Source organism: Limnohabitans sp., from assembly GCF_031539175.1.
Lineage (GTDB): Bacteria > Pseudomonadota > Gammaproteobacteria > Burkholderiales > Burkholderiaceae_C > Limnohabitans.
This window is the reverse complement of record NZ_JAVKLQ010000051.1, coordinates 1-56036: the sequence shown is the minus strand read 5'-3', so window position 1 is coordinate 56036 and position 56036 is coordinate 1. Positions and strand designations below refer to the sequence as shown.

General features: G+C 57.1%; 55 protein-coding genes and 3 tRNA genes (1 of these 58 running past the window's edge). 41 read left to right on the top strand and 17 right to left on the bottom strand.

All coding sequences use genetic code 11. The features are described from left to right. On the bottom strand, positions 1–109 hold the beginning of the coding sequence (locus tag RMS95_RS09105; RefSeq protein WP_310645484.1) for a LysR family transcriptional regulator. The gene continues 827 nt to the left of window position 1, outside the view; 109 of the gene's 936 nt are visible here — the first part of the coding sequence; its start codon is at positions 107–109; its stop codon lies beyond the left edge, outside the window. 116 nt (positions 110–225) lie between these two features. On the opposite strand from RMS95_RS09105, the gene RMS95_RS09100 reads away from it, so the two are divergent. From RMS95_RS09100 to RMS95_RS09055, 10 genes are all read left to right on the top strand, one after another. Further along, a complete protein-coding gene (locus RMS95_RS09100; protein WP_405023377.1) occupies positions 226–1227 on the top strand; it encodes a Bug family tripartite tricarboxylate transporter substrate binding protein in 1002 nt (333 codons plus the stop codon). 3 nt (positions 1228–1230) lie between these two features. Continuing rightward, on the top strand, positions 1231–2130 hold the full coding sequence (locus RMS95_RS09095; RefSeq protein ID WP_310645482.1) for a MaoC family dehydratase N-terminal domain-containing protein: 900 nt from the start codon (positions 1231–1233) through the stop codon (positions 2128–2130). A 26-nt stretch (positions 2131–2156) separates the two neighbouring features. Further along, positions 2157–3317: an acyl-CoA dehydrogenase family protein gene (locus RMS95_RS09090; RefSeq protein ID WP_310645480.1), complete on the top strand. Its 1161-nt coding sequence runs from the start codon at positions 2157–2159 to the stop codon at positions 3315–3317. Between the two features lie 9 nt (positions 3318–3326). Further along, on the top strand, positions 3327–4484 hold the full coding sequence (locus tag RMS95_RS09085; protein WP_310645478.1) for a CaiB/BaiF CoA-transferase family protein: 1158 nt from the start codon (positions 3327–3329) through the stop codon (positions 4482–4484). Beyond that, positions 4481–5866, top strand: coding sequence for an MmgE/PrpD family protein (locus tag RMS95_RS09080; protein WP_310645476.1), 1386 nt, complete (start codon positions 4481–4483; stop codon positions 5864–5866). The genes RMS95_RS09085 and RMS95_RS09080 overlap by 4 nt, the downstream gene beginning before the upstream one ends. 8 nt (positions 5867–5874) lie before the next feature. Next, positions 5875–6714: a CoA ester lyase gene (locus tag RMS95_RS09075; protein WP_310645474.1), complete on the top strand. Its 840-nt coding sequence runs from the start codon at positions 5875–5877 to the stop codon at positions 6712–6714. Positions 6715–6796: 82 nt separating this feature from the next. After that, entirely contained in the window at positions 6797–7786 is a 990-nt protein-coding gene (locus RMS95_RS09070) for a tripartite tricarboxylate transporter substrate binding protein BugD (RefSeq protein ID WP_310645472.1), read from the top strand. 158 nt (positions 7787–7944) lie between these two features. After that, positions 7945–9606 (top strand): FAD-dependent oxidoreductase, encoded by a 1662-nt coding sequence (locus RMS95_RS09065; protein WP_310645471.1) that lies wholly within the window; start codon positions 7945–7947, stop codon positions 9604–9606. A gap of 16 nt (positions 9607–9622) precedes the next feature. After that, on the top strand, positions 9623–9868 hold the full coding sequence (locus tag RMS95_RS09060; protein ID WP_310645469.1) for a DUF2783 domain-containing protein: 246 nt from the start codon (positions 9623–9625) through the stop codon (positions 9866–9868). 13 nt (positions 9869–9881) lie between these two features. Next, positions 9882–10415, top strand: coding sequence for a VOC family protein (locus RMS95_RS09055; protein ID WP_310645467.1), 534 nt, complete (start codon positions 9882–9884; stop codon positions 10413–10415). Here the strand turns inward: RMS95_RS09055 and nth are convergent, their stop codons facing one another. Continuing rightward, positions 10416–11054 carry an endonuclease III gene (gene nth / locus RMS95_RS09050; protein ID WP_310645465.1) on the bottom strand — a complete coding sequence of 213 codons (639 nt, stop codon included), beginning with the start codon at positions 11052–11054 and terminating at the stop codon, positions 10416–10418. A gap of 31 nt (positions 11055–11085) precedes the next feature. Between nth and RMS95_RS09045 the strand changes: the two genes are divergently transcribed. Then, complete coding sequence (locus RMS95_RS09045) at positions 11086–12276, top strand: PLP-dependent aminotransferase family protein (protein WP_310645464.1); 1191 nt, start codon at positions 11086–11088, stop codon at positions 12274–12276. A 35-nt stretch (positions 12277–12311) separates the two neighbouring features. Beyond that, positions 12312–12746 (top strand): SRPBCC domain-containing protein, encoded by a 435-nt coding sequence (locus RMS95_RS09040; RefSeq protein WP_310645462.1) that lies wholly within the window; start codon positions 12312–12314, stop codon positions 12744–12746. 82 nt (positions 12747–12828) lie between these two features. Here the strand turns inward: RMS95_RS09040 and gcvH are convergent, their stop codons facing one another. Both gcvH and RMS95_RS09030 read right to left on the bottom strand, forming a co-directional pair. After that, a complete protein-coding gene (gene gcvH / locus RMS95_RS09035) occupies positions 12829–13191 on the bottom strand; it encodes a glycine cleavage system protein GcvH (RefSeq protein ID WP_310645460.1) in 363 nt (120 codons plus the stop codon). A gap of 5 nt (positions 13192–13196) precedes the next feature. Beyond that, on the bottom strand, positions 13197–14882 hold the full coding sequence (locus RMS95_RS09030; protein WP_310645458.1) for an electron transfer flavoprotein-ubiquinone oxidoreductase: 1686 nt from the start codon (positions 14880–14882) through the stop codon (positions 13197–13199). Positions 14883–14984: 102 nt separating this feature from the next. Here RMS95_RS09030 and RMS95_RS09025 point away from each other — a divergent pair, with 102 nt between their 5' ends. After that, a complete protein-coding gene (locus RMS95_RS09025) occupies positions 14985–15764 on the top strand; it encodes an SDR family oxidoreductase (RefSeq protein ID WP_310645456.1) in 780 nt (259 codons plus the stop codon). Then, entirely contained in the window at positions 15761–16183 is a 423-nt protein-coding gene (locus RMS95_RS09020) for an acyl-CoA thioesterase (RefSeq protein ID WP_310645454.1), read from the top strand. Before RMS95_RS09025 ends, RMS95_RS09020 begins: the two co-directional genes overlap by 4 nt. A gap of 4 nt (positions 16184–16187) precedes the next feature. Here RMS95_RS09020 and RMS95_RS09015 read toward each other — a convergent pair whose 3' ends face one another. After that, a complete protein-coding gene (locus RMS95_RS09015; RefSeq protein ID WP_310645453.1) occupies positions 16188–16454 on the bottom strand; it encodes a YkgJ family cysteine cluster protein in 267 nt (88 codons plus the stop codon). Continuing rightward, positions 16455–17042: a peroxidase-related enzyme gene (locus RMS95_RS09010; protein ID WP_310645451.1), complete on the bottom strand. Its 588-nt coding sequence runs from the start codon at positions 17040–17042 to the stop codon at positions 16455–16457. Between the two features lie 61 nt (positions 17043–17103). On the opposite strand from RMS95_RS09010, the gene RMS95_RS09005 reads away from it, so the two are divergent. After that, positions 17104–17532: a carboxymuconolactone decarboxylase family protein gene (locus RMS95_RS09005; RefSeq protein WP_310645449.1), complete on the top strand. Its 429-nt coding sequence runs from the start codon at positions 17104–17106 to the stop codon at positions 17530–17532. Between the two features lie 9 nt (positions 17533–17541). Here RMS95_RS09005 and RMS95_RS09000 read toward each other — a convergent pair whose 3' ends face one another. After that, positions 17542–18096, bottom strand: coding sequence for a LuxR C-terminal-related transcriptional regulator (locus RMS95_RS09000; RefSeq protein WP_310645447.1), 555 nt, complete (start codon positions 18094–18096; stop codon positions 17542–17544). Between the two features lie 92 nt (positions 18097–18188). Between RMS95_RS09000 and RMS95_RS08995 the strand changes: the two genes are divergently transcribed. Continuing rightward, complete coding sequence (locus RMS95_RS08995; RefSeq protein ID WP_310645445.1) at positions 18189–18890, top strand: CoA transferase subunit A; 702 nt, start codon at positions 18189–18191, stop codon at positions 18888–18890. A gap of 10 nt (positions 18891–18900) precedes the next feature. Further along, positions 18901–19539, top strand: a complete 639-nt coding sequence (locus tag RMS95_RS08990) for a 3-oxoacid CoA-transferase subunit B (protein WP_310645444.1) — start codon at positions 18901–18903, stop codon at positions 19537–19539. 52 nt (positions 19540–19591) lie between these two features. Here RMS95_RS08990 and RMS95_RS08985 read toward each other — a convergent pair. From RMS95_RS08985 to RMS95_RS08975, 3 genes are all read right to left on the bottom strand, one after another. Beyond that, positions 19592–19665, bottom strand: a tRNA-Gly gene (locus RMS95_RS08985). Between the two features lie 18 nt (positions 19666–19683). Next, positions 19684–20025 carry a hypothetical protein gene (locus RMS95_RS08980; RefSeq protein ID WP_310645442.1) on the bottom strand — a complete coding sequence of 114 codons (342 nt, stop codon included), beginning with the start codon at positions 20023–20025 and terminating at the stop codon, positions 19684–19686. 109 nt (positions 20026–20134) lie between these two features. Beyond that, the gene (locus RMS95_RS08975) at positions 20135–21613 is read right to left on the bottom strand and encodes an NAD-dependent succinate-semialdehyde dehydrogenase (protein WP_310645440.1); all 1479 of its coding nucleotides are present in this window, start codon (positions 21611–21613) and stop codon (positions 20135–20137) included. 88 nt (positions 21614–21701) lie between these two features. Between RMS95_RS08975 and alaS the strand changes: the two genes are divergently transcribed. From alaS to RMS95_RS08960, 3 genes are all read left to right on the top strand, one after another. After that, positions 21702–24353 (top strand): alanine--tRNA ligase, encoded by a 2652-nt coding sequence (gene alaS / locus RMS95_RS08970; protein WP_310645438.1) that lies wholly within the window; start codon positions 21702–21704, stop codon positions 24351–24353. Beyond that, positions 24353–24910 (top strand): TlpA disulfide reductase family protein, encoded by a 558-nt coding sequence (locus tag RMS95_RS08965; RefSeq protein WP_310645436.1) that lies wholly within the window; start codon positions 24353–24355, stop codon positions 24908–24910. Before alaS ends, RMS95_RS08965 begins: the two co-directional genes overlap by 1 nt. A gap of 132 nt (positions 24911–25042) precedes the next feature. Continuing rightward, positions 25043–26161: a transglutaminase domain-containing protein gene (locus RMS95_RS08960; RefSeq protein WP_310645434.1), complete on the top strand. Its 1119-nt coding sequence runs from the start codon at positions 25043–25045 to the stop codon at positions 26159–26161. Between the two features lie 30 nt (positions 26162–26191). On the opposite strand, the gene RMS95_RS08955 is transcribed toward RMS95_RS08960, so the two are convergent. Continuing rightward, the gene (locus tag RMS95_RS08955; protein ID WP_310645432.1) at positions 26192–27088 is read right to left on the bottom strand and encodes a pseudouridine synthase; all 897 of its coding nucleotides are present in this window, start codon (positions 27086–27088) and stop codon (positions 26192–26194) included. A 14-nt stretch (positions 27089–27102) separates the two neighbouring features. Then, positions 27103–27831, bottom strand: coding sequence for a tRNA (guanosine(46)-N7)-methyltransferase TrmB (gene trmB, locus RMS95_RS08950; RefSeq protein ID WP_310645430.1), 729 nt, complete (start codon positions 27829–27831; stop codon positions 27103–27105). Positions 27832–27940: 109 nt separating this feature from the next. Here trmB and RMS95_RS08945 point away from each other — a divergent pair, with 109 nt between their 5' ends. The 6 genes from RMS95_RS08945 to RMS95_RS08920 are packed head-to-tail and all read left to right on the top strand — an operon-like array spanning position 27941 to position 35611. Further along, positions 27941–30409, top strand: coding sequence for an N-6 DNA methylase (locus RMS95_RS08945; protein ID WP_310645428.1), 2469 nt, complete (start codon positions 27941–27943; stop codon positions 30407–30409). Beyond that, complete coding sequence (locus RMS95_RS08940; RefSeq protein WP_310645426.1) at positions 30400–31440, top strand: PDDEXK nuclease domain-containing protein; 1041 nt, start codon at positions 30400–30402, stop codon at positions 31438–31440. Before RMS95_RS08945 ends, RMS95_RS08940 begins: the two co-directional genes overlap by 10 nt. Next, complete coding sequence (locus tag RMS95_RS08935) at positions 31437–32675, top strand: restriction endonuclease subunit S (RefSeq protein WP_310645424.1); 1239 nt, start codon at positions 31437–31439, stop codon at positions 32673–32675. Before RMS95_RS08940 ends, RMS95_RS08935 begins: the two co-directional genes overlap by 4 nt. 8 nt (positions 32676–32683) lie before the next feature. Further along, positions 32684–33493 carry a hypothetical protein gene (locus RMS95_RS08930; RefSeq protein ID WP_310645422.1) on the top strand — a complete coding sequence of 270 codons (810 nt, stop codon included), beginning with the start codon at positions 32684–32686 and terminating at the stop codon, positions 33491–33493. 40 nt (positions 33494–33533) lie between these two features. Continuing rightward, positions 33534–34970 carry a Fic family protein gene (locus RMS95_RS08925; RefSeq protein ID WP_310645421.1) on the top strand — a complete coding sequence of 479 codons (1437 nt, stop codon included), beginning with the start codon at positions 33534–33536 and terminating at the stop codon, positions 34968–34970. Beyond that, positions 34967–35611, top strand: coding sequence for a Fic family protein (locus RMS95_RS08920; protein ID WP_310645419.1), 645 nt, complete (start codon positions 34967–34969; stop codon positions 35609–35611). Before RMS95_RS08925 ends, RMS95_RS08920 begins: the two co-directional genes overlap by 4 nt. Here the strand turns inward: RMS95_RS08920 and RMS95_RS08915 are convergent. Then, positions 35595–35804 carry a hypothetical protein gene (locus RMS95_RS08915; protein ID WP_310645418.1) on the bottom strand — a complete coding sequence of 70 codons (210 nt, stop codon included), beginning with the start codon at positions 35802–35804 and terminating at the stop codon, positions 35595–35597. The genes RMS95_RS08920 and RMS95_RS08915 overlap by 17 nt on opposite strands. 10 nt (positions 35805–35814) lie before the next feature. Here RMS95_RS08915 and RMS95_RS08910 point away from each other — a divergent pair, with 10 nt between their 5' ends. From RMS95_RS08910 to RMS95_RS08900, 3 genes are read left to right on the top strand one after another with little or no spacing between them, the layout of a single operon-like run. After that, positions 35815–36117: a hypothetical protein gene (locus RMS95_RS08910; RefSeq protein ID WP_310645416.1), complete on the top strand. Its 303-nt coding sequence runs from the start codon at positions 35815–35817 to the stop codon at positions 36115–36117. Next, positions 36114–39242, top strand: coding sequence for a type I restriction endonuclease subunit R (locus RMS95_RS08905; protein ID WP_310645414.1), 3129 nt, complete (start codon positions 36114–36116; stop codon positions 39240–39242). The genes RMS95_RS08910 and RMS95_RS08905 overlap by 4 nt, the downstream gene beginning before the upstream one ends. Next, positions 39242–39937 carry a SprT family zinc-dependent metalloprotease gene (locus tag RMS95_RS08900; RefSeq protein WP_310645411.1) on the top strand — a complete coding sequence of 232 codons (696 nt, stop codon included), beginning with the start codon at positions 39242–39244 and terminating at the stop codon, positions 39935–39937. Before RMS95_RS08905 ends, RMS95_RS08900 begins: the two co-directional genes overlap by 1 nt. Here the strand turns inward: RMS95_RS08900 and gluQRS are convergent. The 3 genes from gluQRS to RMS95_RS08885 are packed head-to-tail and all read right to left on the bottom strand — an operon-like array spanning position 39926 to position 42918. After that, positions 39926–40828 carry a tRNA glutamyl-Q(34) synthetase GluQRS gene (gene gluQRS / locus RMS95_RS08895; protein ID WP_310645409.1) on the bottom strand — a complete coding sequence of 301 codons (903 nt, stop codon included), beginning with the start codon at positions 40826–40828 and terminating at the stop codon, positions 39926–39928. The genes RMS95_RS08900 and gluQRS overlap by 12 nt on opposite strands. Positions 40829–40863: 35 nt before the next feature. After that, complete coding sequence (locus RMS95_RS08890; protein WP_310645407.1) at positions 40864–41931, bottom strand: FAD-dependent oxidoreductase; 1068 nt, start codon at positions 41929–41931, stop codon at positions 40864–40866. Positions 41932–41940: 9 nt separating this feature from the next. Further along, positions 41941–42918, bottom strand: coding sequence for a LysR family transcriptional regulator (locus RMS95_RS08885; RefSeq protein WP_310645404.1), 978 nt, complete (start codon positions 42916–42918; stop codon positions 41941–41943). 104 nt (positions 42919–43022) lie between these two features. On the opposite strand from RMS95_RS08885, the gene RMS95_RS08880 reads away from it, so the two are divergent. From RMS95_RS08880 to RMS95_RS08855, 6 genes are all read left to right on the top strand, one after another. Then, positions 43023–43718 carry a pirin family protein gene (locus tag RMS95_RS08880; protein WP_310645403.1) on the top strand — a complete coding sequence of 232 codons (696 nt, stop codon included), beginning with the start codon at positions 43023–43025 and terminating at the stop codon, positions 43716–43718. Between the two features lie 56 nt (positions 43719–43774). Next, the gene (locus RMS95_RS08875) at positions 43775–44308 is read left to right on the top strand and encodes a flavodoxin family protein (protein WP_310645401.1); all 534 of its coding nucleotides are present in this window, start codon (positions 43775–43777) and stop codon (positions 44306–44308) included. 99 nt (positions 44309–44407) lie between these two features. Further along, complete coding sequence (locus RMS95_RS08870; protein WP_310645399.1) at positions 44408–45106, top strand: DUF599 domain-containing protein; 699 nt, start codon at positions 44408–44410, stop codon at positions 45104–45106. Between the two features lie 71 nt (positions 45107–45177). Continuing rightward, positions 45178–48651 carry a DNA polymerase III subunit alpha gene (dnaE, locus tag RMS95_RS08865; protein ID WP_310645398.1) on the top strand — a complete coding sequence of 1158 codons (3474 nt, stop codon included), beginning with the start codon at positions 45178–45180 and terminating at the stop codon, positions 48649–48651. 6 nt (positions 48652–48657) lie between these two features. Further along, on the top strand, positions 48658–49221 hold the full coding sequence (gene pgsA, locus RMS95_RS08860) for a CDP-diacylglycerol--glycerol-3-phosphate 3-phosphatidyltransferase (RefSeq protein WP_310645396.1): 564 nt from the start codon (positions 48658–48660) through the stop codon (positions 49219–49221). Continuing rightward, positions 49221–50111, top strand: coding sequence for a DMT family transporter (locus RMS95_RS08855; RefSeq protein ID WP_310645394.1), 891 nt, complete (start codon positions 49221–49223; stop codon positions 50109–50111). Before pgsA ends, RMS95_RS08855 begins: the two co-directional genes overlap by 1 nt. Here the strand turns inward: RMS95_RS08855 and RMS95_RS08850 are convergent. Further along, positions 50086–51060, bottom strand: a complete 975-nt coding sequence (locus tag RMS95_RS08850; RefSeq protein ID WP_310645392.1) for a LysR family transcriptional regulator — start codon at positions 51058–51060, stop codon at positions 50086–50088. The genes RMS95_RS08855 and RMS95_RS08850 overlap by 26 nt on opposite strands. A gap of 64 nt (positions 51061–51124) precedes the next feature. On the opposite strand from RMS95_RS08850, the gene RMS95_RS08845 reads away from it, so the two are divergent. The 6 genes from RMS95_RS08845 to RMS95_RS08820 all read left to right on the top strand — a co-directional run bounded on the left by RMS95_RS08845 (position 51125) and on the right by RMS95_RS08820 (position 55760). Continuing rightward, positions 51125–52003: an alpha/beta hydrolase gene (locus tag RMS95_RS08845; RefSeq protein ID WP_310645391.1), complete on the top strand. Its 879-nt coding sequence runs from the start codon at positions 51125–51127 to the stop codon at positions 52001–52003. 16 nt (positions 52004–52019) lie between these two features. Further along, the gene (locus RMS95_RS08840) at positions 52020–53108 is read left to right on the top strand and encodes a tartrate dehydrogenase (RefSeq protein ID WP_310645389.1); all 1089 of its coding nucleotides are present in this window, start codon (positions 52020–52022) and stop codon (positions 53106–53108) included. 236 nt (positions 53109–53344) lie between these two features. After that, positions 53345–53617, top strand: a complete 273-nt coding sequence (locus tag RMS95_RS08835) for an HU family DNA-binding protein (RefSeq protein WP_100132812.1) — start codon at positions 53345–53347, stop codon at positions 53615–53617. Positions 53618–53630: 13 nt separating this feature from the next. Next, a tRNA-Val gene (locus RMS95_RS08830) sits at positions 53631–53706 on the top strand. Positions 53707–53775: 69 nt separating this feature from the next. Continuing rightward, positions 53776–55671 carry a SurA N-terminal domain-containing protein gene (locus RMS95_RS08825; RefSeq protein ID WP_310645387.1) on the top strand — a complete coding sequence of 632 codons (1896 nt, stop codon included), beginning with the start codon at positions 53776–53778 and terminating at the stop codon, positions 55669–55671. Between the two features lie 13 nt (positions 55672–55684). Further along, positions 55685–55760 (top strand) — tRNA-His (locus RMS95_RS08820). Positions 55761–56036 lie beyond the last annotated feature (276 nt).

The following is a 56036-nucleotide window of genomic DNA, read 5'->3' as shown; positions in this document are numbered from 1 at the left end:
GCGCACTCGCCGCGGCCAGTGACAGGTGTTGTTTGGCAGTCGCCTTGGTCAGGCTACCTTCATCGGCGGCCCACACAAAAAGCCGGAGGTCATTCAGGTCGAAATGCATGGCGTAATGTTAATGCGGTTGAATCCAAGCCTTCGGAAAAACAAAAGGCTGGGTCTGGAAATGACCGATTGCGCTTGCGCACCAAACCACCGAACATCCGCACACTTATTTTGGAGATGTGGATGATCAAGCCTTTATTGAGGTCACGTCGCATGGTTTTGCGTGCGTTGTGCGGTGCTTGTGTGTGCGTTGCGGCAGGCAGTGTCATGGCGCAGTCGGCCTACCCCAGTCGTCCTATTTTGATGATCGTGCCCCAAACGGCAGGCGGCACCAATGACATCGTGGGCCGTGTGGTGAGTCAAAAGCTTTCTGAGGTGCTGGGTTCGCCCGTGGCGGTCGAAAACCGTCCTGGTGCAGGTGGCAACATCGGCACGCAGTTCGCGGCCAAGTCGGCCAAAGACGGCTACACCTTGTTGATGACCATCAGCAGCAGCCAAGCGATCAACCCCGCCCTCTACAAAAACCCGGGCTTTGACCCCGTCAAAGATTTCAAACCCATCGCCTTGATTGGCGCCGTGCCCAATGTGTTGTTGGCCAATGCAGACTTTTCCGCCAAGTCGATGAAAGATCTCATCGCCATGGCCAAAGCCAAACCTGGCCAGTACCAATACGCCTCGGCGGGTAACGGCACCTTGAACCACTTGTTGGGCGAGATGCTCAACAGCATGGCCGGTATCGACTTACAGCATGTGCCCTACAAAGGCGTGGCGCCTGCGCTCAACGACGTGCTGGGCGGTCAATTGCCTCTCGTGTTTGCCAGTTTGCCGTCCTCGTTGGCACACATCAAAGCGGGCAAGCTCAAACCTTTGGCGGTCAGCAGCCCCAAACGTTCGCCAGCGTTGCCCGATGTGCCGGCCCTGTCTGAAGTGGTCCCTGGTTACACAGGCACTTTGTGGATTGGCCTCTTCGCCCCCGCAGGTGTTCCTGCCGAGGTGCAGGCCAAACTGCAAGACGCCATGACCAAGACCTTGGCGGCCAAAGACCTGCGCGAGAAGCTGGAGCTGCAAGGCGTTGAAATGGCGGCGCCCACGACCCCTGAGCAATTTGCCACGCTGTTGAATGACGACATTGCGCGCTGGGCGCAGATCGTTAAAAAATCAGGCGCTTCGATTGATTGACCTATGACCACCCACCTCGACCCCCAAACCCTCGCTCACTTGCAAACTTGGCAAGGTCGCAGCGAAACCCTAGAAGACCTCATCACGCCCGCACCCTTGCGCGCCTTGAGTGCCACGCTTGATCGTGAGGACCCTTTACCCGTCGCAGGCACCGCCTTGCCTGCGTTGTGGCATTGGCTGTTCTTTTTGCCCCATCACCGTCAAAGCGAGATCGGCCCTGATGGTCATGCCAAGCGCGGTGGTTTTTTGCCGCCTGTGCCGCTGCCGCGTCGCATGTGGGCGGGCGGGCGTTTGCAGTGGCATGCGCCTCTGCGCGTGGGTGATGTGGTCAAGCGCGTCTCCACCATCCAATCTGTCACGCACAAATCGGGGCGCACGGGCGATTTGTTGTTTGTGCTCGTCAAGCATGAGGTGCATAACGCACAAGGCTTGTGTTTGACCGAAGAACACGACATCGTGTACCGCCCCGCAGCGCAGCCTGGTAACCCTGTGCCAGCGCCTGTGGCTGCCGCCAGTTTGCTGGCGCAGGGCGAGCCTGTGGGGGATCTATGGCAACGCGACATCGCCCCCGATGATGTGTTGCTGTTCCGCTATTCCGCGCTCACCTTCAACGGCCACCGCATTCATTACGACCGCAAATACGTCACGGAGGTCGAGGGCTACCCAGGCCTCATCGTGCATGGTCCGTTGATTGCCACTTTGTTGGTGGACCTTGTGCGTCGTCATACCGACCGCCCCATCCAACGCTTTGAATTCAAAGCGCTGCGTCCCACGTTTGAGTGCGGCGATCAACGCATCTTGCGTGTCAACGGTCAACCACAAGCCGATGGCAAACATGTGCGTCTTTGGGCGCAAGACCACGAAGGCTGGCTGACCATGCAAGCCACCGCCGAGCTCGGCTGAACCATTGAATTAAAAAGAAGACTTTCATGTTGCACACCCCCGACCAATACCAAGACATCCGCGACGCTGTGCGCGACCTTTGCGCCCAGTTCCCCGACGAATACCACCGCAAGGTTGACGAAGCGCGGGGCTACCCCGAAGCGTTCGTCGACGCACTCACCAAGGCTGGCTGGATGGCCGCGCTGATTCCGCAGGAATATGGCGGCTCTGGCCTGAGCATGGCCGAGGCCTCGGTCATCATGGAAGAGATCAACCGCTCGGGCGGCAACTCCGGCGCCTGCCACGGCCAGATGTATGTGATGAACGCCATCGTGCGCAGTGGCTCGCAAGCGCAAAAAGACAAGTTCCTACCCAAGATCGCCACGGGCGAGTTGCGGATCCAGTCCATGGGCGTGACCGAACCCACCACCGGCAGCGACACCACCAAGCTCAAAACCACGGCGGTCAAGAAAGATGGCCGTTGGGTCATCAATGGCCAGAAGGTTTGGATCTCGCGCATCCAGCACAGCGACCTGATGATCTTGCTGGCGCGCACCACGCCGTTGGATCAGGTGACGAAACGCTCCGAGGGCTTGTCTTGCTTCCTGATTGATCTGAAGACTGCGATTGGCAACGGGCTGACCGTGCGCCCGATCCTGAACATGGTCAACCACGAAACCAATGAGCTGTTTTTTGACAACCTCGAAATCCCCGAAGACGCGCTGCTGGGTGAAGAGGGCAAAGGCTTCAAGACCTTGCTGGACGGGCTGAACGCTGAGCGCACCTTGATTGCCGCAGAGTGCATTGGCGACGGCTACTGGTTCATCGACCGCGCCAGCAAATACGCCAACGAGCGCGTGGTGTTTGGCCGCCCCATTGGTCAAAACCAAGGCGTACAGTTCCCCATTGCTGATGCCTTCATCGAACTCGAAGCAGCCAACTTGATGCGCTGGAAGGCCTGCGAAAAAATCGACGCCATGCAAAACGCCGGTGCCGAAGCCAACATGGCCAAGTACCTCGCAGCCAAGGCGAGCTGGGAAGCGGCCAACGTCTGTTTGCAAACGCATGGCGGTTTCGGCTTTGCCTGCGAGTACGACATTGAGCGCAAGTTCCGCGAGACCCGCTTGTACCAAGTGGCGCCGGTGTCAACCAACATGATCTTCTCTTACGTTGCCGAGCACTTGCTGGGCTTGCCACGTTCATTCTGAGGGGCCACGATGAGCACACAACCCGTACGCCCCCTCGACCACATCACGGTGGTGTCTTTAGAGCACGCGATTGCCGCGCCGTTTTGCACGCGCCAGTTGGCCGATTTGGGCGCGCGCGTGATCAAGGTGGAACGCCCCGGCGCCGGTGACTTTGCCCGCGCCTACGACCAACGCGCCAAAGGCCAGTCCTCGCACTTTGTGTGGGTCAATCGCTCCAAAGAAAGTTTGGCGCTGGACCTGAAAGACCCGCAAGATTTGGCCGTGCTCAAACAGCTCATTGCCAAGGCCGATGTGTTGGTACAAAACCTTGCACCCGGTGCCACCGGACGTATGGGCCTCGACGCGGCCACTTTGCGGGCTGAGAACCCGCGCCTCATCGTCTGCGACATTTCCGGCTACGGCAACGACGGTCCGTACCGCGATAAAAAAGCCTACGACTTGCTCATCCAAAGTGAAGCGGGTTTCTTGAGCATCACTGGCACGCCCGATCACCCCAGCAAGAGCGGTAACTCCATTGCCGACATCGCCGCGGGCATGTATGCCTACACCAACATCTTGTCGGCGCTGATTCAGCGCGACAAGACAGGCGAGGGCTCGCACATTGATGTCTCCATGCTCGAAGCCTTGGGCGAGTGGATGGGTTACCCCATGTATTACGCGATGGACAACGCCTCGCCACCGCCACGCAGCGCCGCTGCACATGCCACCATTTATCCGTATGGCCCCTTCGCCGCAGGCGATGGCGGCACAGTGATGTTGGGTTTGCAAAACGAACGTGAGTGGGTGCAGTTTTGCCAGCACGTGCTGCAACAGCCCGCACTGGCCTCAGACGCACGCTTTGACAGCAATGCCCGACGCAACGCCAACCGCAACGATTTACAAAAAATCATCCTCGACACCTTTGCCGCGTTGACCGCTGCACAAGTGATTGAACGTTTGGATGTGGCACAAATCGCCAACGCCCGCATGAACACCATGGCTGAGTTGTGGGCCCATCCGCAGCTCAAAGCGCGTGAGCGCTGGACCTCGGTCGATTCGCCTGCGGGCGAATTACCGGCCTTGTTGCCGCCCGGCAAGCAAAGCGCATTTGATTACCGCATGGGTGCCATTCCCAAAGTGGGCGAGCACACCGATGCTATTTTGAAAGAACTGGGAGTTCAACGATGAATGCATTTACCTCCAGCACGACCACCAGCGCCACCGCCACGCTTGCAGCCTTTGCTGCGAACTTGAAGACGGCGGACATTCCCGACCATGTGCTGCGCAAAACCGAAGACCTGTGGGTTGATTGGTTTGGCTCAGCCATCGCGGGGCATGGCTCGCGTCCTGTTGAGACATTGACCAAGTTTGCCTTGAGCATGGGCCCCGCATCGGGTCCCAGCGAGGTGTTGACCAACCGCAGCACCACGAGCCCCTATTGGGCTGCGATGGCCAATGCGGCTGCATCGCATGTGGCAGAGCAAGACGATGTGCACAACGGCTCTGTGTTTCACCCCGCCACGGTGGTGTTCTCGCCCGTGTTGGCCGTGGCGCAAGCTTTGGGTGCGAGCGGTGCGCAGCTCATCACCGCGGCCGTGGCGGGTTATGAGGTGGGCATTCGCGTGGGTGAGTTTTTAGGACGCTCGCATTACCGCGTGTTTCACACCACGGGTACGGCGGGCACCTTGGCGGCTGCGGCTGCGGTGGGGCATTTGTTGGGTCTCAATGCCACGCAGATGCAACACGCGTTTGGCTCAGCAGGCACACAGTCTGCAGGCTTGTGGGAGTTCTTGCGCACTGCGGCAGACTCCAAACAACTGCACACTGCCCATGCGGCAGGTGCCGGTTTGATGGCCGCTTATTTGGCCAAAGACAACTTCACCGGTGCGGCACAAATTTTGGAAGGTCCACAAGGCATGGCTGCTGGCATGTCCAGCGATGCCGATGTGCGCAAACTCACCGAGGGTTTAGGCACACGTTGGGCCACTGCCGAAACATCGTTCAAGTACCACGCCTCATGCCGTCACACACACCCCGCGGCCGATGCCTTGCTGAAAGTGATGCAAGACCACCAGCTGAAAATTGCGGATTTGGACCGCGTCGTCACCCATGTGCACCAAGGGGCGATTGATGTGTTGGGCCCTGTCACCAACCCCAGCACTGTCCACCAAAGCAAGTTCAGCATGGGCACGGTGCTGGCCTTGGTGGCGCGCTTTGAGCATGCAGGCCTGAGCGAGTTTGACCAGCATTTCAAAGACGACATCACCCAAGCCTTGCGTGACAAGGTCGAGATGCAGTTGGACCCAGAGGTGGACACCGCTTATCCGCAGCGCTGGATTGGCAAGGTCACCGTGCACACGACGGACGGTCGCGTGTTACAAGGGCGTGTGGATGAGCCCAAGGGCGACCCAGGCAACACCCTGAGCCGCGACGAAATCACGGCCAAAGCCTTGCGTCTTGCGGCGCACAGCAGTGGCGCCACGCCTGAAGAAATGACCGCTGCTGTGGCCCAGCTTTGGCAGGTGATGCAGTGGCCTCACGTGCAGCGTGTGTTGCCTTCGCGGGTTTGACGGTGACGATGTCTGACCTTCATCCGTTCGCCCGCGCTTGCACGTTTTTGTTTGTGCCGGGCCATCGCCCAGATCGCTTTGACAAGGCTTTGACCAGCGGCGCCGATGCCATCATTTTGGACCTTGAAGACGCGGTGCCGTTGACCGACAAAGCCGTGGCGCGCGAAGCGATCCGTGTGGCTTGGGGCGCATGGTCGGTCTCGCAACGTGCGCGTGTGCTCATTCGCATCAATGCCCTCAACGGCGCAGAGGCGGAGGCTGATTTGACATGGTTGTCGACGCTGGAAGGTTTGACTGCCGTGATGGTGCCCAAAGCCGAATCGGTGGCTGAGCTCCAGCGTGTCGCGCATGCGGGCTCCGCACAGATGCAACTCATTCCTTTGATCGAAACAGCCCAAGGTGTGCGCGCTCTCGATGCCATCGCGCAAGCCCCGCAGGTTCTGCGCTTGGCTTTGGGGCACTTGGACTTGCAAGCCGACTTGGGCATGGCGTGTGAGGCCGATGAGGTCGAGCTGGGCCCTGTGCGCTTTCAGCTGGTCTTGGCTTCGCGTGGTGCAGGCTTGTCGCCACCGATTGATGGCGTGAGCACGAGTACACAAGATATGACGCTGGTGCAAACAGATGCTGCGCGCAGCAGACGCTTTGGGTTTTTTGCAAAGTTGTGCATTCACCCTGCACAACTGAACCCAGTCCGCCAAGCGTTCACCCCCACAGGCGCTCAACAAGACTGGGCCAAACGCGTGTTGGCGGCGGAAGTGGCTGCCGGAGGCGGCGCGTTCAGCGTGGACGGCAAGATGGTCGACCCGCCCGTGTTGCGTTTGGCTCGGCAAATCTTGTCGCAGGCATGAGAGCGCGGGTAATCAAGGATTCACAGTGATACGCATCGTCAACGATGATGCGCACAGCTAATTTTTATAATTGGAGACAAGCATGAAACGACAACTGAAAACTTTGCTGTTGGCATGCGCTGCGGCGTGTGGCGTGGTGACTGGCGCGGCAAATGCCCAAGCTCCCGCATTCCCAGACAAGCCCATCGTCTTGGTGGTGCCTTTTGCCGCGGGTGGTCCAACAGACGTCGTGGCACGCATGATTGCCATTCCTATGGGCAAGTCTTTGGGGCAAACCGTGTTGGTTGAAAACACGGTGGGTGCTGGCGGCACCATTGCGGCTTCGCGCGTGGCGCGTGCCGCACCGAACGGCTACACCATCTTCATTCACCACATGGGCATGGCCACCGCGCCTGCGCTCTACAAAAAGCTGACCTTCGATCCGTTGAAAGACTTTGAATACATCGGTCAAGTGGTCGATGTGCCCATGACCATGTTGGCACGCAAAGACTTTCCGGCCAACAACTTTGCGGAGTTGCAAACCTACATCAAGGCCAACAAAGACAAGGTGTCGTTGGCCAATGCAGGTTTAGGTGCCGTGTCTCATTTGTGTGGTTTGCTGTTCATGACCGCCATGGAGACCGACCTCAACACCATCCCCTACAAAGGTACCGGTCCCGCGATGAACGATTTGCTGGGCGGCCAAGTCGATTTGTTGTGCGACCAAACGACACAAACCGTGCCTTTGATCAAAGAAGCGCGCGTGAAGGTCTATGGCGTCACCACACTCAAGCGTTTGAGCGCATTGCCTAACGTGCCCACACTGGACGAACAAGGGTTGAAGGGCTTCGAGGTCAAGGTCTGGCACGGCATGTACGCACCCAAAGACACACCTGCTGCGGTGATCGACAAGATCAACGTGGCGTTGCGCGCTGCTTTGCAAGACCCGATGGTCAAACAACGCTTGGCCGATTTGAGCTCAGACGTGCCGCCGATGGACAAAGTCACCCCAGCGGGCTTGAAAACCCATTTGGAGGCTGAAATCAAGAAGTGGGGCCCCGTGATTCGCAAGGCCGGTATCTACGCGGACTGATCGTTCATCTCTCCTCGAAAAGGGCCACCGCGTGTGGCCTTTTTTCATGGAAGTGATGTTTTTAAATGGGTGAATTAAGTTTCGTTTAGAGAAATTGATTTACCAATGTTAAACTTTTAAACATCAAAAATGCGCCGCCCACATAGGAGACAAGCGCCATGGGTTCCTACACCTATCCAAAATTTAACTACGTCGCACCGACCGACTTGATGACGCAGCCGCCGCAGCGCAGACCCCTCATCGTCATCGGGGCAGGCCCTGTGGGCTTGGCGGCTGCGATTGACGCACGCTTGCAAGGTTTAGAGGTCTTGCTGTTTGATGAAGACGATTCGGTGTCGGTGGGCTCGCGTGCCGTGTGTTACGCCAAGCGCACCTTGGAGATCTTGGACCGTTTGGGGGTGGGCCAGCCCTTGTGCGAGAAGGGGGTGAGTTGGAACATTGGCCGCACCTTCAAGCAGCAAGAAGAGGTGTACCAATTCAACTTGGTGCCCGACCCCGGTCACAAGCGCCCAGGCATGATCAACCTGCAGCAGTACTACTTGGAAGAAGCCTTGGTCAACCGCGCTTTAGAGCTGGGCGTAGACATTCGCTGGAAATGCCAAGTGGCGGGCGTCACCTCGCACGACGACCATGCGTGCGTGCGTGTGTCGTCACCGGACGGTGAGTTTGAGATTGAGGCCGAATGGTTGGTGGTCGGTGACGGCGCGCGCAGCCCTGTGCGTCGCATGCTGGGTTTGGACATCGAAGGCCATGTGTTCAAAGACCGTTTCTTGATTGCCGATGTGGTGATGAAGGCCGAGTTTCCGGCCGAACGTTGGTTTTGGTTTGACCCGCCGTTTCACCCCGGACAAAGCGTGCTGCTGCACAAGCAAGCCGACAACGTGTGGCGCATTGACTTTCAGCTGGGCTGGGATGCCGATCCTGAAGAAGAGAAAAAGCCCGAGCGCGTGCTGCCGCGTTTGCAAGCCATGTTGGGCGACGAGCGCCCGTTTGAGTTGGAGTGGGTCAGCATCTACACCTTCCAATGCCGCCGCATGAAAGACTTTCGCCACAAGCGCTTGCTGTTTGTGGGCGACTCGGCGCATCAGGTGTCGCCGTTCGGCGCCCGTGGCGCAAACTCTGGCATTCAAGACGCCGATGGCTTGATGTGGAAGCTGGCCTTGGTGTTGCGTGGCTTGGCGCCCCAAGCGTTGCTCGACACGTACAACACCGAGCGCGGTTTTGCAGCCGACGAGAACATTTTGAACTCCACCCGTTCAACCGATTTCCTGACCCCTAAAACCTCCACCAGTCGCGTGTTTCGTGATGCGGCTTTGGCGTTGGCACGGCATCACCCGTTTGCGCGTAAGTTGGTCAACTCTGGGCGTTTGTCGGTGCCGAGTTTCATCACTGAGTCCGCGCTCAACACGCCCGATACGGATGTGTTTGAGGGCAATATGCTGCCCGGCGCACCCATGGACGACGCACCCATTCAAATCAATGGCCAAGACGCTTGGCTGTTAGACCAAATGGGGCACAGCTTTCAGTGCCTGGTGTTTGTCGATGAAGTCGGGCAACTCGATGCTTCAACACGTCAAGCCTTGATGGACCTGTCGGATGGGCCTGTGCCTGTTCATGCCGCCGTGATCAGCCGCCATGCCGGTGCCATTGAGGGGCAGCCTGTTTATGTGGACACGCAAGCCTTGTTTGCCAAGCGCTACGACGCACAGGTTGGTAGCGTGTGGTTGTTACGCCCAGATCAACATGTGTGCGCGCGCTGGCGCCACTTCAACCCAGCGCAGCTGCAAGCCGCGTTGGCACTGGCTACTTGCAATCTTTGAGCACAAGGTACACACCATGCCACACCTTAATTTAGCCCCGAATTTCAACGAACAAGGCAAACGCTACTTTCGCGATTTCACGCCGGGCGATGACTTTTACCAAGCCTTGATCGACACCCACCGCGAACTGAGTGACGCTCAGAGCGCTTTGGTGAACGCCAAGCTCATCTTGCTGTTGGCCAACCATGTCGGTGACATGCAGGTGCTGCGCGAAGCCTTGGCCTTGGCACGCGCCGACGTCACCCAAGAACCCAAGTTGTAACTGGAGATTCGCCATGAAGATTGACCGCATTCACCACGTCGCTTACCGCTGCAAAGACGCCAAAGAAACCGTCGAGTGGTATGTCAAGCACCTGAACATGAACTTCGTGCTCGCCATTGCCGAAGACTTGGTGCCCAGCACCAAAGCGCCCGATCCCTACATGCATGTGTTTTTAGATGCAGGCAACGGCAACGTGTTGGCATTTTTTGAATTGCCCACCGCACCCGAAATGGGGCGCGACCCCAACACGCCCGAATGGGTTCAGCACATCGCTTTCAAGGTGGAGAGCATGGTCGCGCTGGAGGCGGCCAAGGCCCACTTGCAAGCGGGTGGTGTGGAGGTGTTGGGCATCACTGACCACGCCATCTTCAAGTCGATTTACTTCTTCGACCCCAACGGCCACCGCTTAGAGCTGGCCTGTGATGTGGGGACGCCCGAAATGTACGAAAAACTCGATGCCGTCAAATGGGACATGCTCGAAGAGTGGAGCCAAACCAAACAAGCCCCCAAGCATGCGGCTTGGATGCACGAAAAAGAATTTCACTGATCAGGGCTTGGGTGTTTTGGATTTGAAGCTGCAGAACTCAGACACTGCACATTGCCAACACAGCGGCTTGCGCGCTTGGCACACATAACGCCCGTGCAAGATGAGCCAGTGGTGCGCGTCCACCAAGTACTGAGGTGGAATGCGTTTCATCAATTGCATTTCCACCGCCAACGGCGTTTTGCCAGGGGCTAAACCGGTGCGGTTGCCCACGCGAAAAATGTGCGTGTCTACCGCCATGGTGGGCTCACCGAAGGCCACATTCAGCACCACGTTGGCGGTTTTTCGGCCCACGCCTGGCAGGGCCTCTAGCGCTTCGCGTGTGCGGGGCACTTGCCCTTGGTGCTGCGTCACCAAAATTTGGCAGGTTTGCATCAAGTGTTTGGCTTTGCTGTGGCACAGACCAATCGTCTTGATATAGCTTTCAAGGCCGTCGAGGCCCAAATCTAAAATTGTCTGTGGCGTGTTGGCCACCGGAAACAACTTCCGCGTGGCCTTGTTCACGCCCACATCGGTGGCTTGGGCACTCAGCAGCACAGCGGCCAATAACTCGAACACGCTGGTATATTCCAACTCGGTATTGGGCTGCGGATTGGCTGCTTTCAGCGTCGCAAAAAAAGGCTCAATGTGCTGTGTTTTCATCCGACCATTATTCCCCACCATGCCCTCAACCATGCAGTACGCTGACCGCCTCAACAACGTTGAAACCTCCGCCATTCGTGAACTGTTCAAACTGCTGGGCAAGCCCGGCATCATCAGCTTTGCCGGGGGCTTTCCCGACAGCGCCATGTTTGATGTGCAAGGCATTCGCGAAGCAAGCGTTGCCGCATTGACCCAAGAGCCTGGTGCCGCCCTGCAATACGGCGCGACCGAGGGCTATAACCCGCTGCGCGAACAACTTGCTGCTTTCATGGCCAGCAAAGGCGTGAAGGCCTTAGACGCCAACGGCCTCATCGTCACCACCGGCAGCCAGCAAGCGTTGGACCTGATTGCCAAAACCTTGCTCAACCCCAACGACGTGGCCTTGGTCGAAGGCCCCACGTTCTTGGCCACCATCCAGTGCTTCCGTTTGTATGGCCCACAAGTGGTGGGCGTACCCATCGACGCCCAGGGCGTGCAAGTGGACAAGCTGGAAGAAATGATGGTGCAACACAAACCCAAGCTGGTGTACCTCATTCCCACCTTTGGTAACCCCAGCGGCGCCACACTCAGCCTTGAGCGCCGCTTGCGTGTGCTCGAACTCGCGGTGAAATACAAAACCGTGGTGGTGGAAGACGACCCCTATGGCGACCTGTACTTTGGCGATGCACCGCCACCTTCGTTGTTGGCGTTGAGCGACCAAGTGCCGGGCAGCCGTGAGTGGTTGATCCACTGCGGCTCACTCAGCAAAGTGTTGTCGCCCGGCCTGCGCGTGGGCTGGATGATTGCACCGCCCGAACTCTTGGCCCGCGCCACCATGTGCAAGCAGTTCAGCGACGCACACACCTCCACCTTCGCGCAAGCCACCGCCGCGCACTACCTCAAAGCGGGCCGCATGCCCGCCACTTTGGCGCATGTGCGCAGCGTCTACGCCGAGCGTGCGCAGGCCATGGGCGACGCCTTGAAGCGCGAATTGGGAGATGCACTCACGTTCACCCAGCCGCAAGGCGGTTTGTTCTTCTGGGCCAACCTCACAGGCGCAGGCGGCAGGGTGAAAGACGGCGCTGAACTCGCCAAGCGTGCCATTGAAAAAGGCGTGGCCTTTGTACCGGGCGCACCGTTTTTTGCGAACGACCCCGATGCATCCGCGATTCGTTTGAGCTTTGCCACGGCGGATGTGGAGAAAATCAAAGAGGGTATTGCCCGATTGGGGCAGGCGTTGTAACGCTGGTGATACCCCGAAGCGACTGAGGCAATCAGATGGATCACGACCAAATTTTTCGCACAGAGAGAACGCTGCCGTTCTCGCCGCAAGTGGTTTACAACGCGTTTTCTTCGGCAGAGCTGTTGGCGACTTGGTGGGGGCCTGAAGGATTTACCAACGAGTTTGAAAGTTTCGACTTTCAGGTCGGTGGCCGCTGGAAATTTGTCATGGTGGGGCCTGATGGGGCGCGTTATCCCAATCAAAGTGTTTTTACTGAGCTTGTGCCTGCGTCACTGATCGCGATTCGCCACGACTGCGAGCCATTTTTCACATTGACGGTGCAACTCCGCGAAGTGGTTGGCGGCACGCATGTGCTGTGGCGACAAGCGTTTGATGACAAGCATGTGGCGCAAGCTGTCAAAGCGATGGTTGAGCCAGCCAACGAACAGAACCTAGATCGACTGACACAGCTACTTGGGTTGAGTGCATAAATTCTGGTGCGTCAAGCATCAAGTCCAAACAAAGAAAAAGGCTGCTCAACGAGCAGCCTTTTTGCATGGAGACATGGCGGTATTAGCCCGTGACCGCCTGATAAGCCGAAGCATCCATCAACCCCTCCAACTCAGCCGCATTGCTGAGCTTGACTCGGTAAAACCAACCCGCACCTTCAGGGTCGCTGTTGGCCAAGGAAGGGTCAGCTCGCAAGGCTTCGTTTTGTTCGAGGATTTCTACGCTCGCGGGCATGTGCACGTCAGCGGCGGCTTTGACCGACTCGACCACACCGGCCACGGTGCCTTGTGCAAATGTTTTGCCGACTTCTGCGAAGTCAACAAACACGATGTCGCCCAGCGTGTCTTGTGCGTGTTGGGTGATGCCCACCAACGCGGTGTCGCCTTCTAGGCGCACCCAGGTGTGTTCTGCGTGATATTTGTTCATAGTCTTTACATGCCGCTGTAGTTAGGGCCGCCACCGCCTTCAGGCGTGACCCACACGATGTTTTGTGTGGGGTCTTTGATGTCGCAGGTCTTGCAATGCACGCAGTTTTGCGCGTTGATTTGCAAGCGGTCGGTGTTGTCGTCGTTCTTCACGTACTCATACACACCGGCGGGGCAATAGCGGCTTTCTGGGCCGGCGTAGGTGGCGAGGTTGATGTTGACGGGCACTGATGCATCTTTGAGCGTCAAGTGCGCGGGTTGGTTTTCTTCGTGGTTGGTGTTGCTGATGAACACGCTGCTCAAGCGGTCAAATGTGAGTTTGCCGTCGGGCTTGGGGTAGTTGATTTGGGCGTGCTGTGCCGCAGGCTCCAAGCTCACATGGTCGGGCTTGTTGCCGTGCAGGGTCCAAGGTGGCGTGTCGATGCCAAGCTTTGGCAACAGCCATTGTTCGATGCCGGTCATCACGGTGCCAACCAACATGCCTTTTTTGAACCACAGCTTGAAGTTGCGGTATTGGTTGAGTTCTTTGCTGAGCCAGCTCTTCTCAAACGCTGCAGGGTAGGCGCTCAGCTCATCGTTGGCCCGGCCTGCAGACACGGCTTCATAAGCGGCATCAGCGGCCAGCATGCCGCTTTTGATGGCGGCGTGGCTGCCTTTGATACGGGCGGCGTTTAAGTAGCCGGCATCGCAACCAATCAGTGCACCGCCTGGGAACACGGTCTTGGGCAAGGCTTGTGGCGTGCCGTTGTTGATGGCGCGTGCACCGTAGCCAATACGCTTGGCGCCCTCGAGGTGGGCTGCGATGGCGGGGTGTGTTTTCCAGCGTTGCATTTCTTCAAAGGGGCTAAGCCAAGGGTTTTTGTAGTCGAGGCCGAGCACAAAACCGAGGGTGACTTTGTTGTCTTCGAGGTGGTACAAAAAGCCGCCGCCAAACGCGTCGTCTTGCATGGGCCAGCCAGAGGTGTGCACCACCAAGCCGGGCTTGGCTTTGGAGGGATCCACTTCCCACAGCTCTTTGATGCCGATGGCATAGCTTTGTGGGTCTCGACCCTCAGCCAAGTGGTATTTGGCAATGACTTGTTTGCCCAAGTGGCCACGTGCGCCTTCGGCGAAGATGGTGTACTTGGCATGCAGTTCCATGCCGAGCTGGAAGTTGTCGGTGGGCTCACCTTCTTTGCCGATACCGAGGTTGCCGGTGGCCACGCCTTTGACACTGCCATCGTCGTTGTACAGCACTTCAGCCGCTGTGAAGCCTGGGAAGATTTCCACGCCGATGGATTCGGCATGTGCTGCCATCCACTTCACCACGTTGCTGAGTGACACCACGTAGCAGCCATCGTTGTGGAAGTTGCGGGGCAGCAGCCAATCGGGCGTGCGCTTGGAGCCTGTTTCGCTGAGGAACAACACATCGTCGCCCGTGACTTCTTGGTTCAGCGGGCAGCCGAGTTCTTTCCAGTTGGGGATGAGCTCGGTCATGGCCTTGGGGTCCATCACCGCGCCCGACAAGATGTGCGCGCCGGGTTCGGAGCCTTTTTCCAACACGACCACGGAAACGTCGTTGCCCTTTTCGGCGGCGAGTTGTTTGATGCGAATGGCTGTGGCCAAACCACCGGGGCCGCCGCCGATGACGACCACGTCGTATTCCATGGCTTCACGGGGGCCGAACTGGGCGAGGATGTCTTCTTGTGTCATAAAGTCTTGTCTCAGTCTGTTGTCAGAGGTGAGACAGATTTTAGGGCCTGCCTTAGATGCCCTTGTCATAATGAAAATCACCTAGACAAAGAGGAGACAGACATGGCTTACAGCATCGATTTATCGGGTCGCGTGGCATTGGTCACGGGCGCATCCAGTGGCTTGGGGGCGCAGTTTGCACGCACGCTGTCCCGCTCGGGCGCCACGGTGGTGTTGGCCAGCCGTCGCGTCGAAAAGTTAGAAGCTCTCCGTGCCGAATTGCAAGCCCAAGGCGGCACGGCGCATGTGGTGGCGATGGATGTCACCGTGCTCAGCAGCATTCAAGCGGCGGTGGCGCAGGCCGAGCAGCAAGCGGGCCCCATTGATATTTTGGTGAACAACTCAGGTGTGAGCACCACACAGCGCGTGCAAGACGTGAGCGAGGCTGACTTTGATTTCACGTTTGACACGAACGTGAAAGGCTCGTTCTTTGTGGCGCAAGAGGTCGGCAAGCGCATGCTGGCTCGCGCCAAGGGCGCAGCGCCCGGCACATTCAGTGGTCGCATCATCAACATCGCTTCGGTGGCGGGCTTGAAAGTGCTGCCGCAAATCGGCGTGTATTGCATGAGCAAAGCGGCGGTGGTGCAAATGACCAAGGTGTTCGCGATGGAGTGGGGGCGTTTTGGCGTCAATGTGAACGCGATTTGCCCGGGCTACATCGACACCGAAATCAACCACCACCACTGGGGCACCGAGCAGGGGCAGAAGTTGGTCAACATGTTGCCGCGTAAACGCGTGGGCGAACCCAAAGATTTAGATGCTTTGCTGGTCATGCTGGCCAGCAGCGAGAGCGGTTTTGTCAACGGCGCCATCATCGCGGCTGACGATGGCTTTGCCCTATGAAATACGACATTCCCGAGCACAAAAAACTGGTGTTTGAACTGGTGGTGCCCATTCGCTGGGGCGACATGGACGCGATGGGGCACGTCAACAACACCACGTACTTTCGGTATCTTGAAACCATTCGCATCGACTGGATGCGCTCCATCGGCGCCGAGCCGCAGCCTGATGGGCATGGCCCTGTGATCGTGAATGCGTTTTGTAATTTCTACAAACAGCTGGAGTACCCCGGTGATGTGCTGATGAAGATGTACACCAGCGACCCTGGGCGCACCACTTTTGAGACATGGGGCACGATGGAGTTGGTGGGGAAACCGGGCGTGATTTATGCCGCAGGCGGTGCCACCACCATTTGGGTGGACTTTCCGAATCAAAAAGCGATTGAACTACCCGATTGGGTTCGCACCATCGTGACCCCTTGAGCGATCATGCATGCGCCTGTGGTGCGGTGGCTGCATCCAAGGCGGTCAACCAAAGCAGGGCGGCTTGACGGTCTGACCCGCACATCTCCGGCTGGGGTTGTAATCCGTCACAAAACGCAGGCCGCTCAGGCTTGCCAAACACGGCGCAGCGCATGTCGGCCATCAGTTGCGCGCAAGGCACACCCGCTGGTTTGCCGTTGGGCATACCGGGCAAGGGGCTGGTGATGGACGGTGCAATGCAACACGCGCCGCAACCGCTGCGGCACTGCATTTACTTTTGTTTGGGCACGCGGCCCATCGTATAAAACTCGGGATTCGGCATCATGCCGCTGAAGCTGGCCATGCGGTTGCTCAAACCAAAGAAGGCGGTGATGGCGGCAATGTCCCACGCGTCTTCGTCGTTGAACCCGTGCGCGTGCAAGGCTGCAAAGTCAGCGTCTTCAATGTGGTCGGAATGCTGACAAACCTTCATCGCGAAATCGAGCATAGCGCGCTGGCGTGGACTGATGTCGGCTTTGCGGTAGTTCACTGCCACTTGATCGGCCACCAACGGCTTTTTCTCATAAATGCGCAAAATCGCACCGTGAGCCACCACGCAATACAGGCAGTTGTTGGCCGCACTGGTGGTGGTGACGATCATCTCGCGGTCGCCTTTGGTGAGGCCACTCTCACGCCCCACGGACTCGGGCACCATCAAAGCATCGTGGTAGGCAAAGAAGGCGCGCCATTCGGCTGGGCGTCGTGCGAAGGCCAAAAAGACGTTGGGCACAAAGCCCGCTTTGTCTTGCACTTCCAGCACTTTGGTGCGGATGTCTTCGGGTAAGTCGGTGAGTTCGGGGTGAGGGTAGCGGTTGGTCATTGGGTCTCCATGCTGGGGTTTTAGCTTTTGATTATGTTCAGAGATTTTTCAGGAGCCTGTCATGTCAAACACACCCACGTCACCTTCCCAGCAAGCCCGTGCTGAGCGCCTCGATGATGCGGCTTTTCAGGCAGGATTGACCACCCGCACCCAAGTCATGGGGCCTGAGTTTGTGGACCGTGCGTTTGGCAACGCCACCGACTACACCTTGCCCATGCAAGAGTTCATCACCCGAAACGCTTGGGGCAATGTGTGGCAACGCCCCGGTTTAGACCTGAAGACCCGCAGCTTGGTCACGGTCGCCATGCTCACCGCCTTGGGCAAGCAACACGAGCTCAAGGCCCATGCGCGCGGGGCACTCAACAATGGGGCGACGCCAGAAGAGCTGCGCGAAGTGATGCTGCACGCCACGGTGTACTGCGGCTTTCCGACGGCGATCGATGCGTTCCGATCGGTGACCGAGGTGGTGGAGTCGTTGGCGGCGCCCTGAGGTTGGAGCCTAGCCCACCAGCAGCTTGTGCACCAAGTCGCCCGTGGTGGATGACTTGTATTTGCGCATCAGTCGCGCACGGTAAATCTCGACGGTGCGATGGCTGATGGCTAACGCTTTGCCGATTTCTTTGGAGGTCATGCCGTCCATCAAAAAGGCCGCCACTTCGCGTTCACGCGCAGTCAGTTCGGCTTTGACAGGCCGGTGTGCGCTGAGATCTTCAAAGCTCCAAATGCCCGCCTCGTGCGGCGCTTCTCGGTTCAGCGCTCGGCCGGTCACGTGGCACCAAAAGGGCTCGCCTTTGAATTGGCCGTCGATGCGTTTCATCACGCGGTCATCGGCGTACAGGCCTTTGGTGTTCAAGATGGGGGCAATGCGCGCGCCGGTGCGCTCGTATTCGTCGGCGCTGGGGTAGAGCAGCTGAAATGACTGGCCAATCAGCTGCTCGCGTGAGGCGCCAAACATGTCGCACAAACGTTGGTTGCAGTCCAAGATGTTGCGATTCCTGGACAGCACCAAGCCGATGGGAGCGAGGTCAAAGGCAAGTCGGTAATCGATGTCCATGGAAAGGCTTGGGGGTCTGTGCTTACGAAAAACTACGTATGTGATTACGTAGTATCGTCGTAGAACTTTGTGGCACTTTTTGGAGCACTCCTTTGAATAAGATTTTTCCTAGCGCTGAAGCAGCGCTGAAAGACATCGTGGCCGATGGCCAGCTGATGGCGGTGGGCGGATTTGGCCTGTGCGGCATTCCCGAGGCCCTGATCGACGCACTGCGCGACAGCGGCGTGAAGGACTTGACCGTCATTTCTAACAACGCGGGTGTGGACGGTTTTGGTTTGGGCAAGTTGCTTGAAACCCGCCAAATCAAAAAAATGATTTCCAGCTACGTGGGCGAGAACAAAGAGTTCGAGCGTCAATACTTAGCTGGCGAGCTGGAGTTGGAGTTCACGCCTCAAGGTACCTTGGCTGAGAAGCTGCGTGCCGGTGGCGCCGGCATTCCCGCTTTCTTCACCAAAACAGGCGTGGGCACTCTGGTGGCCGAAGGCAAAGAACTGCGCGAGTTCGATGGCGAAACCTACGTGATGGAGCGCTCGTTGGTGCCTGATATTGCTTTGGTCAAAGCCGAGGTGGCCGATAAGTCGGGCAACTTGCGCTTCAACATGACAGCGCGTAACTTCAACCCCGCTGCCGCGACCGCAGGCAAGATTTGTGTGGTGGAAGTGGAGCGCATCGTGGAAACGGGCGAATTGGCACCCGATGACATTCACTTGCCAGGCATTTATGTGCACCGCATCGTGCACAACCCCACGCCTGAGAAGCGCATTGAAAAACGCACCACCCGCGACCGCAAATAAGGAAATCACCATGGCTTGGACTCAAGACGAAATGGCCGCACGCGCGGCAAGCGAACTGCAAGATGGTTTTTACGTGAACCTTGGCATTGGCATTCCCACGCTGGTGGCCAACCATGTGCCTGACCATGTCGAGGTTTGGCTGCAAAGCGAAAACGGCATGTTGGGCATTGGCCCTTTCCCCTACGACGACGAAGTCGACGCCGACCTGATCAACGCAGGCAAACAAACCGTGACCACCATCAAAGGCTCCGCCATCTTTGGCAGCGATCAGTCGTTTGCCATGATCCGTGGCGGTAAGATCAATTTGTCCATCTTGGGCGCGATGCAAGTGAGCGAGAAGGGCGATCTGGCCAACTGGATGATTCCCGGCAAGATGATCAAAGGCATGGGCGGCGCGATGGATTTGGTGGCGGGCGTCAAGCGCGTGATCATCTTGATGGAGCACGTCGCCAAGAAGAAAGACGGCACCGAAGATCTGAAAATCTTGAAAGACTGCACGCTGCCTTTGACCGGCGTCGGCGTGGTGGACCGCATCATCACCGACCTCGCGGTGATGGACGTGGTGCCCGAAGGCTTGAAAGTGATTGAACTCGCACCTGGCGTGACACGTGAATTCTTGCAAAGCAAGACTGGTGTGGCGCTGATTTAATTCATCCGTTCACCGCCCATGAAAAAGCCGCTCATTGAGCGGCTTTTTTGTTTGGAGCGGGTGATGGGGATCGAACCCACGTTATTTGCTTGGGAAGCAAAAGTCCTACCATTGAACGACACCCGCTTGAGAGTGTCAGTGGGTTCAGGCCAGTGCGGCTTGCATGGCCTTGCCGATGCTTTCGAAGTAGTCGAGCGACGCCTGTGTTGGCACCAAGTATTTGGTACGGCGATTTTTGCCTTCAAACACGGTGTCAATCATGCCGAGTTCGCGCAATTGATCGAGTTTGCGGTGAATGGTGGCGGGGGAGGCAATGGTGCCGAGCGCCATTGCTTCTGTCACCGTCAGTGGTTTTTCTTGCTCATGACGCACTGCAATCACTTCGAGCAATTTCTTGGCATCGAGATCCATGGCAGGCGCGTGTGCTTCCCCTTCCAACGCGTGGATGAGATTGAGAAAACGTAGGTAAATTTGTTTGGTTTTCATGATGCTATGTCCTCGCTTGCCTAGGAAAATCAACGATATAGATTGTATACATTGTTTTATTAAATGGGCGTCAAACCCTTTAAATCAAGAGTGAATGTTAAATTTGGTGTTATTTTTGGATATCGCCAAGGCACAAGTACTTCATCTCTAAGTACTCGTCCATGCCGTGGCTAGAGCCTTCGCGTCCCAGACCTGACTGTTTGACGCCGCCAAATGGCACGTGCTCGGTCGCGATGATGCCCACATTGATGCCGACCATGCCGTACTCCAGCGCTTCGCTCACGCGGTAAATGCGGCCAATGTCACGGCTGTAGAAATAACTAGCCAAACCAAACTCGGTGTTGTTGGCCGCATCGATGGCTTCTTGGTCTTTGTGGAATCGGAACACAGGGGCGAACGGACCAAAGGTTTCTTCGCGGGCGCACAGCATGTCAGCGCGTGCTTCTGCGATGACGGTGGGTTCAAAGAATTGACCCGATAGCTTGTGGCCACCGGTGATCAGTTTTCCGCCTTTGGCGAGCGCGTCTTTCACATGACGTTCGACTTTTTCGACGGCGGCATCTTCAATCAGCGGGCCTTGCAACACGCCGTCTTCAAACCCGTTGCCGACTTTGAGCGCTTTGACTTTGGCGGCGAACTTTTGCACAAACTCGTTGTACACCGCGTCTTGCACGTAGATGCGGTTGGCGCACACACAGGTTTGGCCTGCGTTGCGGTATTTGCTGGCCATCGCGCCTTCCACAGCGCTGTCGATGTCGGCGTCGTCAAACACGATGAAGGGGGCGTTGCCGCCCAGCTCCAAGGCCAGCTTTTTGATGCTGGGCGCGGACTGCGCCATCAAAATACGGCCCACTTCGGTGGAGCCCGTGAAGCTGATGTGGCGCACGATGTCGCTGCTGCAAAACACTTTGCCTACGGCAATGCTGTTGTCGCTGTCTGCGGTGAGGATGTTCAACACACCCGCGGGGATGCCCGCGCGGATGGCCAACTCAGCAGCCGCCAAGGCGGTGAGGGGGGTGAGTTCAGCGGGCTTGATGACCACGGGGCAGCCAGCAGCCAGCGCGGGGGCTACTTTGCGCGTGATCATGGCCAGCGGGAAATTCCACGGCGTGATGGCGGCGCACACGCCGATGGGCTGCTTCAACACCATCAAGCGGCGGTTGTTGTCGAACTGGGGCAAGGTTTCGCCATTCACGCGCTTGGCCTCTTCGGCAAACCACTCCACAAAGCTAGCGCCGTAGGCCACTTCACCCTTGGCTTCTGCAAAGGGTTTGCCTTGCTCTGCCGTCATGATGCGGCCCAAATCTTCTTGGTTCGCCATCAGCAGGTCGTACCACTTGCGCAACAAGATGCTCCGCTCTTTGCCGGTTTTGTTGCGCCATGCAGGCCAAGCCGCATTGGCGGCATGGATGGCGGCTTCGGCATCTTGGGGGCCGAGGTTGGCCACATCGGCCAGTTTTTTGCCTGTGGCGGGGTCATGCACATCGAAGCGACTCGCACCTTGTATCCAATGACCGTTGATCAAGGCGTCGGTCTTGAGCAAGGTGGGGTCGTTGAGCAAAGAAAGGGGCGCGGTTTTCATGTCCATGTGGGTCTCCAAATTCAATCCGCTGAGCATACCGCCGGGACAGTACCCCGAATGACCCTGGGGTGACACCCAAACTTATAATTTGAGGATGACTAAACCGCAATTCACCGTCGCCGACATCCGCAAAACGTTCTTGGACTTCTTCGAGTCCAAAGGCCACACCGTCGTGGCCTCTAGCCCCTTGGTGCCGGGCAATGACCCCACTTTGATGTTCACCAACTCGGGCATGGTCCAGTTCAAAGACGTGTTTTTGGGCGAAGACAAGCGCTCTTACGTGCGCGCCGCCTCGGTGCAAGCTTGCTTGCGCGCCGGTGGCAAACACAACGACTTAGAAAACGTGGGCTACACCGCCCGCCACCACACCTTCTTCGAAATGCTGGGCAACTGGTCGTTTGGTGACTACTTCAAACGCGAATCGTTGCAGTGGGCGTGGGAGTTGTTGACCGAGGTCTACAAACTGCCCGCTGACAAGCTGTATGCCACCGTGTACATGGAAGACGACGAGGCGTATGACATTTGGCACGGCATTTTTGTCAAGGCCGGCTGGACGCCTGAGCGCATCATGCAAGAAACCCGCATCATCCGAATTGGCGACAACAAAGGTGGCCGTTACAAGAGCGACAACTTTTGGATGATGGCCGACACCGGCCCTTGCGGTCCTTGCTCTGAAATCTTTTACGACCACGGTGACCACATCCCAGGCGGCCCTCCTGGCAGCCCCGATGAAGACGGTGACCGCTTCATTGAAATTTGGAACAACGTGTTCATGCAGTTCAACATGGACGACACAGGTGCTGTGACACCACTGCCCGCGCCTTGCGTGGACACGGGCATGGGCCTCGAGCGCTTGGCGGCCATCTTGCAGCACGTGCACAGCAACTACGAAATCGACATTTTTGATGCGCTCATCAAAGCCGCGTCACGCGAAACCGGCTGCACGGACTTGGGCCACAAGAGCTTGCGTGTGATCGCCGACCACATCCGCGCCACCTCGTTCTTGGTGAGCGACGGCGTGGTGCCCAGCAACGAGGGCCGTGGCTACGTGCAACGCCGCATCATCCGCCGCGCCATTCGCCACGGGTATTTGTTGGGTCAGAAAAAACCGTTCTTCCACAAGCTTGTGCCTGACCTCGTCAAGCTCATGGGCGATGCCTACCCCAACATGGCCAGCCAAGCCGAGCGCATTGCTTCGGTGTTGAAAGCCGAAGAGGAGCGTTTCTTTGAAACGCTCGGTGTGGGCATGCAAATTTTGGATGCGGCTTTGGAAGGCGGCGTCAAAGTGTTGCCTGGCGATGTGGCCTTCAAGTTGCACGACACCTACGGCTTCCCGCTCGACTTGTCGGCCGACGTGTGCCGCGAGCGCGGCCTGATTGTGGACGAAGCCGGCTTTGCCGCCGCGATGGAAAAACAAAAAAATCAAGCCCGTGCCGCCGGCAAGTTCAAGATGGACAAGGCCTTGGACTACACCGGCGCTGGCAACACGTTTGTGGGCTACGACGACCTCAAAGCCACCTCCAAAGTGGTGGCGGTGTATTTGGACGGCAACTCGGTGGCCGAACTCAAACACGGCCAAACTGGCGTGGTGGTGTTGGACACCACACCGTTCTACGCCGAGAGCGGCGGCCAAGTGGGCGATGCGGGTGTGTTGGTCAGCGGCTCTGCCAGCTTTGCGGTGGAAGACACCTTGAAGATCAAGGCAGACGTGTACGGCCACCACGGTACCTTGACCCAAGGCACTTTGGCTGTGGGCGACCACGTGGATGCACAAGTGGACGTGCAAGTGCGCGCGGCCACGGTGCGCAACCACTCGGCCACCCATTTGATGCACAAAGCCTTGCGCGAAGTGCTGGGTGACCATGTGCAACAAAAAGGCAGCTTGGTGAACGCCGAGCGCACACGTTTTGACTTTGCACACAACGCACCCGTGACCGATGCGCAGATTCGCGAAATCGAAGCCAAGGTCAACGCCGAAATTTTGGCCAACGCTGCGGCGCAAGCGCGTGTGATGGACATCGAGTCCGCCCAAAAAACTGGCGCCATGATGCTGTTCGGCGAGAAGTACGGCGAGACCGTGCGCGTGCTTGACATTGGCTCTAGCCGCGAGCTGTGCGGTGGTACACACGTCAAAGCCACGGGCGACATTGGTTTGTTCAAAGTGGTTGCCGAAGGCGGCGTGGCTGCGGGTGTGCGCCGCATTGAAGCCGTCACAGGCGCCAATGCTTTGGCTTATTTGCAATCGCTCGAAGACTCTGTGGCGCAAGCCGCTGGCGCGCTCAAAGCACCGCCGACCGAGCTCAACGCACGTTTGGCTCAGGTGTTGGAGCAAGTCAAAACGCTCGAAAAAGAAGTGTCAGCCCTCAAAGGCAAAGTGGCATCCGCCCAAAGCAATGATTTGCTGACGCAAGCGGTGGAGATCAAAGGCACCAAGCTGTTGGTCGCCAAACTCGACGGCGCAGACGCCAAAACTTTGCGCGACACCATGGACAAGCTCAAAGACAAGATGAAGTCGGCCGTGATCGTGCTGGCCGCTGCCGATGGCGAGAAGGTCAACATCGCCGCAGGCGTGACGGTAGACAACACAGGCAAAGTCAAAGCGGGTGAGTTGGCCAACTTTGTGGCCCAGCAAGTCGGCGGCAAAGGTGGCGGCAAGCCCGACATGGCGATGGCCGGTGGCACCGATGCTCCAGCCTTGCCCAAGGCTTTGGCCAGCGTGCAAGCTTGGGTGACCGAGCGCATTTGATGCGCCTTTTTGTTGGGGCGCTGTGTGTTGTAGGCGCTTTGGGTCTTTGGGCGTCCAACGCTTGGGCGCAGTTCGACAAGTCGCGCTGGCCCGCCCATGTTCCCACGCCAATGCTTGACGTGGTCGACTTGCAAGGCAAAGTTTGGTCTGCCCAAGATCTGGCGGGGCATGTGGTGGTGCTGAACTTTTGGGCCACCTGGTGCGCGCCTTGTAAAGAAGAGTTGCCCACCTTGCAAACGCTGCACGACATCCGTGATGCCAACACCTTGGTGCTCGCTGTCAACGTGCGCGAACCCTCGTTGCGCGTGGCGCGTTACGTGCAGGCCACGGGCTTGACCTTGCCCGTCCTGCTGGACCCCAAAGGCGAATTGGCCAAACGTTGGGGCGTGCGTGTGTTCCCCACCACGGTTTTGTTGGCCCCTGACGGCCAAGCCCGCTGGCGCGTCATGGGTGATGTGGACTGGAGCGGCCCAGAATCCCACCGTTGGTTGACGGAGGTGCGTCAAGACACCCGCGCTGCCAACGCAACGGCGAAGCCACTTCCTCTCAAGCGATAATTCATTCGCTCTCGCGCGGTTGCGCGAGGTGACCTGCCTTCGGGGCATTGGCGCGGGCCGCTGTGAATTGCAGCGGTGTTTCGGGCCTCTTGTGTGCCGACAGGTCTTCATTTCTATTCGGAGCTCTCTTTCATGACTCTCGTGCGTCGTTCCCTTCTCAAGGGGGCCGCAGCTGCGTGCGCCCTCACGGGTTTGCCTGGCTTTGCTTTGGCCCAAACCGCTTCCTCCGCTCGCCGCTTCGACCCGCAAGTGGGGCAATGGCGAACGTTTGAAGTCACCACCCGTGTTGACTTGGCTGCGTCACAAGGCACTACGCGCGTGTGGTTGCCCGTGCCTAGCATCAACTCGGATTGGCAACGCTCCTTGGAGAGCAGTTTCAGCAGCAACGGCACCTCGCGCATGGCCAGCGATGGCGCTGAAGGCGCCCGCATGCTCTACACCGAATTTGCCGCTGGCGTGACACCGTTTGTCGAAGTGACCAGCCGTGTGCAGACCCAAAACCGCAGCGTGGACATCAGCCAACCCGGCACGCACACGTTCACACCTGAAGATGTGGGCACCTTGCGCCACTACACCCGCGCCACACATTTGCTGCCCACCGATGGCATCGTGCGCAGCACCGCGCTCAAAGCCACGCAAGGCGCAAAGACCGATGCGCAAAAAGTACGCGCCATTTATGACTGGGTCGTGGCTAATGCCTGGCGCGAACCCAAGGTGCGCGGCTGCGGCGAGGGCGACATCAAAACCATGCTGGAGACGGGCAACTTGGGCGGCAAATGCGCCGACATCAACGCCTTGTTTGTTGGCCTGTGCCGCTCGGTGGGCGTGCCCGCACGCGATGTGTACGGCATTCGTTTGGTGCCTTCGGCCTTTGGCTACAAAGAGCTGTCAGGCAACCCTGCCAGCCTCAAAGGCGCGCAGCATTGCCGCGCAGAGGTGTATTTGCAAGCCCATGGCTGGGTCGCGATGGACCCTGCCGATGTGGCCAAAGTCATGCGCTTAGAAACGCCTGCTTGGATCAAGCGCACCGACGATGCCGTGGTGCAACCGGTCTACAGCCGCTTGTTTGGTGGCTGGGAAGGCAACTGGCTGGGCTGGAACACCGCCCACGATGTGGCCTTGCCCGGCAGCCAAGAAGACCGTTTGGGTTTCTTGATGTACCCCGTGGCTGAAACCGCAGAGGGGCGCTTGGACTCTTACGCACCCGACACTTTCAAATACCAAATCACGGCGCGCGAAATCAAGGCTTAAGGCCTTTGAAGCGTCGGGCTTGCCGACACTTCACAGCGTGATGCTCAAACGCAAAGCGCTGTGAAATTCACGCGCTTCGCCGGTGACAGGGTCTGTGAACGCGATGCTTTTGGCCTGCAACTGCAGCGGATGGCTGAAGTCTTCTTCTGCATCCGGTCCGCGCAGCACGGTGGGGTAAAACTGGTCGCCTTCGAGTGGCAGCCCCAGCGCCATCATGTGCACGCGCAGTTGGTGGCGCTTGCCACTGACGGGTTCTAGCTGGTAGAGCGCCCGCGTGCCTTCTGTTTTGAGCAGGCTGATGTGTGTTTCGCTGTTGGGCTGGCCAGCTACTTCTTGCGTTCTGAAAAAAAGTTCATCGGGTTGCAGGCGGCTGGTGTACACGCGCGGCCACGCTTGTGCAGGGTTGAAAGCCGCGACCGCTTGGTACACCTTGTGAATGGCTTGATCGCGAAACAAGGCGTGATACGCATCGCGGTCTTGCAGACGCTTGCCAAACAGCACCAAGCCCGCGGTTTCGCGGTCGATGCGGTGCAGGGGCACGAGGTCGTCGTTGCCCGTGAGGTGCTTGAGTTGCACCAACAAACTTTGTTGCACATAGCGGCCCGCGGGTGTGACGGGCATGAAGTGCGGTTTGTCTGCGACCAACAAATGCGCGTCTTCAAACACGAGGCTGGCCTTCTCGGGCAGCACGGGTTCATTGGCGATGTGACGGTAGTAGTAGAGCTTGGTGTGCGGTGTGTAGGCCTGTGTGGCTGTCACGGGTTGCGCTGCCTCGTTGAGCACCAACTGTTGCGCAAACCGGTCCAACCATTCTTCGCGCGAGATGTCGGGCATGCGCGCCACCAAAAAATCGAGCACCGTGGGCCAAGGCCCGACAGGCAACGACACGCGGCTCGGCCCGACACCGTTGCGCGTGGGGATGCGCATGTGTGTCAGCCCTTTTAGACCTTGGTGAATACCAAATCCCACACGCCGTGGCCGAGCTTCAAGCCACGGTTTTCAAACTTGGTGAGCGGGCGGTAGGCGGGCTTTTCGGCAAAACCGCTGGCGTCGGTGGCGGTGTTTTTGAGCAAAGGCTCGGCCGAGACCACTTGCAGCATTTGCTCTGAATACGGCTGCCAGTCGGTGGCCAAATGCAAATAGCCGCCGGGTTTGATGTGTTTGGCCAAGCGGTTGACGAACGCACTTTGAATCAAGCGGCGTTTGTGATGGCGGCTTTTGTGCCAAGGGTCGGGGAAGAAGATGTGCACGCCGTCCAAGCTGTTGTCGCCCAGCATGTGGTCCATCACCTCGATCGCGTCATGCTGCAAGATGCGGATGTTGCCAATGCTTTCTTCACCGCAACGCTTGAGCAAGGCGCCCACGCCAGGGGCGTGCACTTCGCAACATAAAAAGTTGTCGTCGGGGCGGGTCTGGGCAATCTTGGCCGTGGCGTCGCCCATGCCAAAGCCAATTTCCAAAATGAGGGGAGCGGTGCGGCCAAAGGTGGCGGCCGTGTCCAAACGCTCAGGCGTGTAAGGGACCAAAAACTTTCGGCCAAATTGCTCAAACGCTCGCGTCTGACCTGGGCCCATCCGCCCAGCGCGCAGCACGTAGGTTTTGATGACGCGCATGAAGGGTGCGTCGGCTTTGGGGGTGTCGGGTGTGGTGGGCGTGTCGGCGGTGGTCATGGATGAGAAATCAAGAAGTAGCGTGTGATTATCGCGGGCGACGGGTAGGCATTTTGTCTCCGTGCTGTATCAGATTTATAGGATCTCAAATCACTAATAATCATCGATTATGGCTATCAAAAAATCCGACCTGTATTCTTCCCTTTGGGCCTCTTGCGACGCATTGCGCGGGGGCATGGATGCCAGCCAGTACAAAGACTATGTGCTGTTCATGCTGTTCATCAAATACGTGAGCGACAAATACGCCGACAGCGACGACTTTGCCCCTGCGGTGGTCATCCCCAAAGGGGCCAGCTTCAAGGACATGATCGAGCTGAAGGGCAAGAGCGACATTGGCGACAAGATCAACACCCAGATCATCCAGCCGCTGATTGACGCCAATAGCAAGCTGGCCCGCAGCGACTTTCCTGACTTCAACGACCCCAACAAACTGGGCGAGGGCAAGGAAATGGTTGAGCGGCTGGGCAACCTGATCGCCATCTTCCAAAAGCCCGAGCTGGACTTCTCGCAAAACCGCGCCGACCACGACGACATCTTGGGCGATGCCTATGAATTCCTCATGCGCCACTTCGCGCAAGACTCGGGCAAAAGCAAGGGCCAGTTCTACACCCCCAGCGAAGTCAGCCGCATTCTGGCCAAAGTGCTGGGCGTTGGCCCCGACAACACCAGCGCCAAAACCACCGCATACGACCCCACCTGTGGGTCCGGCTCGCTGCTGCTCAAAGTGGCAGCCGAAGCGGGCAAGCAAATCACCCTCGAAGGCCAAGAAAAAGACGTGACCACGGCGGGCTTGGCCCGCATGAACATGATCTTGCACGACTTTCCCACGGCCAACGTGCTGAGCGGCAACACGCTCACAGCGCCTAAGTTCAAAGACGGCGAGCAGCTGCGCACCTACGACTACGTGGTAGCCAACCCACCTTTTAGCGACAAAGAGTGGAGCACCGGCCTGACGCTGGGCGACAGCGGGCAGGGCGACCCGTATCAGCGCTTTGGCTGGGGCGTGCCTCCACCCAAGCAGGGTGACTACGCCTACCTCATGCACATTATCCGCAGCATGAACAGCACCGGCAAAGCCGCCTGCATCTTGCCGCACGGGGTGCTGTTCAGGGGCAATGCCGAGGCGGTGATTCGCGAGAAGCTTGTCACCTCGGGCATCTTGAAAGGCATCATCGGCCTGCCTGCCAACCTGTTTTACGGCACGGGCATTCCGGCCTGTGTACTGGTGCTGGACAAGCAAAACGCCAATGCCCGCAAGGGCGTGATGATGATCGACGCCAGCAAAGGCTTCATCAAAGACGGCAACAAAAACAAACTGCGCGAACAAGACATTCACAAAATCGTCGATGCCTTTGACAAGCTCGAAGACTTGGCAGGCTACGCCCGCATGGTGCCGCTGGACGAAATTGCCAGCGACAAAAACGCCTACAACCTCAACCTGCCGCGCTACATCGACAGCACAGAGGCCGAAGACATTCAAGACCTGCAAGCCCACATGACGGGCGGCATCCCCAACCGCGACCTGGACGCACTGGCCGCCTACTGGAAGGTGATGCCCGGCTTGCGCAACCTGCTATTCAAGCCCCTGCGCGAAGGCTATGCCCAGCTGCATCAACCCATGACCGAAGTGAAGGCCGCCGTGCTGGCCCACCCTGAGTTTGTGGCCTTTAACACGCAAGCCACCAGCAGCTTTGCCGCATGGCAAATGCGCAACCTGCCCGCCATGCAGGGCATCCAACAAGGCGACAAACCCAAAGCCTTGGTGGCGCAACTGGCCGAAGACCTGCTGGCCACCTTCAAGCCCGTGCCCCTGGTGGACGCGTATGACGTGTACCAACACCTCATGGACTACTGGGCCGCAGTCATGCAAGACGACGTGTACCTGCTGGTGCAAGACGGCTGGGCCAGCGCGCGCACCCTGCGCGAAGTGGTGCAGGTCAAAAACAAAGACAACAAACTGGTATGGCCCGAAGCGCACGACTTTGTCATCAACAAGCGCCGCTACAAGAGCGACCTGATTCCCCGCGCCCTGCTGATTGCCCGCTACTACGCCGCCGAACAAGCCGCGCTGGATGCCAAACAGGCCGAGCTGGACGCCGTGAGCGCCCAACTGGCCGAGCTGGAAGAAGAAAACAGCGCTGAAGACATGACGTTTGCGGGCTTCGAGAAGATCAACGACAAAGAAGTGAAAAGCCGCATCAAGGAAATTGGCAACGATGCCGACGCGGCAGACGAGCTGGCGGTGCTGAAAGCTTGGTTCAAACTCAGCGACGAAGAAGCCACCCTCAAGAAAACCGTGAAAACGCTGGACGCCGCGCTTGAGCAAAAAGCCTTCGACCGTTATGCCACCCTGACCGAAGCCGACATAAAACAACTGGTGGTGCATGACAAATGGTTGGCCACCCTGAACGCCAGTCTGTCTGCCGAGCTGGACCGCGTGAGCCAAACCCTGACCCGCCGCATTCGTGAGCTGGCCGAACGCTATGCGACGCCGCTGCCTGCATTGGCTGATGAGGTGGAAGCCCTGTCCGCCAAGGTGGGCGAGCACCTGAAAAGAATGGGGGTCGTATGGAATTGAACACCAACACATCCAACAGCCCCAACCCCAACAACCCGGGTTACCAGCAACTGCTGGCGCAGATCTCGGGCACCTTCAGCCAAGGCCAAGCCCGCGCCGCGCAAGCGGTCAACACCGTCTTGATCGACACCTACTGGCAAGTCGGCCAGCACATTGTGGAGTTTGAGCAAGCCGGGCAGCAACGCGCCACCTATGGCAAAGCCCTTCTGGAAGACCTTGCCCGCGACCTGACCCTGCGCCACGGCAGGGGTTTCAGCCGCAGCAACCTGAGCTACATGCGGCTGTTTTACCAACGCTACCCAATTTGTGAGAAGGCTTCTCACAAATTGAGTTGGTCGCACCTTGTGGAGCTGCTCAAGCTCGACGACGAGCTGGAGCGCGGCTTTTACGAAAAGCAGGCCATTGCCGAGCAGTGGTCGGTGCCTGAACTCAAACGCCAGAAAAACAGCCAGCTATTTTTGCGCCTGGCCGCCAGCAAAGACAAGGCGGGCGTGTTGCAACTGGCCCAGCAGGGGCAAGTGCTTGAGCAGCCTGCCGACCTGCTGCGCGAGCCCTATGTGTTTGAGTTCTTGAAGATTCCCGAACCACACCAGGTGTCTGAAACCCAGCTTGAATCCTTGCTGTGCGATCACCTGCAACCCTTCATGCTGGAGCTGGGCAAAGGCTTCACCTTTGTGGGGCGGCAATACCGTATCAACGTGGGCGGCACCCACTACCGGGTGGACTTGGTTTTTTACCACCGCATCCTGCGCTGCTTTGTGCTGATCGACCTCAAGCTGGGCGAAGTGCAGCACCACGACATTGGCCAGATGAACCTGTACATGGGCTACTTTGCGGCTGAAGAGAACACCGAAGGCGACAACCCACCCATCGGCATCATCCTGAGCCGCCAAAAAGACGAGCTGCTGGTGGAATACGCCACCTACGGCATGAACAGCCAGCTGTATGTGCAGAAGTACCAGCTTTATTTGCCCGACCGCGAAGCGCTGAAGGCGGAGATTGAGCGGACTTTGTTGGAGGCTGGGCAATGAGTTTGCATGTCAGTGAACCATCGGCGAAGTATTTGGTGAATCTGAAACGCAAAGAAACCGCGCTTAGCACAGTTGCAGCTGCAGCTGATTGGGATACCAAAACGATTGGAGATGTATTCGAGTTGATCAACGGATGTGCATTCAAGCCATCTGACTGGAAGCTGAGTGGTCTTCCAATCATTCGTATTCAAAACCTCAATGACCCAGAAGCCGCCTTCAACTACTCGCAAACTCTTGCAGCTGAGAGGAATATCGTCGAACCAGGTGATCTTTTGTTTGCATGGTCCGGCACCATTGGAAGCTCGTTTGGTGCGAGGCTGTGGCATGGGCCGAGAGGAGTATTGAATCAGCATATTTTTAAAGTGCTGATGGATACATCCAAGATCAGTAAGAGCTTTGCGCTACTTGTCTTCGCTCGTGTCGAGCAAGATATTGCTCGTGAAGCGCATGGATTCAAGGCCTCTTTCGTTCACGTTAAAAAATCAGACTTGCAAAAAGTCAACCTACCAATCCCTCCGATCGAAGAGCAACGCGCCATCGCCACCGCCCTCTCCGACGTAGATGCCCTGATCGCCGGACTGGAAAAGCTGATAGCCAAAAAGCGCGACCTCAAACAAGCCGCCATGCAACAACTCCTCACCGGCCAAACCCGCTTGCCGGGGTTCAATGGGGAGTGGACTGTGAAGAGGCTGGGCGAGATTTGTGAAATTTCTATGGGGCGTACACCTTCGCGACTGAACCCAGCGTTTTGGGGTGCAGGCCATGTTTGGCTTTCAATTGCAGATTTGCATGGAAAGGTGCTTTCAAGCTCCAAAGAGCAAATAACCCCACTTGCGGCATCAAGCATGCGCGTTATCCCAAAGGGAACGCTGCTCATGAGTTTCAAGCTTTCGATTGGGCGTTTGTGTTTTGCAGGTTGTGACCTGTACACAAACGAGGCCATCTGTGGTTTCAATAACCTACTCGCGAATTCCGACTATCTTTATTACGCCTTGAGTCGCACCGATTTTTCTTTGTATGGAAAACAAGCAGTCAAGGGCTACACACTCAACAAGAAGTCGCTTGCATTGGTCGAGGTTCCATTGCCAAGCAACGAAGAGCAGGCTGCTATTGCAAATGTCTTGTCATCAATGGATGCTGAACTGTCTGATCTTGAGGTCCGTCTAGCCAAAACTCGCGACCTCAAGCAAGGGATGATGCAAGAGTTGCTGACGGGTCGTACTAGGTTAATTTGAATCAAAAAATGACAGAAGATCCAAATTCAAACAATCCAGCTGCGAGTTACAGCGAGCGACTGGTTTGCTTCATTGACTTGCTCGGTTTTAAAAATCTGATTGATCAAAGCCCAGATAACCATTCCCGTCGTTTGCAGATTTACACCATGCTGAATCAGTTACAAGCCGGTAAGCTGGTTGATGCACTCTATGAAGGTGTGCCGGTGTTGACCTCGGGGGGGCGATTTGTTTCTGCTTTGCAGGGTTGCGCCGTAGATGTTGCGAAAGGCGCATTTCCGCTCAACATCACGCAATTTTCTGATTCTTTCGTTGTTTCTTGCCCCGCAAATAATTTTGGTTCCTGCGCATTGTTGCTCCGTACCATTTATGCCGTTAAACGATTATTTTTTAGAGAGCTCGAGCTGCTGATGCGCGGCGGCTTGGCTAAAGGGCTTCTCATTCATGAACAAGGGGGCGTGTTGTTCGGACCCGCAATGAATGAGGCTTACTCACTAGAGTCCAAGTCGGCAATTTATCCAAGAGTACTTGTTTCCCCGTTTGCCGCCGAGCATCTTGAACAAATGTTCAAAGATGACGAATTAATTAGGCCCATGTTTCAAAGCTTTGATGGCTTCCATGCTATCGATATGGTCTCATTGCTTGGCCGGACTCATACAAAACCAGACGAAGTTGCTCAGTTTAAGCAGAAATTAGATGCCATTGAAGCTGACATTCTGAAAACCGGAAAAGATGCTCTGCCAAAGGTTCGCTACTTACAAGATCGTTGGTTACGGTCGCAAGGTGATGTGATTTCCAGTTCACCAGGAAGCCCATCTTGATACAAACCGAACTACCGTCGAATACATAAGGGCAAGCCGAATGACCGAAACCGATCTCCTGCAAACCTTGGCCTGTGGCGAAGACAGCCGCCACCAGTTCAAGCGCGACGCCACCAATGTCGATGGCATGGCGGCTGAGCTGGCTGCGTTGGCCAACAGTGGCGGGGGGACGGTGTTTTTGGGTGTGGCCGATGACGGCAGCGTTGCAGGGCTGGATGCAGCAGCCGTGCGGCGGTTGAACCAACTCATCAGCAACGCGGCCAGCCAGCATGTGCGCCCGCCGCTGCACCCGCAAACCCACAATGTGCAAACCGCCCAGGGCTTGGTGCTGGTGGTGTCGGTGGCCGATGGGCTGAACAAACCTTATATGGACCTGCAAGGCCGCGTGTGGGTGAAAAGCGGGGCCGACAAGCGCCATGTGACGGCGCGTGAAGAAATGCAGCGCATGTTCCAGCGCGGAGGGCTGTTGCAGGCCGACCAAGTGCCGGTGCGCAACGCCACCGTGGCCGACATTGACGAGCGGGCCTTCGGCCGCTACTTTGAGCGGCGTTATGGCCAAAGCCTCAGCGCCGCAGGTTTGCCTGTGGCCCAGCTGATGGAAAACCTGCAACTGGCGCAGGGCGGTGTGCCCAACTTGGCGGGAGTGCTGCTGTTTGGCAAGCATCCGCAGCGGTTGCTGCCGGTGTGCCAGATTGGTGCGGTGTGGTTTCCGGGCACGCGCTTGGGCGATACGCGCTACCTGGACAGCGAAAACATCGACGGCCCGCTGGACGAGCAGTTTGAGCGCGGCATGGCTTTCCTCAAGCGCAGCTTGCACAAGGTGCAGGCGGGCAGGGGCTTCAACACGCTGGGCCAGCTGGAGCTGCCCGAAGAGGCTTTGGTCGAGCTGCTGGTGAATGCCTTGGTACACCGCGACTTCTTGGTCAGCGCCACCATTCGGCTGTTTGTGTTCACCGACCGGGTAGAGATCATCAGCCCCGGCCATTTGCCCGATAGCCTGACGCCCGAGCAAATTCGCACCGGCGTGTCCAACCGCCGCAACCAGGTGCTGGCCGAGCACGCAGCGCACATCTTGCCCTACCGTGGCATGGGCACAGGCGTGCCCCGTGCGCTGGATGCTTGGCCCAAGATTGACTTGGTGGATGAACCAGAAATCAACCAATTTCGGGCGGTGGTGTGGCGGACGGTGGCTTCTACCGAAGCAGCTACCCCCCAAGTGACCCCTCATGTCACCCCCCAAGTCGCCCCTCAAGTTATAGCCATGCTGGCAGTCATGAAAGGCGAGCACGCACGGCAAGAACTGATGACCTTGCTGGGCTTGAGTGACAGAAAACACTTTGCCGAGGCATACCTAGTACCCGCTCTAAAAGCAGAGTTGGTAGAGATGACCATTCCAGATAAGCCGCAAAGCAGCAAGCAGAAATACCGGCTTACGTCAGCAGGCAAGGCATATGTCGGACGAGGAGATGCATCATGAGCAACCGTTACCGCGTTTCTGGGGCCGAGGGGGAATTTGAGCCTGGTTCTGATGATCAGGTATTGCGTAATCTGGTCGGCATCAACTCGGTGGCTGATATGGATGAGCTGGAGTTGGCGTTGCTTTTGCAGCTTTATGAGGAAGTGTTGGTTCATGGGTTGCCTGAACGCACGCTTTGCCTGAAAGACTTGAAAGATTGGCATCGTCTTTGGCTGGGTAACGTCTATGCGTGGGCTGGGCAAGAGCGCTCCGTCAACATGGGCAAAGGTGGTTTTGCATTTGCGGCTGCCGCACAAATTCCACGGCTACTCATTGATTTTGAGCGCAACTTTCTGGCCCGTTGGACGCCGTGCAGTCAGCTATCACAGGCGGAACTGATAGAGGCCATTGCCGTGACGCATGTGGAATTCATTCTGATTCACCCGTTCAGAGAGGGTAATGGTCGCTTGTCGCGGTTGCTGGCCGATGTGATGGCGGTGCAGGCAAATCATGCACCTCTGGATTACAGCGAATGGGAGCGGCGTAAACCGGATTACATTGCGGCAATTCACGCCGGGTTTGCTGGGAACTATGCGCCGATGTGTGAGTTTGTGCGCGAAGCGATGAATGCAGCTGACAGCAACCTCAGCGAGCCAACTTGATGTGTGCGAAGCGTTGCGAGGGGCGCTGCAGTTTTTGCTCAATTTGCGCCACAGTTTGGCCTGTTTCGACAGCCGTGGAACTGGCCACAGCCCGCAACAAAGCTTTCAGGCTTGGCTGCTTGCGCTTGGGTTCGATGGTTTTGAGCATGCGGCGACTGAGTGTGTTGAGAGGCTTGATTTTAACGAAATACATTGCTGGTGCGATGGATCTTGTGTTGTCTTCCCGGATTGAAAAATTGAATAAAAAACTTATGCATTTATTGTCTGAGCAGGCCATTCAAATGTTTGAGGCCCAAATTCCAAAGCTGGCGCAACATGCCTTTGCACAGGCACGTCTGAGGGCTTTGGCCCTTGGGGGCAGGGTCATGGAGGTGGCAAATGGCCATTTGGTCGAGACGAATGCAGACGGTTCTGTTCACGTCATTCGCAAAAGTTCTCCGTCTACTTCGGTAGGCGTCGGCACTAAGCGATACCGCAAAATGAATAAAAAAGAGATTTCGGCATGAGCACAGCATTGCGGCCCGAGCGGGTCACACAAAACCGCGTGATCGAGCGCATCACCCGGCCCGCGACCCAAGGTGGCTTGGGCTACGCCTATTTGGGCGAGTGGAGTAAGCGCGAGGGCAATCGCAGTATTGAGCAAGGTTTGTTGCGTGCCAGCCTGCAAAAACGCGGCTATTCAGACGCGCACATTTCACAAGCCCTGCACAAGCTGCAAGCGGCCAGTGACGTGACGGGTGTGACGCTGTACCAAGCCAACTTGCGCACCTACCAACTGCTGCGCTATGGCGTGCCCGTGCAGGTGGCCGCAGGGGCTGCGCACGAAACCGTACACCTGATTGATTGGGTCAATCCTGATGCCAACGACTTTGGGCTGGCTGAAGAGGTCACCCTCAAGGGCGGGCACGAGCGCCGCCCAGACATCGTGCTGTACATCAACGGCATTGCCGTGGTGGTGCTGGAGCTCAAGCGTGGCTCGGTGGAGGTGGCCGAGGGCATTCGCCAGCTCATCACCAACCAAGAGGCCATCTTTAACCAAAGCTTTTTCAGCACGGTGCAGCTGACCTTGGCGGGCAACGATTCGCAGGGCTTGCGTTATGGCACGGCGGGCACGCCCGAGAAGTTTTATGTGGAGTGGAAGCACCACGCCGTAGGCGTTTCCGGGAATGCTGGTGAGTTGGTGGCAGGCAGCTTGCTGGACGAACCGCTGGCTCAGCTGTGCGACAAGGTGCGACTGCTGGACCTGATGCGCAACTTTGTGGTGTTTGACGCAGGCCAAAAGAAAGTGCCGCGACTGCACCAATACGAAGGTGTGAAGGCTGCACAAGAGCGCATCAAAAAGCGTGAAGGCGGTGTTATTTGGCACACGCAGGGCAGTGGCAAAAGTATTTTGATGGTGCTGATTGCCAAGTGGTTGCTAGAGCACGACGCGCAAGCCCGCGTGTTGGTGGTGACCGACCGCGACGAGTTGGACAAGCAAATTGAAGGCGTGATGAAAAACTCTGGGGTGATTGGCGCTGATTCGCCTTCGCCTCGCATCACCAGCCGCCGCGAACTGGTGGACATGCTGGCCCAACCTGCGCCACGCTTGCTGTGCGCTTTGATTCACAAGTTTGATGCTGCCGACCTCAAGGGAGACCCGCCCCCTGTGAATGGGCGCTTTTATGTATTTGTAGACGAATGCCACCGCACCCAGGGCGGCGACATGAACAAGCAGATGAAGCGCTGGCTGTCACAGGCTGTGTTCATTGGCTTCACAGGCACGCCGCTGCTGCGCAAAGACAAGCAAACCACACGTGATGTGTTTGGCACCTACATCCACACCTACAAGTTTCACCAAGCGGTGGAAGACAAGGTGGTGCTGGACCTGAAATACGAAGCCCGCTCAGTGCCGCAGCAGCTGACCAATAAAAAGGCGGTGGACGATTGGTTTGAAACCAAGACCCGTGGGCTCAATAACTACAAAAAGTCAGAGCTGCGCCGCCATTGGGCGACGATGGAAAAGCTGATGAGCGCGGGTGAGCGCAAGGGGCGCATCGTGGCCGACATCATTCACGACTTTGGCGTGAAGCCACGCCTGGACAACAACCGGGGTACGGCCATTTTGGTGGCGGCGTCCATTTACGACGCTTGCCACTATTTGCGCTTGTTCAAGAACACGAGCTTTGGGGACTATTGCGGCATCATCACGTCGTACGAGCCAAACCACAACGCCATTTCTCGCGAACCAGCCAAGAGCGACGAGCGCTACAAGTTCGACACCTACACCCAGCATGTGCTGGCCAAAGACCAGACGACCAAGCAGTACGAAGATGAGATGAAGCGCCGCTTCATCGAAGAGCCCGCCAACTTGAAGCTGCTGATTGTGGTGAGCAAGTTGCTGACGGGTTTTGATGCGCCCAGCTGCAGCTACATCTACCTGGACAACGAGCTGCGCGACCACAACCTGTTTCAGGCCATTTGCCGTACCAACCGCTTGGATGGTGAGGACAAAGACTACGGCCACATCGTGGACTACAAAGAGCTTTTCCAGAATGTGCAAAACGCGATTGCGGTGTACACGTCTGACGAACTGGACATTGATGAAGGCGATGGGTCTGACGGCAACGTGATCGTGAAAGACTGGCTCAAAGAGGGCAAAGAAAAGCTGGATGCCGCCCGTGAGGCGCTGAGCTACTTGTGCGCGCCTGTGTCTTCGCCCAAGCAGATTGAGCAGTTCATTCACTATTTCTGTGGCCATGCCAGCGACCCCGAAGCGCTGAGCACAACCGAGCCACTGCGGATCAGCTTTTACAAGTCGGTGTCCACCTTTGTGCGGGCGTATGCCGATTTGGCGCAAAACTTGGCCGAGGCGGGCTATTCGCCAGCCGATGCGCAAGCACTGCAAAAAGAGGCTGATTTTTATGCGGAGGTGCGCGAGGCCATCAAAATGCACTCGGGCGAAGAATTTGACATCAAGCCTTATGAGGCTGACATGCGCCACTTGATCAACACCTACATTCAGGCCGATTCGGCTCAGGTGTTGGGCGACCTTGAAACCTTGTCGTTGACCGACTTGATCATCAAGACAGGCATTCACGATGCGATTGCGCAAAAGCTGAACGCCAAAGGCAAGATGTCGCGCGACTCGATAGCCGAGGGCATCATCAACAACGTGCGCAAAACGATCATTCGAGAACGGCTGACCGACCCGCGTTTTTACGATGAAATGTCCAAGCTCTTGGACGATTTGATCAAGCAAAAACGCGACGACACCGAGGCTTACGAAGAGTTTTTGCGTAACGCCGAGGTCTTGGTGAAGAAGCTGGTTCAAGGCCACCCTGACGCTGGCGTACCGACGGTGCTAAAAGGCAACCGCGAAGCCATCACCCTCTACAACAACTTGATGGGTATCGTGGCCCCTGAGGTAGAGGGGCAAGCCATGGCTGAAGCCAAAACCGCTTACGGTGATGAACGTTTGCAGTTAGCTTTGAAGTTGGACAAAGTCATCAAGGCTGAAGCGCCTGCCAGCTGGAAGGGCGATGAAGTCAAAGAGCGCGTGGTGCAAAACTTGATTCACAAGGCGATTGGCAAAAGCCGCGAGGCCACGTTGGCGGTGTTTGAATTGGTCAAGAACCAACCGGGTTACTGATGAGTAGCGTGATTGAGCTGGGTGATATCACGATCTCGATGGCGTTTAAAGCCATCAAGAACGTGCACCTGACCGTGTTGCCGCCCGATGGCAAAGTCACGCTGGTGGCTCCGCTAGGCACTCGTCCTGAAGTGGCGCGTGCTTATGCCATTACCAAGCTGCAATGGATTCGCCAGCAGCAAGCCATGCTCAACGCGCAAGCACGTGAAGCCCCGCGCCAATTTGTAGAGCGAGAGAGCCACCATGTGTGGGGCCGCCGTTATTTGATGACAGTGGTTGAGGCAGAGGTGAAACCGCACGTCAAGCTAGACCACAAACGCATCACCCTTAGCGTTAGGCCTGGGCACGATGCCGCCAAGCGGCTAGAGGTGATGCATGAGTGGCACAAGTCTTTGTTGCACGCATTGGTGCCCAAGCTAATTTCCAAGTGGGAGCCTGTTCTTGGTGTGAAAGTATCTGGCTACTTTTTGCAGCGCATGAAAACTAAGTGGGGCAGTTGTAACCATCATGCGCGCAATATTCGCTTAAATACCGAGCTGGTGAAAAAACCAAAAGACTTGGTCGAATACGTTGTGGTGCATGAAATGGCCCATTTACTGGAGCCCACACACAGCGAAAGATTCGTTGCGTTGCTTGATCAGCATTGGCCGCACTGGCGCGAATGCCGCGCAGAGCTAAACGCCTTACCTTTGTGACACGATGGCTGGCGAGCGTGAGGCTTGCGTCCACTGATGCAACGCATCATCTATCGTCGTGAAGCAAGGATTAAGTTTTAAAGCTTGCGCCGCACGGTTTAGCGCTTGCAATGGATCACTCAGGTCCAAAGCCTCAGCCCCGTTTTGCTTGCTGAGCTTTTCCCCGTTCTCACCCAACACCAGCGGTGTGTGCATGTAGCTTGGCGTGGGGAAACCCAACGCATGCTGGAGCACGATTTGTCGTGCTGTGTTGTCGGTCAGGTCCGCACCCCGCACGATGTGGGTGATACCTTGTGCGGCATCGTCCACCACTACTGCGAGTTGGTAGGCCCATAGGCCGTCGGCGCGGCGTAGCACGAAGTCGCCCACTTCTTTCGCCACGTCTTGTTGTTGGCTATCAAGCAAGCGGTCGTGCCACATCAATGGTGTGGCAAGTTTTAAATCGTCGATCACGCGCTGTACATTCAAGCGCCATGCGCGGGCGGCTTTGCCGTTCAAACCGTGGCGGCATGTGCCGGGGTAGACCGCTGCGCTATGGCGGGCGCGGGTGTGGCCCATCAACGCTTGGGCTTCTTCAATGTCTTTGCGTGAGCAGCCGCAGGGGTAGGCCCAGCCTTTGGTGATCAATGTATCCAGTGCCGCTTGGTAGGCATCGCCGCGTGGCGATTGCCACAGCACTGGTGCGTCAGACACCAGGCCACATGCGGCGAGTTGTTGCAGGATGAGTTGGTCGGCGCCGGAAATGCAGCGCGGTGTGTCCACGTCTTCGATGCGCACCAGCCATTGGCCGCTATGGGCGCGTGCGTCTAGCCAGCTGGCGAGGGCAGCAACGAGCGAGCCCGCATGAAGCGGGCCCGTGGGTGAAGGTGCAAAGCGACCGATGTAGTGCACAGAAAAATCACACGCGTTGCCCGCGTGTGAGCGGGTTACAGACGGTGTGCGGATTGGCAAACACTCAGGGCGAGTTCAAGGCCCGACACAAACGCGTCTTCGACGCGGTGGCCCAAGTGCCAATCGCCACAAGTGCCCAAGCCGTTGGCTGGGTTGTATTGGTGCGACACGCCCAAGGGCGTGATGGTTTTGGCATAGCGCCAGCGGTGCACTTCGGCATGGGACGGCTCGGCGCGAATACCGGTCAATTCGGAGAAGGCACGCAGCAATTTGGCTTGCACGCGGGGGGCGGCATCTTCCAAATGCTCGGTGGACCAAGTTGCGCTGGCTTGGATTGTCCAGCGTTCTAATTTGCCGCGACCGGGTTTGGACGATTCACGCGCCAGCCACGCCACGCGGTGGTGGGTGCTGCGTGCGGCGTTCCATTGGGGGCCAATGTGCAAATCGGGTTGGATGGCGTTGGGGAAGGCCAACATCAGCGTCCAGCAGGGCGCAACTTCCACCTTGGCCATGGCTTTGAGCCAAGCGGCGCTGGCGGTGGCTTTGCCGGAGTTGCGCAGCAGTTGTTCGGTTTGTACCGAGGGCATGGCCATCAGCACGCGGTCAAAGCCAGCGTGCTTTTCGCTCACGTCTTTGCCCGAGGCGCTGTTGACGGCGTGGACCGTCCACAGGCCTTTGGCCGAGCGCTCCAAGCGCGTGACTTGGGTTTGGCAAGCCACCGCAGCGCCCAAAGGCTTGGCCCAGTGGCGAACCAAGGCGTTCATGCCGGGCTTGGCCACGAAGTGGGCGTCTTTGGTGTTGCGTGCAGCCTCAAACACATGGCCCAGCGGGTCGAGCACGCGCACAGCGTTGGCGCTCCATGGGCGGCAAATCTCGGTGGTGCCAGGAACAGTTTGCAGTGCCAGCGAGAAACGCGGGTCCCGCACCGTGAAATATTGGGTGCCGTGGTCGAAGGTGCCAAAGACGCCTTCGCGGGTGGACATGCGTCCACCTGCGCCTCGGCTCTTTTCAAACACATGCACACGATGGCCAGCTTGTGCCAAGGTGCGGGCTGCGGTGATGCCAGCGATGCCGGCTCCGATGATGGCGATGTTTAAGGTCATGGGTGCACTCTACACGTTGTGTTTGGGGTTGAGGGTTCGGGGGTTCACCAATAGGGCAGATCGGGTGGCGGTGCTTTTGAGTTGCTTGAGCCACCACTGCAAAGCGCGGCCACCACGTTCGCCCTCGCTGCCGTCGGGGATGCGCCAAGCGTAACTGACGTTGGACTCGCGTCGTGGGCGTTCGACTTCACGCGTCACCAACCGTCCCGCTTTGATCCACGGTTGGGCCATCAACTCGGGCACGAAGCCAACGCCAATGCCACGCACTTGGGCATCGATTTTTCGGTCCATGTTGGAGACGGTGAACACGTCTTGCCCCGGCAGCAAACCAATGGTCATGCCTGTGCCACTTTGCACCGAGTCTGCCACGGCGACGGCGCGGTGTTGGCCAATCAACGCATCCGTCAAGGGTTCGGGGGCGTTTGCCAGCGGGTGATTGGGGGCCATGGCGAAGACAAATTTCATGGTGCCTAAGCTTTGGCTGTGGATGCCTGACGAGACGCCACCCTCGCTCAAAATGCCGGGAATTCCCAACGCCAAATCGGCTTGACCGCTCGTGACGGCAGCCAAGGTGCCGGTGAGGGTTTCGTCACGCAGCTTGAGGCGGGTGGGCGCGTTCAAGGCCATGAAGGCTTCGCACAGCTCCATCACGGTGTTGCGGTCGATGATGCCGTCTACCGCGATGGTGAACTGGCTTTCCCAGCCCGTGGCCACGCGTTTGACACGGTTGGCGATGGCATCGATGTCGGCCAGCAAACGCTCGCCCTCACGCAGCAACTCCACGCCTGCCGCGGTGAGTTTGGCTTGCCTAGAGCTGCGGTTGAACAACAAAACGTCCAGCGCATCTTCGATTTGGCGAACGCGGTAGGTGAGGGCGCTGGGCACCAAGCCCAGTGCACGGGCTGCTGCGGCAAAACTGCCCGCTTTTTCAATGGCGTGCAGCATGGCCAAGGAGTCGGGGGTCAGGACGTCGCGGGCAGAGTTCATGAATGAATGGGTTTATCGTTCAAATAATTTGAATGATGCCATCAAATGCGGTGCACGGCCAAGGGAGATGAAGGGACTAAAGTTCAGCCTAAGGAGCACATCTCATGTTGACCATTCGCAAATCTCAAGACCGCGGCTATGCCGACCACGGCTGGCTCAAGTCGTTTCACAGCTTCTCGTTTGCTAATTACTACGACCCTCAATTCATGGGGTGGGGCAATTTGCGTGTGATCAACGAAGACCGCATTGCGGCCGGCGGTGGTTTTGGCACCCACGGGCATCGCGACATGGAAATCATCAGCTACGTGCTGCAAGGCAACTTGGCGCACAAAGACAGCATGGGCAACATTGAAGGCATTCCACCCGGGGATGTGCAGCGCATGAGCGCGGGCAGTGGCGTGATGCACAGCGAGTTCAACCACGCGCCTGCCGAAACCACCCATTTCTTCCAAATTTGGATTGAGCCCAACGTGCGCGGCATTGCCCCGAGTTACGAGCAAAAAACGGTGCCCCCAGCGTCCAAGCGTGGCGCGTTGAGCCGTATTGCTGGCCCAGACGGTGCGGTGGTGAAAATTCACGCCGATGCGTCGCTGTACGCCGGCTTGTTTGATGGCGCGGAGTCGGCGGTCTTGCCGATCGCCCCACAACGCAAAGGCTATGTGCACCTGATTCGTGGCAGCCTGAACGTGAATGGCGTGGCCTTGTCTGCCGGTGACGCTGCTTTGTTGGATGGCGAACCAAGCATCACCCTCGACCACGGCGATGATGCCGAGGTCTTGGTGTTTGACTTGGCCGCTTAACCTCTTGCTTTCCCCCCTTATTTTTTGATTTTTTAACCCTCTCACAGGAGTTCTCTATGACCAAAACCGTTGTTGTTTATCACTCAGGCTACGGCCACACCCAACGCGTGGCCCAATTTGTGGCCGAAGGCGCCAAAGCCACAGCCATCGCCATCGATGCAGATGGCAACATCACCGATGCCGATTGGGAAGCTTTGGATGCGGCGGACGCCATCATCTTTGGCTCACCCACTTACATGGGCATGGCCTCGTGGCAGTTCAAGAAGTTTGCGGACGCCACGTCGAAGCGTTGGTTCAGCAGCGCTTGGAAAGACAAAGTCGCGGGTGGCTTCACCATTTCTGCCAGCCCCAGCGGCGACAAGTTGTCGACCATCCAATATTTCATGACCTTGGCCATGCAACAAGGCATGGTGTGGGTGGGTCAACCCGCCATGAACGACGGCACCATCAACCGCATTGGTTCTAACTCTGGCGTGATGGCCCAAGTTGGCCCCACCAGCCCAGCGGCTGACATTCCTCAAGGCGACTTGGACACCGCCAAAGCCTACGGCGAGCGCGTGGCTGGCGTGGCTGCGAAATTGCGCGGTTAATCGCAGGTTGACGCCTGCTTAGGCGTTGCCAGCCGTTTTTCTTGCGGCCCTAGGGCATCTCCTTTGAGATGCCCTTTTTCTTTGGGTAGCATCCCCACTATGAAAATCATTCAACTGCTGCCTTGGGCCGATTGGTTCGCGCTCGGATTTTTTGTGTTGGTCTGGGTGGCTTACACCTTGTTTGCCAAGCATTGGAGCGATGGCCAGCATTCCATTTTGGCGATGACCAACCGCTACCGCCACTTGTGGATGTTGCAAACCACGGCGCGTGATCCGCGCATGTTGGACGGCATCATCACGCAAACCTTGTCGGCCACGCCTGCGTTTTTTTGCTCCACCACCATTTTGATTTTGGGCGGCTTGTTTGCTCTGTTGGGCACCACCGACAAAGCCGCAGAGTTGGTGCGGGAAATTCCGTTTGCTGAGCAAACGCCCATGCTGGTGTTTGAGTTCAAGATTTTGGTGTTGGTCGTGATCTTTGTGTATTCGTTTTTTCGCTTCTCATGGTCGATGCGCCAATACACCTTCGTGGCCTTGTTGATCGGTGCCATGCCACCTCCCTCGAGTTTTGAAAACGAAGGCGTGGTCAATCGCACCCATTACGCTGACCGTGCGGCCGCGATGACGGGTTTGGCCGCCGAAACTTTCAATGGGGGCTTGCGTGCTTACTATTTTTCGTTTGCCGCATTGGGTTGGTTTTTTTCGCCCATGGTGTTTGTGCTGTCGACCATGTTGGTCGCAGGTATTTTGTACACCCGTGAATTTAAGTCTGAAGTGTTGATGCTGCTCCAAGAGTAGGCCCGAAATATTCCCTGATTTGGCGACTACAAGGCGGTAAGTGCCGGCCTCTGATCTCTACAATCTGCAGCATGTTTGTTCACCTGCGCCTTCACACCGAGTTTTCTGTCGTCGATGGAACCAACCGCATCGACGAGGTCGTGAAAGCGGCTGCGGCTGACCAACAGCCTGCGATGGCCATCACCGACATCAACAACATGTACGGTGCCATCAAGTTTTACAAAGAAACGCGTGGCAAGGGTGTCAAGCCGGTGATTGGCGCTGAGATTTATCTCGAAAGCCTGACGCAAGATCCCGCACAAACTTCGCGCATGATTTTGCTGGTGCACAGCCACCAAGGCTATTTGAACTTGTGTGAGTTGCTCAGCCGAGGCTGGACGCAAAACGTCATCAAAGCGGTGGGCGTGGTCAAGTTGGCGTGGCTGCAAGAGTTGTCGCAAGGTTTGATTGCGCTGTCCGGCGCCCAAGCGGGGGTGGTCGGCCAAGCCTTGGTGCAAGGTGACACGACCCGAGCGAGCGAAGTGACCTTGCAATTGGCTGGTATTTTTCCGCACCGCTTTTACATTGAGTTGCAGCGTGCGGGCCGTGCGGACGACGAGGCGCATGTCACGGCCGCGGTGCAATTGGCAGCGCGTTTGAATTTGCCCGTGGTGGCGACACACCCGATTCAGTTCACTTTGCCCGATGACTACGAGGCGCATGAGGCCCGCGTGTGTATTGCCGAGGGCGAAATTTTGGGCAACCAGCGTCGCGTGCGCCGTTTCACCCGAGAGCAGTATTTCAAGTCGTCGGCACAAATGGAGGCGTTATTTGCCGATGTGCCCAGTGCTATCGCCAACACCCTAGAAATTGCCAAGCGCTGCAACCTGACCTTGGTGTTGGGCAAACCGCAGTTGCCGAACTTCCCCATTCCGCCGGTGAACGGCGTGATCATGTCGGTGGAAGATTACTTTCGCCATGTGTCGCACGAGGGCTTGGAAGCCCGCTTGCAGCACTTATATCCCAACGAGGCCAAACGAGACGAGGTGCGCCCGCGTTACGTGGACCGCTTGGAGTTTGAGCTGAACACGATTTTGAAGATGGGCTTTCCTGGCTACTTCTTGATCGTGGGTGACTTCATTCAATGGGCCAAGGCCAATGGTTGCCCCGTGGGCCCAGGCCGTGGTTCAGGTGCGGGTTCACTCGTCGCGTACGCGCTGAAGATCACCGATCTGGACCCGCTGCAATACAACTTGCTGTTTGAGCGTTTCTTGAACCCAGAGCGGGTCTCGATGCCCGACTTTGACATTGACTTTTGCCAAACCAACCGCGACCGCGTGATTGATTACGTGAAAGACAAATACGGCCGTGCGGCGGTGTCGCAAATTGCCACCTTCGGCACCATGGCGGCGCGTGCCGCGATTGGTGACGTGGGGCGTGTGCTGGACATGAGCTACACGTTTTGCAAAGGCATCAGTGGCCTTATCCCGAACAAGCCGGGTCAGCACATCACCATTGCTGGCGCGATTGAGGTCGAGCCCATCTTGGCCGAGCGCTTGGCCAAAGAAGATGAAGTCAAAACCTTGTTGGAGTTGGCGCAAAAGCTCGAAGGTATGACGCGTAACGTGGGCATGCACGCAGGCGGCGTGTTGATTGCCCCCGGCAAGCTGACCGACTTTTGTCCGTTGTACCAACAGCCGGGCAGCGAATCGGCGGTGAGCCAGTTTGACAAAGACGACGTCGAGGCCGCGGGCTTGGTGAAGTTCGACTTTTTGGGCTTGGCGACGCTGACGATCTTGGAGATCGCACGCGAGTTCATCATGAAGCGCCACAAAGGCCAAGAGAACTTCGCCTTTGAGAATATTCCACTGGACGATGGTCCGACCTACCGCTTGTTCCAAGACGGCAAGACCGAGGCGGTGTTCCAGTTTGAAAGTCGTGGTATGCAGGGCATGCTGCGCGATGCCAAGCCCACGCGCTTGGAAGACTTGATCGCGTTGAACGCCCTGTACCGCCCTGGTCCGATGGACCTGATCCCAAGCTTTGTGGCGCGTAAACACGGGCGCGAAACCATTGAGTATCCGCACCCGATGGTCGCCGAGATGCTGTCCGAGACCTACGGCATCATGGTTTACCAAGAGCAGGTGATGCAAACCGCGCAGATCTTGGGCGGCTACTCGCTGGGCGGCGCTGACATGTTGCGTCGCGCCATGGGTAAAAAGAAGGCCGAAGAGATGGCCGAGCATCGCGCCATCTTCCGCGAGGGCGCGGCCAAAAACAACATCGATCAAGACAAAGCCGACGAAATCTTTGACTTGATGGAGAAGTTTGCGGGCTACGGCTTCAACAAGTCGCATGCTGCCGCTTACTCGCTGCTCGCGTACCACACGGGTTGGTTGAAGGTGCACTACACGGCGGAGTTCTTTTGCGCCAACATGACGGTGGAGATGGACAACACCGACAAGCTCAAAGTTTTGTACGAAGACGCCCAAAAAATGGGGTTGACCTTTGAGTCGCCCGATGTAAACCGTGGTTTTTACCGCTTTGAGCCCATCTCCGACAAGGTGATTCGCTACGGCTTGGGCGCGATCAAAGGCTCGGGGCAACAAGCGATTGAAGCCATCGTGGCCGCGCGCGAAGCCGGGGGGCCTTTCACCAGCTTGTTTGATTTCTGCCGCCGTGTGGATCGCAGCCGTTTGAACAAGCGCACGGTTGAGGCGCTGATCAAAGCGGGTGCCTTTGACAACTTGCACCTGAACCGCGCCGAATTGTTGGCCAGTGTGGAGCGTGCCTTTGACTTTGCCGCCGCCAGCGAGGCCAATGCCAACCAAGGCGGTTTGTTCGACATGATGGGTGATGATGCCCATGGCTCTAGTACCCAAGAGCCCGAGGTGGTGTCGGTCATGCCTTGGGGAGTGAAGGAGCGCTTGACCCACGAGAAAGTGGCGCTGGGCTTTTACATTTCAGGCCATTTGTTTGACGAGGTGGAGCGCGAGGTGCGTCGTTTTGCCCGCACCCGCATTGAAGACTTGATGGACTCGCGTGAGCCGCAATTGCTGTCGGGCATCATCAGTGACATGCGGGTCATCAATGGTCAACGTGGCAAGTTGGCCATTTTCAAGCTCGATGACAAGTCGGGCGTGATTGAAGCCACGGCGGACGAAAAAACCATCAACGAGTACCGCAACAGCTTGAAAGACGATGAGTTGGTCATCGTGATGGGCAAGGCGCAGCCCGACCGCTTTTCGGGGGGCTTGCGTTTGGTCATCAATCAAGTGTGGGACTTGGGGCAAGCGCGCTGCCGCTTTGGCAAGTACCTCAGCGTGAGCGTCAATGGCACCGCGCCCGATGTGGCGCGTTTGCTGCGTGACCATCCTGCCAAGGTTGAAACGTCAGAGCAGGGCGAGTTGGTGCGCGGTCTTGGCGTGCGGTTCAAGCTGCTGCGCGAGGGCGCCACAGCGGAGCTCCAATTGGGCGAGTCCGCAAAGTTTTTCCCCAGCGATGCCGCCTTGGCGAGCTGGATGGCGCAGGCCCATGAGGGTCAATCTCAAATCATTTACGAGTAACGTTTTATGTGGACCATCCCTACGCTCATGACCTTGGCCCGCATCGTGGCTATTCCGCTGATCGTGGGGCTGTTTTATTTGCCCATCGCGACGGAGCAACGCAATCTGTGGGCCACCGTCATGTTTGTGGTGTTTGCCTTGACCGATTGGTTAGACGGTTATTTGGCTCGCAAGTTGAACCAAACGTCGGCTTTTGGTGCCTTTTTAGACCCCGTGGCTGACAAGTTTTTGGTGTGTGCCAGTTTGCTGGTGTTGGTGCATTTGGGCCGTGCCGATGTGTTGGTGGCGCTGATCATCATTGGCCGTGAAATTGCCATTTCAGCCTTGCGTGAGTGGATGGCGCAAATTGGCGCTTCACGCAGCGTGGCCGTGCATGTGCTGGGCAAGCTGAAAACCACCGTGCAAATGGTGGCGATTCCCTTTTTGTTGTTTGACGGCCTGTTGTTTGGTGTGATCGACACAGCACTGTGGGGCTTGGTGCTGATTTGGTTGGCGGGTGTGTTGACGGTGTGGTCGATGGTGTACTACCTGCAAAAGGCATGGCCTGACATCGTTCAGCACGCCAAATAATGCGTCCCGACAGCTCTCACCAAGCTTGGCTGCGCGCCATGCCTGTGGTTTTTGTGCTCATTTGGAGCACAGGTTTTATCGTCGCGCGCTACGGCATGCCCAACTCCCCGCCATTCACGTTTTTGCTGTGGCGCTACGCTTTTTCAATGGTTTGTTTCGTACCTTGGGTGATCTGGGCACGTGTGCCGTGGCCAGTCGGCCGTGCACAGTGGTGGCACTTGGCACTCACGGGGGTGCTGATGCATGCTGGCTATTTGGGCGGCGTGTGGGCCGCCGTCAAAGTGGGGATGGGCTCGGGTTTGTCTGCCTTGATCGTGGGCTTGCAGCCTGTGTTGACGGCGATTTGGTTGTCATCGCGAGGTGGGCATGTGTCGCGCCGTCAATGGCAAGGCTTGGCTTTGGGTTTTGTCGGTTTGGCGATGGTGGTGTCTCGAAAGCTAGAAGGTGGCATTGAGGTGACGCCTTGGAGTGTGACGATGGCCATCATGGCCTTGTGCGCCATCACCATTGGCACGCTGTATCAAAAGCGCTTTGTGCAGCCGTGTGATGTGCGCAGCGCCAATGCGGTGCAGTTGATGGCGGCTTTTGTGGTCACCCTGCCGATCGCGTGTTGGGAGGCTGAGCCTGTGCGTTGGACGCACGAGATGATGGGTGCGTTGGCGTGGTCCGTGATTGGGCTGACTTTGGGCGGCAGCTCGTTGCTGTATGTGTTGATCCAACGCGGTGCGGCAGCGAGTGTCACCAGCTTGATGTATTTGGTGCCGCCCACCACCGCGGTGATGGCTTGGTTTTTGTTCGGTGAACCCATCACCGTGGTGACATTGGTCGGTATCGCTGTGACGGCCGTGGGCGTGAGCTTGGTGGTCAGGCCGCCGCGTGTGGCGAGCTGACCGCGCTCACTCTGCTGAGGGCTTTCCACGGTTCTTCGCGAAACCGCGCGGCTAAAAAATCTTGCAGCAAACGGATGCGCAACGGCATTTGCGCACGGTAGGGCGCCAACCAATGGATGTCGGCGTCATGCATGGCGCAGTCGGGCAGCACACGCACCAATTCCCCCGATGTCAATTGCGGTGAGATGTCCCACAGGCTGCGCAGCATGATGCCGTGGCCAGCCAAACACCAGTCGCGCACCATTTCGCCAGAGTTGCTGGTCAGCGGGCCTTGGACGGCGACATGCAACGCACGGGCTTGACCTTTTTGGCTCAGCCGCCAGTGGTCAAAGCGCTGCCCTTGCCCTGTTTCGCCGCCGTTTTCGCGCACCACCAAACAGGCGTGTGACGCCAAATCTTCTGGCATTTGTGGCGTCCCGTGTGCCGCCAAATACATGGGCGAAGCCACCAACACGCGCTGGTTGGCGGCGAGTTTGCGTGAAATCCACTCTGCCGCGATGTGCGCAGGCGGATGCCAGAGCCAAATGGCTGCATCAAAGCCTTCGCTGGCCAAGTCGGGCAATTGCTCGGACAGTTGCAGATCCACGCGTACCGCGGGGTAGCGAGCCTGAAACTCGGCGAGCAAGGGGCCCAGCCAGAGGCGACCAAACCCAAAGCTACAGGCGATGCGAATGGGGCCTGAGGGTTCACTTTGGCGTTCGCGTAACTCGTCTTCTAGGGCCGCAAAGCTGTTCAACAACTCCGCTGCGCGGTCGCACAAAGCGTGGCCTTCGGTGGTGGGGCTCACGCGGCGTGTGGTGCGCTGAAACAGGCGCAGGCCCAAGTGGTTTTCAAGCGCTGAGAGTCGTTTGGTCACCACAGGCGGCGCCAGTTGCAGCGCACGCGCTGCTTTGACCAAGCTGCCGTGGAGTCTGACAGCCAACACCAACTCTAAATCCGAACGTTCCAACTGTTGCCCTCATGGAAATAATCAATTGCGCGATTATTGCTTTTTTGGGCGCTAAGCTTTGGCTATGTTGAATTCATTCCAAACCCTCACGGTGGCGCGCGATGGCGTGCAATTGCACAGCCGCGCAGGCGGGGAGGGCCCGCCTCTCTTGCTGTTGCATGGTCATCCGCAAAGTATGGCGATGTGGCATCGCGTGGCGCCGATGTTGGCGCAAACGCGGCGCGTGGTCTTAATGGATTTGCGGGGCTATGGCGATTCGTCGCGTCCGCCCGCTGACGCCGAACATCTGAACCACAGCAAACGCGAAATGGCATTGGACGCGTTGGCCGTCATGAAGCAACACGGCTTTGACCGTTTCGATGTGTTGGCCCATGACCGTGGTGCCCGTGTGGCGCACCGTTTGGCGGTGGACCATCCGCAGGCGGTGCAGCGTTTGATGCTGCTCGATATCGCGCCCACTTTGGGCATGTATGAACACACCAGTGAAGCGTTTGCACGCGCCTATTGGCATTGGTTCTTTTTGATTCAGCCGTCACCGTTGCCCGAAGCCCTGCTCGATGCGGGCCCCGCGCAATATGTGCGCCGCGTGATGGGCAGTCGTCATGCGGGTTTGGCGGCTTTCGCCCCTGAGGCGTTGGCCGAGTATGAGCGTTGCGCTGCGTTGCCCGGAACGTCGGTTTCCATTTGCGAAGACTACCGAGCCAGTGCCACGATTGACTTAGATCACGACCGTGCCGATATTGCGGCAGAGCGAAAATTGACGCAACCGCTTCGCGTGTTGTGGGGCGAACATGGTGCGGTTGCACGCTGTTTCGATGTGTTGTCGTTGTGGCGTGAACGCGCACAAGATGTTTCAGGGCATGCGTTGCCATGTGGGCACTATTTGGCCGAAGAGGCGCCCGAGCGAGTGATTGCTGAAGCCCAAACTTTTTTCACTGTTTAATTTCAAGGAGTATTTCATGAGCAAAAAACACCGCATTGCCGTTATCGCCGGAGATGGCATTGGCAAAGAAGTGATGCCTGAAGGCATTCGCGTGATGGACGCAGCAGCACGTAAGTTTGGTATCGACTTGCAGTTTGACCACTTTGATTTTTCTAGCTGGGACTACTACGAGAAGCACGGCAAGATGTTGCCCGATGATTGGAAAGATCAAATCGGTGGCCACGACGCCATTTACTTTGGTGCTGTGGGTTGGCCTGAAAAAATTGCAGACCACGTGTCGCTGTGGGGCTCTTTGTTGATGTTCCGCCGCGAATTTGATCAGTACATTAATTTGCGTCCAGCCCGTTTGATGCCCGGCATCATCGCCCCTGTGGTGCGCCGCGATGGCACGCCACGTCAGCCTGGTGAGATCGACATGTACATCGTGCGCGAAAACACCGAAGGCGAATACTCCAGCATCGGTGGGCGCATGTACCAAGGCACCGAGCGTGAAATCGTGATGCAAGAAACGGTGATGTCACGCATTGGCGTGGACCGCGTGTTGAAGTTTGCATTTGAGTTGGCACAAACGCGTCCTAAAAAGCACTTGACCAGCGCAACCAAATCAAACGGTATCGCCATCACCATGCCTTACTGGGATGAGCGCGTAGCGGAGATGGCCAAGAACTACCCTGGCATTAACGTCGACAAGTTCCACATCGACATCTTGACCGCGCACTTTGTGCAACGTCCTGACTTCTTTGACGTGGTCGTGGCCAGCAATTTGTTTGGCGATATCTTGAGTGATTTGGGGCCTGCGTGTACCGGCACGATTGGCATTGCGCCCAGCGCGAATTTGAATCCAGATCGCAAGTTCCCTTCGTTGTTTGAGCCCGTGCACGGTTCTGCGCCTGACATCGCGGGCAAAGGCATTGCCAATCCGATTGGTCAGATCTGGTGTGGCGCCATGATGTTGGAGTTTTTGGGGCACAAAGATGCACATGATGCAGTTTTAGCTGCGATTGAAAAAGTGCTGGCTCCCGGCAGTGGAGCGCCTAAAACACCTGATATTGGTGGAAAAGGTAATACTTCTGACGTCGGTCGTGCGATTGCTGAGGTTTTGTGAGTTGTACGTGTCATGTGATACCTACAAAAATGCTTTAAAAACCGACTAGAATCCGCTTCCTAGTTGCTCTGCAGGGGTATGTCAGGTTGACATACCTGCATCTGAAAGCTCGAATGCTTTGGGTAACGTAAAAGAAAATACGGCAGTGTTGAAAGACAAGATCTGATGATCTGACTTATCAGATGAACCTGCTGTGACTACCGATCAACATCACATCTCGATGAGAGGGGATTTTTGTGAATAAGACTGAACTGATTGAGCACATTGCTAAGCACGCAGACATTTCGAAGGCTGCAGCCACACGCTCGCTCGAATCGATCATTGGCGCCGTGAAAACAACCCTGAAAAAGGGTGGCACCGTTTCGTTGGTGGGCTTTGGTACATTTGCTGTTGGCAAACGCGCTGCCCGCACAGGCCGTAACCCACGTACTGGCGACGCTATCAAAATCAAAGCTGCAAAAGTGCCTAAGTTCCGTCCAGGTAAAGGTCTGAAAGACGCTTTGAATTAATTTCGAATAGGTGGGGCGCTTAGCTCAGTTGGTAGAGCGGCTCCTTTACACGGAGTAGGTCGGCGGTTCGAGACCGTCAGCGCCCACCACCACAAAAGTAAAGGCGAACACATGTTCGCCTTTTTTATTGATACTAAGAATCACATCGGGTTCACAGCATGTTTGATTTTGTCCGCCAGCACACCAGGATCATGCAGTTTTTACTGTTCCTGTTGATCTTTCCTTCCTTTGTTTTGTTCGGCTTGGAAGGCTACAACCGTTCGCGTGAAAAAGGTGCACCTGTTGCCACCGTGAATGGTGTGGACATCATGCAAGCTGAGTGGGACAACGCGCATCGCGTGCAAGTCGATCGCATGCGCAGTTCCATGCCCAATGCCGACATCAAGCTCTTTGATACGCCTGAAGCCAAATACAGCACGCTGGAGCGCATGGTGCGTGACCGTTTGTTGCAAATCGCTGCAGACCAGTTGCATTTGGGCGTGAGCGACCAACGCTTGGCCGCAGAGTTGCAACAAAACCCCAACATTGCAGCATTGCGCCGTGCGGATGGCACCTTGGACATTGAGCGCTACCGTCAACTACTGGGTGGCCAAGGCATGACGCCTGAGATGTTTGAAGCCCAAGTGCGCGGCGATTTGGCATCGCGTCAAGTGATGTCGGGCGTGGGTGTGACGAGCTTTTCGCCTGCTGCCTTGGCCAACGTGACCTTGAATGCTTTTTATGAGCAACGCCAAGTTCATGTGGCGCGTTTTGCTGCTGCGGACTACGCCTCACAGATCAAGCCAAGCGACGCCGATTTGGAGGCGTATTACAAGTTGCATGCCGAGCAGTTTCAATCGGTCGAGCGTGCTGACGTTGAATATGTTGTTCTAGATTTGGCATCGGTCCAAAAAAGCATCGTGGTGCCTGAGGCTGAACTCAAAAGCTATTACGAACAAAACCTGTCGCGCTTGGCAGGCTTAGAAGAGCGTCGTGCCAGCCATATTTTGATCAATGCTGACAAAGCTGCGCCTGCTGCTGAGCGCGACAAAGCGCGTGCCAAAGCGCAAGAGTTGTTGGCTGCCGTGCAACAGTCGCCAGACAAGTTTGCTGAATTGGCCCGTAAAAATTCGCAAGACACGGGTTCCGCGACCAAAGGCGGTGACCTCGATTTCTTCGGCCGTGGCGCCATGGTGAAGCCCTTTGAAGAGACTGTGTTTGCCTTGAAAAAGGGCGAGACAAGTGGTGTCGTAGAAACCGAGTTTGGTTTTCACATCATCCGTTTGACCGATATCAAGCAGCCCAAGCCAAAGAGCTTTGAAGAGCAGCGTGCGAGCTTAGAAGTTGACGTGCGTCGCCAATTGGCCCAACGCAAGTTTGCCGAAGCAGCAGAGCAGTTCACCAACATGGTGTACGAGCAGTCTGACAGCTTGAAGCCTGCGGCTGAGCGCTTAAAGCTTGAGATTCAACATGCGACAGGTTTGACCCGCGATGCCTCTCCTGCAGCAGGCGCCAGCGTGCTCGCCAATCCAAAGTTTTTGGCGTCTATCTTCTCTGCAGATTCGATTGAGAAAAAGCGCAACACCGAAGCTGTTGAACTGGGTGCCAACGTGTTGGCTGCTGCACGCATCACACAGCACAGTCCAGCACGCACTTTGCCGCTGGACGAAGTGAAAGCACGCGTGTTGGAACAAGTCAGAGCCACTCAGTCGGCAGAACGTGCGCGTCAAGAGGGCGCTGCAAAACTGACCGAATGGAAAGCTGCACCAGATGCTGCCAAGCTCTCAGCACCCATCGTGATCTCGCGCGAAGAAAAGCAGCAGCTTGCCCCCGCCGTGATTGAAGCCGCATTGCGTGCCAGCACCCAAACTTTGCCTGCTTGGATCGGTGTGGATCTGGGCACCAGTGGCTACGCTGTCGTGAAGGTTGAGAAGATCGTGCCGCGCGATGCCGCACAAAATCGGGCCCGCGAGCGTGCCCAATATGCGCAGTGGTGGGCCTCTGCCGAAGGGTTGGCGTACTACCGCGCATTAAAAGAAAAATTTAAGGCAGAAATCAAAGTAGCTAGGTTATAATTTCATCTCTACGGTGGCTGTAGCTCAGTTGGTAGAGTCCAGGATTGTGATTCCTGTTGTCGTGGGTTCGAGCCCCATCAGCCACCCCAATAAAATCAACAACTTAGCCCCGCTTCAAAAGAGCGGGGCTTTTTTGTTTGTGGAGTTACAGGCTGGTTCGGCAAAGCGCAGATTTGCGCAGCAAGCGGACGTAAATCAAGAATGCAAGAATGCACAATCAAATGAATACAGGCGGATTCAAGGACGAAGTGCAACACGCTTTAACGAGGCATGGAATACCTCGTGAGGTGTCTTGAATCCTAGTCGCTTTCTGGGGCGATGATTCAATCGGTTTTCAATCATAGTCAATTCCTCATCCGTCACGG

Bases quoted from the DNA above. Each gene is read 5' to 3' on its own strand.
- RMS95_RS09065 (WP_310645471.1), top strand. From the start codon at position 7,945: ATGGGTTCCTACACCTATCCAAAATTTAACTACGTCGCACCGACCGAC.
- RMS95_RS09030 (WP_310645458.1), bottom strand. From the start codon at position 14,882: ATGACACAAGAAGACATCCTCGCCCAGTTCGGCCCCCGTGAAGCCATG.
- RMS95_RS09025 (WP_310645456.1), top strand. From the start codon at position 14,985: ATGGCTTACAGCATCGATTTATCGGGTCGCGTGGCATTGGTCACGGGC.
- RMS95_RS09005 (WP_310645449.1), top strand. From the start codon at position 17,104: ATGTCAAACACACCCACGTCACCTTCCCAGCAAGCCCGTGCTGAGCGC.
- RMS95_RS09020 (WP_310645454.1), top strand. From the start codon at position 15,761: ATGAAATACGACATTCCCGAGCACAAAAAACTGGTGTTTGAACTGGTG.
- RMS95_RS09085 (WP_310645478.1), top strand. From the start codon at position 3,327: ATGAGCACACAACCCGTACGCCCCCTCGACCACATCACGGTGGTGTCT.
- RMS95_RS08910 (WP_310645416.1), top strand. From the start codon at position 35,815: ATGGATCTTGTGTTGTCTTCCCGGATTGAAAAATTGAATAAAAAACTT.
- RMS95_RS08845 (WP_310645391.1), top strand. From the start codon at position 51,125: ATGTTGAATTCATTCCAAACCCTCACGGTGGCGCGCGATGGCGTGCAA.
- RMS95_RS09075 (WP_310645474.1), top strand. From the start codon at position 5,875: ATGTCTGACCTTCATCCGTTCGCCCGCGCTTGCACGTTTTTGTTTGTG.
- RMS95_RS08975 (WP_310645440.1), bottom strand. From the start codon at position 21,613: ATGGACATGAAAACCGCGCCCCTTTCTTTGCTCAACGACCCCACCTTG.
- RMS95_RS08980 (WP_310645442.1), bottom strand. From the start codon at position 20,025: ATGAAAACCAAACAAATTTACCTACGTTTTCTCAATCTCATCCACGCG.
- RMS95_RS09010 (WP_310645451.1), bottom strand. From the start codon at position 17,042: ATGACCAACCGCTACCCTCACCCCGAACTCACCGACTTACCCGAAGAC.
- RMS95_RS09090 (WP_310645480.1), top strand. From the start codon at position 2,157: ATGTTGCACACCCCCGACCAATACCAAGACATCCGCGACGCTGTGCGC.
- RMS95_RS09060 (WP_310645469.1), top strand. From the start codon at position 9,623: ATGCCACACCTTAATTTAGCCCCGAATTTCAACGAACAAGGCAAACGC.
- gcvH (WP_310645460.1), bottom strand. From the start codon at position 13,191: ATGAACAAATATCACGCAGAACACACCTGGGTGCGCCTAGAAGGCGAC.
- RMS95_RS09040 (WP_310645462.1), top strand. From the start codon at position 12,312: ATGGATCACGACCAAATTTTTCGCACAGAGAGAACGCTGCCGTTCTCG.
- nth (WP_310645465.1), bottom strand. From the start codon at position 11,054: ATGAAAACACAGCACATTGAGCCTTTTTTTGCGACGCTGAAAGCAGCC.
- RMS95_RS08915 (WP_310645418.1), bottom strand. From the start codon at position 35,804: ATGTATTTCGTTAAAATCAAGCCTCTCAACACACTCAGTCGCCGCATG.
- RMS95_RS08920 (WP_310645419.1), top strand. From the start codon at position 34,967: ATGAGCAACCGTTACCGCGTTTCTGGGGCCGAGGGGGAATTTGAGCCT.
- RMS95_RS08965 (WP_310645436.1), top strand. From the start codon at position 24,353: ATGCGCCTTTTTGTTGGGGCGCTGTGTGTTGTAGGCGCTTTGGGTCTT.
- dnaE (WP_310645398.1), top strand. From the start codon at position 45,178: ATGTTTGTTCACCTGCGCCTTCACACCGAGTTTTCTGTCGTCGATGGA.
- RMS95_RS08875 (WP_310645401.1), top strand. From the start codon at position 43,775: ATGACCAAAACCGTTGTTGTTTATCACTCAGGCTACGGCCACACCCAA.
- trmB (WP_310645430.1), bottom strand. From the start codon at position 27,831: ATGACCACCGCCGACACGCCCACCACACCCGACACCCCCAAAGCCGAC.
- RMS95_RS08825 (WP_310645387.1), top strand. From the start codon at position 53,776: ATGTTTGATTTTGTCCGCCAGCACACCAGGATCATGCAGTTTTTACTG.
- RMS95_RS08870 (WP_310645399.1), top strand. From the start codon at position 44,408: ATGAAAATCATTCAACTGCTGCCTTGGGCCGATTGGTTCGCGCTCGGA.
- RMS95_RS08955 (WP_310645432.1), bottom strand. From the start codon at position 27,088: ATGCGCATCCCCACGCGCAACGGTGTCGGGCCGAGCCGCGTGTCGTTG.
- RMS95_RS09015 (WP_310645453.1), bottom strand. From the start codon at position 16,454: ATGCAGTGCCGCAGCGGTTGCGGCGCGTGTTGCATTGCACCGTCCATC.
- RMS95_RS09000 (WP_310645447.1), bottom strand. From the start codon at position 18,096: ATGGACATCGATTACCGACTTGCCTTTGACCTCGCTCCCATCGGCTTG.
- RMS95_RS08940 (WP_310645426.1), top strand. From the start codon at position 30,400: ATGGAATTGAACACCAACACATCCAACAGCCCCAACCCCAACAACCCG.
- RMS95_RS08840 (WP_310645389.1), top strand. From the start codon at position 52,020: ATGAGCAAAAAACACCGCATTGCCGTTATCGCCGGAGATGGCATTGGC.
- RMS95_RS09070 (WP_310645472.1), top strand. From the start codon at position 6,797: ATGAAACGACAACTGAAAACTTTGCTGTTGGCATGCGCTGCGGCGTGT.
- RMS95_RS08885 (WP_310645404.1), bottom strand. From the start codon at position 42,918: ATGAACTCTGCCCGCGACGTCCTGACCCCCGACTCCTTGGCCATGCTG.
- RMS95_RS09045 (WP_310645464.1), top strand. From the start codon at position 11,086: ATGCAGTACGCTGACCGCCTCAACAACGTTGAAACCTCCGCCATTCGT.
- RMS95_RS08880 (WP_310645403.1), top strand. From the start codon at position 43,023: ATGTTGACCATTCGCAAATCTCAAGACCGCGGCTATGCCGACCACGGC.
- RMS95_RS08935 (WP_310645424.1), top strand. From the start codon at position 31,437: ATGAGTTTGCATGTCAGTGAACCATCGGCGAAGTATTTGGTGAATCTG.
- RMS95_RS08990 (WP_310645444.1), top strand. From the start codon at position 18,901: ATGGCTTGGACTCAAGACGAAATGGCCGCACGCGCGGCAAGCGAACTG.
- RMS95_RS08905 (WP_310645414.1), top strand. From the start codon at position 36,114: ATGAGCACAGCATTGCGGCCCGAGCGGGTCACACAAAACCGCGTGATC.
- RMS95_RS09100 (WP_405023377.1), top strand. From the start codon at position 226: ATGTGGATGATCAAGCCTTTATTGAGGTCACGTCGCATGGTTTTGCGT.
- RMS95_RS08925 (WP_310645421.1), top strand. From the start codon at position 33,534: ATGACCGAAACCGATCTCCTGCAAACCTTGGCCTGTGGCGAAGACAGC.
- RMS95_RS08930 (WP_310645422.1), top strand. From the start codon at position 32,684: ATGACAGAAGATCCAAATTCAAACAATCCAGCTGCGAGTTACAGCGAG.
- RMS95_RS09095 (WP_310645482.1), top strand. From the start codon at position 1,231: ATGACCACCCACCTCGACCCCCAAACCCTCGCTCACTTGCAAACTTGG.
- pgsA (WP_310645396.1), top strand. From the start codon at position 48,658: ATGTGGACCATCCCTACGCTCATGACCTTGGCCCGCATCGTGGCTATT.
- RMS95_RS08890 (WP_310645407.1), bottom strand. From the start codon at position 41,931: ATGACCTTAAACATCGCCATCATCGGAGCCGGCATCGCTGGCATCACC.
- RMS95_RS09055 (WP_310645467.1), top strand. From the start codon at position 9,882: ATGAAGATTGACCGCATTCACCACGTCGCTTACCGCTGCAAAGACGCC.
- RMS95_RS08960 (WP_310645434.1), top strand. From the start codon at position 25,043: ATGACTCTCGTGCGTCGTTCCCTTCTCAAGGGGGCCGCAGCTGCGTGC.
- RMS95_RS08855 (WP_310645394.1), top strand. From the start codon at position 49,221: ATGCGTCCCGACAGCTCTCACCAAGCTTGGCTGCGCGCCATGCCTGTG.
- alaS (WP_310645438.1), top strand. From the start codon at position 21,702: ATGACTAAACCGCAATTCACCGTCGCCGACATCCGCAAAACGTTCTTG.
- RMS95_RS08900 (WP_310645411.1), top strand. From the start codon at position 39,242: ATGAGTAGCGTGATTGAGCTGGGTGATATCACGATCTCGATGGCGTTT.
- RMS95_RS09080 (WP_310645476.1), top strand. From the start codon at position 4,481: ATGAATGCATTTACCTCCAGCACGACCACCAGCGCCACCGCCACGCTT.
- RMS95_RS08945 (WP_310645428.1), top strand. From the start codon at position 27,941: ATGGCTATCAAAAAATCCGACCTGTATTCTTCCCTTTGGGCCTCTTGC.